Source organism: Cupriavidus sp. TMH.W2, assembly GCF_050847365.1.
GTDB lineage: Bacteria > Pseudomonadota > Gammaproteobacteria > Burkholderiales > Burkholderiaceae > Cupriavidus.
In genome coordinates this window covers 1,351,381-1,408,347 of sequence record NZ_CP193792.1, presented here as the reverse complement: position 1 = coordinate 1,408,347, position 56,967 = coordinate 1,351,381, and the positions used below count along the sequence as shown (strand labels likewise).

51 protein-coding genes (2 of these 51 cut by a window edge) are annotated in these 56,967 nt (G+C 67.2%); 23 read left to right on the top strand and 28 right to left on the bottom strand.

Annotation, left to right across the window (positions count from 1 at the left end):
* Together hpnD and ACREYQ_RS06560 are read left to right on the top strand one after the other, a co-directional pair.
* Positions 1-155 carry the end of a presqualene diphosphate synthase HpnD gene (hpnD, locus tag ACREYQ_RS06565; RefSeq protein ID WP_432259948.1) on the top strand. It extends 682 nt beyond the left edge of the window, so only the last 155 of its 837 coding nucleotides appear in the window; its start codon lies beyond the left edge, outside the window; it ends in the stop codon at positions 153-155.
* Between the two features lie 45 nt (positions 156-200).
* Positions 201-1,463, top strand: coding sequence for a Zn-dependent hydrolase (locus ACREYQ_RS06560; RefSeq protein ID WP_432259947.1), 1,263 nt, complete (start codon positions 201-203; stop codon positions 1,461-1,463).
* Between the two features lie 44 nt (positions 1,464-1,507).
* Here ACREYQ_RS06560 and ACREYQ_RS06555 read toward each other — a convergent pair whose 3' ends face one another.
* Complete coding sequence (locus tag ACREYQ_RS06555; RefSeq protein ID WP_432259946.1) at positions 1,508-1,855, bottom strand: hypothetical protein; 348 nt, start codon at positions 1,853-1,855, stop codon at positions 1,508-1,510.
* Between the two features lie 303 nt (positions 1,856-2,158).
* Between ACREYQ_RS06555 and ompR the strand changes: the two genes are divergently transcribed.
* From ompR to ACREYQ_RS06525, 6 genes are all read left to right on the top strand, one after another.
* Positions 2,159-2,881 carry an osmolarity response regulator transcription factor OmpR gene (ompR, locus tag ACREYQ_RS06550; RefSeq protein WP_010810107.1) on the top strand — a complete coding sequence of 241 codons (723 nt, stop codon included), beginning with the start codon at positions 2,159-2,161 and terminating at the stop codon, positions 2,879-2,881.
* A gap of 24 nt (positions 2,882-2,905) precedes the next feature.
* Complete coding sequence (locus ACREYQ_RS06545) at positions 2,906-4,255, top strand: ATP-binding protein (protein ID WP_432259945.1); 1,350 nt, start codon at positions 2,906-2,908, stop codon at positions 4,253-4,255.
* Between the two features lie 226 nt (positions 4,256-4,481).
* Positions 4,482-5,783, top strand: a complete 1,302-nt coding sequence (locus ACREYQ_RS06540) for an MFS transporter (RefSeq protein ID WP_432259944.1) — start codon at positions 4,482-4,484, stop codon at positions 5,781-5,783.
* A gap of 308 nt (positions 5,784-6,091) precedes the next feature.
* The gene (locus ACREYQ_RS06535) at positions 6,092-6,640 is read left to right on the top strand and encodes a peroxiredoxin (protein ID WP_432259943.1); all 549 of its coding nucleotides are present in this window, start codon (positions 6,092-6,094) and stop codon (positions 6,638-6,640) included.
* A 106-nt stretch (positions 6,641-6,746) separates the two neighbouring features.
* On the top strand, positions 6,747-7,268 hold the full coding sequence (locus ACREYQ_RS06530; protein WP_078196041.1) for a carboxymuconolactone decarboxylase family protein: 522 nt from the start codon (positions 6,747-6,749) through the stop codon (positions 7,266-7,268).
* A 148-nt stretch (positions 7,269-7,416) separates the two neighbouring features.
* Positions 7,417-7,992, top strand: a complete 576-nt coding sequence (locus ACREYQ_RS06525; protein ID WP_432259942.1) for a GNAT family N-acetyltransferase — start codon at positions 7,417-7,419, stop codon at positions 7,990-7,992.
* On the opposite strand, the gene ispF is transcribed toward ACREYQ_RS06525, so the two are convergent.
* Together ispF and ispD are read right to left on the bottom strand one after the other, a co-directional pair.
* On the bottom strand, positions 7,993-8,502 hold the full coding sequence (gene ispF, locus ACREYQ_RS06520; protein ID WP_432259941.1) for a 2-C-methyl-D-erythritol 2,4-cyclodiphosphate synthase: 510 nt from the start codon (positions 8,500-8,502) through the stop codon (positions 7,993-7,995).
* A gap of 4 nt (positions 8,503-8,506) precedes the next feature.
* A complete protein-coding gene (gene ispD / locus ACREYQ_RS06515; protein ID WP_432259940.1) occupies positions 8,507-9,247 on the bottom strand; it encodes a 2-C-methyl-D-erythritol 4-phosphate cytidylyltransferase in 741 nt (246 codons plus the stop codon).
* 218 nt (positions 9,248-9,465) lie between these two features.
* Between ispD and mfd the strand changes: the two genes are divergently transcribed.
* Positions 9,466-12,915, top strand: a complete 3,450-nt coding sequence (gene mfd, locus ACREYQ_RS06510) for a transcription-repair coupling factor (RefSeq protein ID WP_432259939.1) — start codon at positions 9,466-9,468, stop codon at positions 12,913-12,915.
* Between the two features lie 79 nt (positions 12,916-12,994).
* Entirely contained in the window at positions 12,995-14,212 is a 1,218-nt protein-coding gene (argE, locus tag ACREYQ_RS06505) for an acetylornithine deacetylase (protein WP_432259938.1), read from the top strand.
* 156 nt (positions 14,213-14,368) lie between these two features.
* Here argE and ACREYQ_RS06500 read toward each other — a convergent pair whose 3' ends face one another.
* Positions 14,369-15,685, bottom strand: a complete 1,317-nt coding sequence (locus ACREYQ_RS06500) for an IS110 family transposase (protein ID WP_432257995.1) — start codon at positions 15,683-15,685, stop codon at positions 14,369-14,371.
* Positions 15,686-16,063: 378 nt separating this feature from the next.
* Between ACREYQ_RS06500 and ACREYQ_RS06495 the strand changes: the two genes are divergently transcribed.
* The 6 genes from ACREYQ_RS06495 (at position 16,064) to ACREYQ_RS06470 (ending at position 21,172) form a co-directional block, all read left to right on the top strand.
* Complete coding sequence (locus ACREYQ_RS06495; protein ID WP_432259937.1) at positions 16,064-17,443, top strand: amidohydrolase; 1,380 nt, start codon at positions 16,064-16,066, stop codon at positions 17,441-17,443.
* Between the two features lie 116 nt (positions 17,444-17,559).
* On the top strand, positions 17,560-18,414 hold the full coding sequence (gene serB / locus ACREYQ_RS06490) for a phosphoserine phosphatase SerB (protein ID WP_432259936.1): 855 nt from the start codon (positions 17,560-17,562) through the stop codon (positions 18,412-18,414).
* 211 nt (positions 18,415-18,625) lie between these two features.
* Positions 18,626-18,913 (top strand): hypothetical protein, encoded by a 288-nt coding sequence (locus tag ACREYQ_RS06485; RefSeq protein WP_432259935.1) that lies wholly within the window; start codon positions 18,626-18,628, stop codon positions 18,911-18,913.
* On the top strand, positions 18,910-19,221 hold the full coding sequence (locus ACREYQ_RS06480) for a hypothetical protein (protein ID WP_432259934.1): 312 nt from the start codon (positions 18,910-18,912) through the stop codon (positions 19,219-19,221). The genes ACREYQ_RS06485 and ACREYQ_RS06480 overlap by 4 nt, the downstream gene beginning before the upstream one ends.
* Before the next feature lie 10 nt (positions 19,222-19,231).
* Positions 19,232-20,872, top strand: a complete 1,641-nt coding sequence (locus ACREYQ_RS06475; RefSeq protein ID WP_432259933.1) for a PepSY-associated TM helix domain-containing protein — start codon at positions 19,232-19,234, stop codon at positions 20,870-20,872.
* A gap of 60 nt (positions 20,873-20,932) precedes the next feature.
* Positions 20,933-21,172, top strand: a complete 240-nt coding sequence (locus ACREYQ_RS06470; protein ID WP_432259932.1) for a DUF2789 domain-containing protein — start codon at positions 20,933-20,935, stop codon at positions 21,170-21,172.
* Positions 21,173-21,178: 6 nt separating this feature from the next.
* Here ACREYQ_RS06470 and ACREYQ_RS06465 read toward each other — a convergent pair whose 3' ends face one another.
* From ACREYQ_RS06465 to ACREYQ_RS06445, 5 genes are all read right to left on the bottom strand, one after another.
* On the bottom strand, positions 21,179-22,402 hold the full coding sequence (locus tag ACREYQ_RS06465; RefSeq protein ID WP_432259931.1) for a cystathionine beta-lyase: 1,224 nt from the start codon (positions 22,400-22,402) through the stop codon (positions 21,179-21,181).
* A gap of 166 nt (positions 22,403-22,568) precedes the next feature.
* The gene (locus ACREYQ_RS06460) at positions 22,569-23,189 is read right to left on the bottom strand and encodes a hypothetical protein (protein WP_432259930.1); all 621 of its coding nucleotides are present in this window, start codon (positions 23,187-23,189) and stop codon (positions 22,569-22,571) included.
* Between the two features lie 8 nt (positions 23,190-23,197).
* Positions 23,198-24,382, bottom strand: a complete 1,185-nt coding sequence (gene bktB / locus ACREYQ_RS06455; protein ID WP_432259929.1) for a beta-ketothiolase BktB — start codon at positions 24,380-24,382, stop codon at positions 23,198-23,200.
* A gap of 91 nt (positions 24,383-24,473) precedes the next feature.
* Positions 24,474-25,853, bottom strand: coding sequence for a 30S ribosomal protein S12 methylthiotransferase RimO (gene rimO, locus ACREYQ_RS06450; RefSeq protein WP_432259928.1), 1,380 nt, complete (start codon positions 25,851-25,853; stop codon positions 24,474-24,476).
* A 158-nt stretch (positions 25,854-26,011) separates the two neighbouring features.
* Entirely contained in the window at positions 26,012-26,980 is a 969-nt protein-coding gene (locus ACREYQ_RS06445; RefSeq protein ID WP_432259927.1) for a tRNA dihydrouridine synthase, read from the bottom strand.
* A 247-nt stretch (positions 26,981-27,227) separates the two neighbouring features.
* Between ACREYQ_RS06445 and ACREYQ_RS06440 the strand changes: the two genes are divergently transcribed.
* Complete coding sequence (locus tag ACREYQ_RS06440; RefSeq protein ID WP_432259926.1) at positions 27,228-27,527, top strand: type II toxin-antitoxin system RelE/ParE family toxin; 300 nt, start codon at positions 27,228-27,230, stop codon at positions 27,525-27,527.
* 3 nt (positions 27,528-27,530) lie between these two features.
* Positions 27,531-27,821 carry an addiction module antidote protein gene (locus tag ACREYQ_RS06435; protein WP_432259925.1) on the top strand — a complete coding sequence of 97 codons (291 nt, stop codon included), beginning with the start codon at positions 27,531-27,533 and terminating at the stop codon, positions 27,819-27,821.
* Positions 27,822-27,875: 54 nt separating this feature from the next.
* Here ACREYQ_RS06435 and phaR read toward each other — a convergent pair whose 3' ends face one another.
* From phaR to phaC, 4 genes are all read right to left on the bottom strand, one after another.
* Positions 27,876-28,427: a polyhydroxyalkanoate synthesis repressor PhaR gene (phaR, locus tag ACREYQ_RS06430; RefSeq protein WP_432259924.1), complete on the bottom strand. Its 552-nt coding sequence runs from the start codon at positions 28,425-28,427 to the stop codon at positions 27,876-27,878.
* A gap of 436 nt (positions 28,428-28,863) precedes the next feature.
* Positions 28,864-29,604: a 3-ketoacyl-ACP reductase gene (locus ACREYQ_RS06425; protein ID WP_432259923.1), complete on the bottom strand. Its 741-nt coding sequence runs from the start codon at positions 29,602-29,604 to the stop codon at positions 28,864-28,866.
* Between the two features lie 69 nt (positions 29,605-29,673).
* Entirely contained in the window at positions 29,674-30,855 is a 1,182-nt protein-coding gene (locus tag ACREYQ_RS06420) for an acetyl-CoA C-acetyltransferase (protein WP_432259922.1), read from the bottom strand.
* An 84-nt stretch (positions 30,856-30,939) separates the two neighbouring features.
* On the bottom strand, positions 30,940-32,709 hold the full coding sequence (gene phaC / locus ACREYQ_RS06415) for a class I poly(R)-hydroxyalkanoic acid synthase (protein WP_432259921.1): 1,770 nt from the start codon (positions 32,707-32,709) through the stop codon (positions 30,940-30,942).
* A 450-nt stretch (positions 32,710-33,159) separates the two neighbouring features.
* Between phaC and ACREYQ_RS06410 the strand changes: the two genes are divergently transcribed.
* The gene (locus ACREYQ_RS06410; protein ID WP_432259920.1) at positions 33,160-33,393 is read left to right on the top strand and encodes a hypothetical protein; all 234 of its coding nucleotides are present in this window, start codon (positions 33,160-33,162) and stop codon (positions 33,391-33,393) included.
* A gap of 13 nt (positions 33,394-33,406) precedes the next feature.
* Here the strand turns inward: ACREYQ_RS06410 and pgeF are convergent, their stop codons facing one another.
* Together pgeF and ACREYQ_RS06400 are read right to left on the bottom strand one after the other, a co-directional pair.
* A complete protein-coding gene (pgeF, locus tag ACREYQ_RS06405) occupies positions 33,407-34,210 on the bottom strand; it encodes a peptidoglycan editing factor PgeF (protein ID WP_432260369.1) in 804 nt (267 codons plus the stop codon).
* 55 nt (positions 34,211-34,265) lie between these two features.
* The gene (locus ACREYQ_RS06400; protein ID WP_432259919.1) at positions 34,266-35,453 is read right to left on the bottom strand and encodes an RluA family pseudouridine synthase; all 1,188 of its coding nucleotides are present in this window, start codon (positions 35,451-35,453) and stop codon (positions 34,266-34,268) included.
* A gap of 17 nt (positions 35,454-35,470) precedes the next feature.
* Between ACREYQ_RS06400 and ACREYQ_RS06395 the strand changes: the two genes are divergently transcribed.
* Positions 35,471-36,301 (top strand): outer membrane protein assembly factor BamD, encoded by an 831-nt coding sequence (locus ACREYQ_RS06395; protein ID WP_432259918.1) that lies wholly within the window; start codon positions 35,471-35,473, stop codon positions 36,299-36,301.
* An 84-nt stretch (positions 36,302-36,385) separates the two neighbouring features.
* On the opposite strand, the gene ACREYQ_RS06390 is transcribed toward ACREYQ_RS06395, so the two are convergent.
* The 3 genes from ACREYQ_RS06390 to ACREYQ_RS06380 form a co-directional block, all read right to left on the bottom strand.
* Positions 36,386-38,548: an ATP-dependent DNA helicase gene (locus ACREYQ_RS06390; protein ID WP_432259917.1), complete on the bottom strand. Its 2,163-nt coding sequence runs from the start codon at positions 38,546-38,548 to the stop codon at positions 36,386-36,388.
* 69 nt (positions 38,549-38,617) lie between these two features.
* Complete coding sequence (locus ACREYQ_RS06385; RefSeq protein WP_013956445.1) at positions 38,618-38,821, bottom strand: DUF465 domain-containing protein; 204 nt, start codon at positions 38,819-38,821, stop codon at positions 38,618-38,620.
* Positions 38,822-38,855: 34 nt separating this feature from the next.
* Entirely contained in the window at positions 38,856-39,659 is an 804-nt protein-coding gene (locus ACREYQ_RS06380; protein ID WP_432259916.1) for a hypothetical protein, read from the bottom strand.
* A gap of 167 nt (positions 39,660-39,826) precedes the next feature.
* Here ACREYQ_RS06380 and ACREYQ_RS06375 point away from each other — a divergent pair, with 167 nt between their 5' ends.
* On the top strand, positions 39,827-42,181 hold the full coding sequence (locus ACREYQ_RS06375; protein ID WP_432259915.1) for a Tex family protein: 2,355 nt from the start codon (positions 39,827-39,829) through the stop codon (positions 42,179-42,181).
* A 57-nt stretch (positions 42,182-42,238) separates the two neighbouring features.
* On the opposite strand, the gene ACREYQ_RS06370 is transcribed toward ACREYQ_RS06375, so the two are convergent.
* Both ACREYQ_RS06370 and ACREYQ_RS06365 read right to left on the bottom strand, forming a co-directional pair.
* Positions 42,239-43,594 (bottom strand): ATP-binding protein, encoded by a 1,356-nt coding sequence (locus ACREYQ_RS06370; protein WP_432259914.1) that lies wholly within the window; start codon positions 43,592-43,594, stop codon positions 42,239-42,241.
* Complete coding sequence (locus ACREYQ_RS06365) at positions 43,591-44,262, bottom strand: response regulator (protein ID WP_432259913.1); 672 nt, start codon at positions 44,260-44,262, stop codon at positions 43,591-43,593. The genes ACREYQ_RS06370 and ACREYQ_RS06365 overlap by 4 nt, the downstream gene beginning before the upstream one ends.
* A gap of 237 nt (positions 44,263-44,499) precedes the next feature.
* On the opposite strand from ACREYQ_RS06365, the gene ACREYQ_RS06360 reads away from it, so the two are divergent.
* Together ACREYQ_RS06360 and ACREYQ_RS06355 are read left to right on the top strand one after the other, a co-directional pair.
* Entirely contained in the window at positions 44,500-46,257 is a 1,758-nt protein-coding gene (locus ACREYQ_RS06360) for a glycosyltransferase family 39 protein (protein ID WP_432259912.1), read from the top strand.
* A gap of 42 nt (positions 46,258-46,299) precedes the next feature.
* Positions 46,300-47,355, top strand: coding sequence for a bifunctional UDP-4-keto-pentose/UDP-xylose synthase (locus ACREYQ_RS06355; RefSeq protein ID WP_432259911.1), 1,056 nt, complete (start codon positions 46,300-46,302; stop codon positions 47,353-47,355).
* Between the two features lie 117 nt (positions 47,356-47,472).
* Here the strand turns inward: ACREYQ_RS06355 and ACREYQ_RS06350 are convergent, their stop codons facing one another.
* The 8 genes from ACREYQ_RS06350 to ACREYQ_RS06315 form a co-directional block, all read right to left on the bottom strand.
* On the bottom strand, positions 47,473-49,371 hold the full coding sequence (locus ACREYQ_RS06350) for a potassium transporter Kup (RefSeq protein ID WP_432259910.1): 1,899 nt from the start codon (positions 49,369-49,371) through the stop codon (positions 47,473-47,475).
* Between the two features lie 317 nt (positions 49,372-49,688).
* A complete protein-coding gene (locus ACREYQ_RS06345; protein ID WP_432259909.1) occupies positions 49,689-50,438 on the bottom strand; it encodes an ABC transporter ATP-binding protein in 750 nt (249 codons plus the stop codon).
* Positions 50,435-51,205, bottom strand: coding sequence for an ABC transporter ATP-binding protein (locus tag ACREYQ_RS06340; RefSeq protein ID WP_432259908.1), 771 nt, complete (start codon positions 51,203-51,205; stop codon positions 50,435-50,437). Before ACREYQ_RS06340 ends, ACREYQ_RS06345 begins: the two co-directional genes overlap by 4 nt.
* Complete coding sequence (locus ACREYQ_RS06335; RefSeq protein ID WP_432259907.1) at positions 51,202-52,299, bottom strand: branched-chain amino acid ABC transporter permease; 1,098 nt, start codon at positions 52,297-52,299, stop codon at positions 51,202-51,204. Before ACREYQ_RS06335 ends, ACREYQ_RS06340 begins: the two co-directional genes overlap by 4 nt.
* A 1-nt stretch (position 52,300) precedes the next feature.
* Complete coding sequence (locus ACREYQ_RS06330; protein ID WP_432259906.1) at positions 52,301-53,167, bottom strand: branched-chain amino acid ABC transporter permease; 867 nt, start codon at positions 53,165-53,167, stop codon at positions 52,301-52,303.
* Between the two features lie 276 nt (positions 53,168-53,443).
* Positions 53,444-54,646 (bottom strand): ABC transporter substrate-binding protein, encoded by a 1,203-nt coding sequence (locus ACREYQ_RS06325; RefSeq protein ID WP_432259905.1) that lies wholly within the window; start codon positions 54,644-54,646, stop codon positions 53,444-53,446.
* A 120-nt stretch (positions 54,647-54,766) separates the two neighbouring features.
* Positions 54,767-55,603, bottom strand: coding sequence for an alpha/beta fold hydrolase (locus ACREYQ_RS06320; protein ID WP_432259904.1), 837 nt, complete (start codon positions 55,601-55,603; stop codon positions 54,767-54,769).
* An 18-nt stretch (positions 55,604-55,621) separates the two neighbouring features.
* Positions 55,622-56,967: the 3' portion of a benzoate-CoA ligase family protein gene (locus tag ACREYQ_RS06315; RefSeq protein WP_432259903.1), read on the bottom strand. The gene runs 292 nt beyond the window's last position; the window shows 1,346 of its 1,638 coding nt (coding positions 293-1,638); the start codon falls outside the window, past its right edge — the gene reads right to left on this strand; it ends in the stop codon at positions 55,622-55,624.

Sequence of the window (56,967 nt, the reverse complement as noted above, 5' to 3'; positions counted from 1 at the left end):
GGGCCCAGCGTGCCGGCCTGCTGATGGGCGCGATCTACCACGCGCTGCTCGACGAGCTGGAAGCCAGCCAGTTCCAGGTGCTGCACCAGCGCATCGCGCTGACGCCGCTGCGCAAGCTGTGGATCGCCTGGAAGACCTGGGTGCGCAACAGCTAGGCCTCCCTCTTCTGCCCGATCGAGCCGCCCCAAAACCGTACCGCCATGACGCAGACCCCCGCTTCCCTCGGCGACACCATTCTGGCCCACGCCGACCAGCTCGCCCGTTTCTCCGATATGGAAGGCGGGCTGACCTGCGCCTACCTGACCCCGGCCCACCGCGCCGCGCAGGCCCGGCTTGCGCAGTGGATGGAGGCGGCCGGCATGCGGGTGCGGATCGACGCCATCGGCAACGTCATCGGCCGCTATGCGGCCGACGCGGCCGTGCCCGACGCGCGCGTGCTGATGACCGGCTCGCACTTTGACACCGTGCGCAATGGCGGGCGCTATGACGGCCGGCTTGGCATCCTGCTGCCGATCGCCGTGGTTGGCGCCCTCAACCGGGCCGGGATCCGCCTGCCCTATCACTTCGAAGTGGTGGGATTTGCCGAAGAGGAAGGCCTGCGCTTCAAGACCAGCTTCCTGGCCAGCAGCGTGCTGGCGGGCCGCTTCGATCCCGCGCTGCTGGAGCGCCAGGACGCGGACGGCATCACGCTGCGCGAGGCCCTGGCGGCAACGGACCTGCCCGGCGCGGGCGAGCTGCAAGCCCTGCGCGCCGCCGCGGTCGATCCGGCGTCGCTGCTGGGTTTTGTCGAAGTGCATATCGAACAGGGACCGGTGCTGCTGCACCATGGCCTGGCGCTGGGCGTGGTCACGCAGATCGCGGGCAGCAGCCGCTTCACGGTGCGGGTCGAAGGCCAGGCCAGCCACGCCGGCACCACGCCGATGGGCATGCGCCGCGACGCCGCCGCGGGCGCCGCCGAGATGATCCTGCTGGTGGAGCAGCGCTGCGCCGCGGCGCCGACGCTGGTCGGCACGGTGGGTCAGCTGCAGGTTCCCAACGGGTCGGGCAATGTCATCCCGGCGGCCTGCACCTTCTCGATGGACATTCGCGCCGGCGAGGATGGCATCCGCGAGGCCGCCATCGCCGATATCGTCGCCGGCATCGGCCAGATCGCGGAACGGCGCGGGCTGACTGCGCAGGTGGAGCGTGTGCCCCCGGTCAACAACGCGCCGTGCGCGCGCTGGCTGATGGGCCAGTTCGGGGCAGTGCTGAAAAAGCGCGGGCTGCCGGCGTTCGAGCTGCCCTCCGGCGCCGGCCATGACGCCATGATGATGCAGCGCATCACAGAAGTGGCCATGCTGTTCGTGCGTTGCGGCAACGGCGGCATCAGCCACAATCCGCTGGAAACGATCACGGCGGAGGATGCGCAACTGGCGGCTGAGGTGTTCGTCGATTTCCTGCGGCACTTCCAGCCGCGCGGCTAAGCGCCACAGTGGCGTACCATGGAGCGAAGCACGAAAAGAACGAATCAGCTGCCCCGATAGATATCGCGCCCGTAGTCGTAGAGGTTCTTGCGCAGCTTGCGGCGCTCGTCCGGCGACAGGCGCGAGCCACTGCGGTCGTCCACGTGCCGGCGCTCGGCCTCGCGCTGCTCGGCGCGGTGGCGCTCGGCACGGGCGCGGGCCTCGCGCTGGCCGTTGCCAGGATCGCTGGCCTGGGTCGAGGGATGGCGCTTGAGCAGGTTGGCCATACCTGCCGATTGCGCCAGTGCCGTCCCGGCCGGCATGCACAGCGCCAGCGCGGCCAGCGCCAGGGCAACGCATGCGCCGGCGATACCTTGCTGCGGATGCCCGTGCCGGGTTCGGTTCACTTTCATTGATAATGGCGGTTTTGGCTTCGGGAACATGCAGTGGTTGGACCGCCCTGAAGCCTGGAATTCCGGGTACCCCGTCAGACGCCGCACCCTCTGCAAGCATCGCGCCAGCGCGGGCTGGGCAGGCTGGCCGGAGCAGTGGATCGTCCGGTGCAAATGCGCGGAAATCCGCCGCGCATGGCGCCGAAAAAGACGGATTGCGCAGTGTAATCGCACGATTGGTGCACACTGCCATACCACGGGGTAAAGTATGTAACGTTTTGTTAAGCCATTTTGAGCGAAAGCGATAGTCGCTAAGATACCGCCATGGAAAATACCAGCCACAAGATTCTTGTCGTCGACGATGACCCGCGTCTGCGCGATTTGCTGCGCCGCTATCTGGGCGAACAGGGTTTTACCGTGCTGGTGGCGGAAAACGCCACCGCGATGAACAAGCTCTGGCTGCGCGAGCGTTTCGACCTGCTGGTGCTGGACCTGATGATGCCCGGCGAAGACGGCCTGTCGATCTGCCGCCGGCTGCGCGGGGCCAATGACCAGACCCCGATCATCATGCTCACCGCCAAGGGCGAGGACGTGGACCGCATCGTCGGCCTGGAAATGGGCGCCGACGACTACCTGCCCAAGCCGTTCAACCCGCGCGAACTGATCGCGCGCATCCACGCGGTGCTGCGCCGCAAGGGTCCGGCCGAAGTGCCCGGCGCCCCGTCGGAAACGCCCGAGACCTTCGCCTTCGGCGACTTCGTGCTGAACCTGGCCACGCGCACGCTGACCAAGAACGACGAGGAAATCACGCTGACCACCGGTGAATTCTCGGTGCTCAAGGTGTTTGCCCGCCATCCGCGCCAGCCGCTGTCGCGCGAAAAGCTGATGGAAATGGCGCGCGGCCGGGAATATGAAGTGTTCGACCGCAGCCTGGACGTGCAGATCTCGCGCCTGCGCAAGCTGATCGAGCCGGACCCGAGCAACCCCCGTTTCATCCAGACGGTGTGGGGCCTGGGCTACGTCTTCATCCCCGATGGCGTGAAATAACCGATTGCGGCCGCTGTTCCTATCGTGGCGACCGTAATCGGCCGTACCGCAACGCGGTTCTTCGGTTCGCTGTTCTGGCGGACCTTCATGCTGATCGCCCTGTTGCTGGCGATCTCGCTGGGCATCTGGTTCCAGAGCTACCGGCTGTTCGAACGCGCCCCGCGCGCGCAGCAGATCGCCATGCAGGTGGTCAGCGTGGTCAAGCTCACGCGCGCCGCGCTGCTCTATTCCGACCCCGCGCGGCGGCGTTTCCTGCTGCTCGACCTGGTGCAGAACGAAGGCATCAAGGTCTATCCGCGCGAGAAGGACGACGACTTCGCCGCGCCCACCGCCAACCCGTTCCTGACCACCCTGGTGCAGCAGGAGATCCGCAGCCGCCTGGGCGAGGACACCGTGCTGGCCACCACCGTCAACGACATCCCCGGCGTGTGGGTCAGCTTCGAGATCGAGGGCGACGACTACTGGGTGGCGATCAGCCCCGAGCGCTTCGAGCGCGTGCCCGGCATCCAGTGGCTGTGGTGGAGTATTGCCGCGCTGCTGCTGTCGATCATCGGCGCGGCCTTTATCACCGCGCGCGTCAACTACCCGCTCAAGCGGCTGGCCAACGCCGCGCGCGCCATCGGTGCCGGCGGCGCCCCGCCGGCGCTGCCCGAGCATGGCGCCAGCGAAGTGGCGCTGGCCAACCACAGCTTCAACCAGATGGTGCGCGACCTGCGCCAGCTCGACGACGACCGCGTGGTGATGCTGGCCGGCATCTCGCACGACCTGCGCACGCCGCTGACGCGGCTGCGGCTGGAAACCGAGATGTCGCCGATGGACGGCGTCACGCGCGACGCCATGATTGCCGACATCGAGCAGATGGACGCCATCATCGGCCAGTTCCTCAACTATGCGCGCCCGCCGCTGGAGACCGTCGAGCCGGTGGACCTGTCGGCACTGGTGCACGATGCCGTGGGCGTCTATGCCGCGCACGACGACGTGCGCGTGCATGTGCGCGCCAACGAGCCGGTCATGGCGGTGGCCAACCGCATGGAAGTGCAGCGCATCCTGGACAACCTGGTCGAGAACGCGCGCCGCTATGCCAAGGACGAGCAGAGCGGCATGGCCGTGGTGGAAATCTCCACGCGCGTGGACGACAAGGAAGCCGTGCTGACCGTGGCCGACCACGGCATCGGCGTGCCCGACGGCCAGCTGTCGCTGCTCACGCGGCCGTTCTACCGGCTTGACAGCGCACGCAGCGAGGCCAAGGGCGCCGGGCTGGGCATGTCCATCGTCAACCGCATCATGCAGCGCAACGGCGGCCGGCTGCTGCTGGCCAACCGCGCCGCCCCGGCCACGGGGCTGGTGGTCAGCGCGTGCTTCCGGCGCGCCTGATCGGTCATATTGCACGCGAATCCGGCACTTTGACAGGTTTTCGACAGCCGTTGATAGCCTTCTGAAAGGTATTTGACAGGGCAATGACAGGGGGCTCGGCGCACACTGGCCCCCGTCATCAGGCCCGCGGCGATCCTTCCCCTCACGGCGCGGCCCGCGCGCGCCTGGCTGACTTCTCCGAAATAATCATGCCGCCGGCCCGACCGGCGGTGACTGAGAGACAGCCATGTCAGATACCTCCGCGGCCACCCCTGGCTCGCAGCACGGATTCCGCACCGTGTTCCGCGTTGTCAGCGGCAATTTCCTGGAAATGTATGACTTCATGGTGTACGGCTTCTACGCCGCCGCCATTGCGAAGACGTTCTTCCCGAGCGGCAACGAGTTCGCCTCGCTGATGCTCTCGCTCGCCACCTTCGGCGCGGGCTTCCTGATGCGGCCGCTGGGCGCGATCGTGCTGGGCGCCTATATCGACCGCCACGGCCGCCGCAAGGGCCTGATCATGACACTGGCGCTGATGGCCCTGGGCACGCTGCTGATCGCCTGCGTGCCGGGCTATGCCTCCATCGGCGTGGCCGCGCCGCTGCTGGTGCTGGCCGGGCGGCTGCTGCAGGGCTTCTCCGCCGGTGTTGAACTGGGCGGGGTCTCGGTCTACCTGTCGGAAATCGCCAAGCCCGGGCGCAAGGGCTTCTACGTCGCCTGGCAGTCGGGCAGCCAGCAGGTGGCAGTGATCTTCGCCGGCCTGCTCGGCGTGATCCTGCACGCCACGCTGGCGCCGGCGCAGATGGACGAATGGGGCTGGCGCATTCCCTTCCTGGTCGGCTGCCTGATCGTGCCGTTCCTGTTCCTGATCCGCCGCTCGCTGGAAGAGACCGAGGCCTTCAAGGCGCGCAAGCACCGCCCCGCCATCGGCGAGATCTACCGCTCGATGCTGGAGAACTGGCGCATCATTCTGGCCGGCTGCATGATGGTGGTGATGACCACGGTGTCGTTCTACATGATCACGGCGTACACGCCGACCTTCGGCAAGACCGTGCTGAAGCTGGACGATGTCGACAACCTCATCGTCACCATGTGCGTGGGCCTGTCGAACTTCATCTGGCTGCCGCTGATGGGCGCGTTGTCGGACCGCATCGGGCGCAAGCCGCTGCTGGTGTTCTTTACCGTGGCGACGCTGCTGACGGCCTACCCCGCCGTGTCGTGGCTGGTGGCCGAACCGTCGTTCTCGCGGCTGCTGATGGTTGAGCTGTGGCTGTCGTTCCTGTATGGCAGCTATAACGGTGCGATGGTGGTGGCACTGACCGAGATCATGCCGGCCGCGGTTCGCACCACCGGCTTCTCGCTGGCGTACAGCCTGGCGACCGCGCTGTTCGGCGGCTTCACGCCGGCGATCTCGACCTACCTGATCCACGCCACCGGCAACAAGGCGGCACCTGGACTGTGGCTGATGTTCGCCGCCATGTGCGGTCTGGTCGCCACGCTGGTGATCTTCCGTGCGCGCCGCGCGGAGCCGGCCATGCATCCGGCCTGAACATGTTGGGTTGAACTCGCCGCAATCGTCACCAACTTGCCATGGGCGGGCCCATCGCGCATGGCATACTTGCCCTTCCGCATCGAGGCCGCGTGGCTGGCGCCGCGCGGCTGCGCATGCCGGGATTCGCTCCTTGCGTCACCTGCTTTGCCTATCGGGCTGTTTGAGAATATCAATTAGCCCCGTGCCGGATGATGACGCATAATCACGTTTTGTCGCGGTGCATTGCAGCAAAGTCTAGTACCGGTCCCACGCCGGCCCTGCTGCAGCCGCACCGATCTCATTGCAACCGTATCAGGAGAAAGTCTATGAAGACCGTTGGTGACAAGCTCGAAGCCTTCCACGTCGTCGGTGTCAAGCCGGGTTTCAACAATCACGAAGAGAACGGCCAGTCGGCTTTCGAAGACATCACCGAAAAGTCGTTCGAAGGCAAGTGGAAGGTCATCTACTTCTACCCGAAGGACTTCACCTTCGTGTGCCCGACCGAGATCGTGGCCTTCGCCAAGCTGAACGGCGACTTCGCCGACCGCGACGCGATCGTGCTGGGCGGCTCGACCGACAATGAGTTCGTCAAGCTGGCATGGCGCCGCGAGCACAAGGACCTCAGCAAGCTGAACCAGTGGCAATTCGCCGACGTGACCGGGTCGCTGATCGACCAGCTGGGCGTGCGTGACCGCGCTGCCGGCGTTGCCCTGCGCGCGACCTTTATCGTCGACCCGGACAACGTGATCCAGCACGTGTCGGTGAACAACCTCAACGTGGGCCGCAACCCGGAAGAAGTCCTGCGTATCCTGGACGGTCTGCAAACGGACGAGCTGTGCCCGTGCAACCGTGCCGTCGGTGGCGCCACGCTGTAATTTGCTACCAGTCGCCCGACACCGAGGCGATTCGCGGAGGGCCCTGCCCTCCGCATCAAAACCCGCTTGCGCGGGTTTTTTGAGCCCCGAACGATAGGAGAAATAAATGGAATTCCTCAGCACGATTAAGAATCTTATCCCCGATTTCGCCAAGGACATCCGACTGAACGTGGACGGCACCATCGCGCGCTCTTCGCTGGAAGGCAACGATGCGGTGGGCGTGGCGCTGGCGGCGGCGTTCGCGGCACAGAGCAAGGTGCTGGTGGATGCCATCCGCAACGCCGGCGTGCTGTCGCCCGAGGAAACCAACGGCGCGCTGACTGCCGCTGCGCTGATGGGCATGAACAACACCTGGTATCCGTATGTCGAAATGGCCGACGATCCGGACCTGGCCACCCAGCCGGCCGGCCTGCGCATGAACGCCTACGCCACCCATGGCGGCGTGGACAAGCGCCGTTTCGAGATGTACGCGCTGGCCGCCTCGATCGTGGGCAAGTGCCACTTCTGCGTGAAGTCGCACTACCAGTTGCTGAAGAATGAACAAGGCATGACCGCGCAGCAGCTGCGCGACGTCGGCCGCATCGCCGCGGTGATCGTGGCTGCCGCCAACGTGATCGCGGCACAGTAAGCCTTGCCACGGGCCCTGTAGCACAGCAGCCGGCAGCTTCCCATCGGGAATTGCCGGCTGTTCCCATCCTGCAACCGCACCGCGCCAGGGCTGCGCACGTGCAGCGATCCGCCTACAATCCAGGCAAGACACGCACTTTCAGGCTGCCATGACCCTGCCTTCGCCGACTTCTCCCCGCTTCCACTACCGCCTCGCGGCGGTGCATGACTGGGGCGACATCGCCGCCGTCACGCAACAAGCCTACGGGCAATATGAGCTGGAAATCATGGAAGACTGCCGCGCGTCGTTCCAGCGCGGCATGCAGGCGGTGCTGGCGACCAGCCATCCGGATATGGAATGGTGGGTGGCGGAGACCGATCACGGCATCATGGGTGCCGTGCTGTTCTGCCACCCGGGTGCCACGCTGCCGGCACTGGACGGCAGCACCATCACCCTGACCCAGCCGGAAGCGCGGCTGCTGTCGGTCAGCCCGCAGGCGCGCGGCCTGGGCCTGGGCCGCACGCTGATGCAGATTTGCATCCAGCGCGCGCGCGATATCGGCGCGCCCACGCTGGTGGTGCGCGCCATGCCCGAAATGGCATCGGCCATCCGGCTCTGCCAGCAGATGGGCTTTACCAAGCGCACCGAAGCCGGCGCGCGCACCGGCGCGATGGCCCGCCTGATCGACTACGTCTACGCCATCCCGCCGGAAACCTCCACGGCACCAGACACGGCGCGGCCCTGATCAGTCCTGCGCGTCGCCCACCGAGGCGCGCCAGAGCAACACCGCGGCCTGCGCCACGATGCCTTCCTGGCGCCCTTCGAAGCCCAGCTTCTCGTTGGTCTTGGCCTTGACGTTGCAACGCCCGCGCGCAATCCCGAGGTCTTCCGCCAGGTTCGCCACCATCGCACCGATATGCGGCGCCAGCTTGGGCGCCTGCGCGATCACGGTGGCATCCACATTGCCGATTTCATAGCCCGCCGCGCGCACGCGGCGCGCGGCTTCGCGCAGCAGCACACGGCTGTCGGCGCCGGCGAACTGCGCGTCGGTGTCGGGGAAATGGCGGCCGATATCGCCCAGCGCGGCCGCGCCGAAGAGCGCGTCGGTGACCGCGTGCAGCAGCGCATCCGCATCGGAATGGCCCAGCAGGCCGCGGTCGTGCGGGATCTCGACCCCGCCCAGGATCAGCTTGCGGCCGGGCACCAGTGCGTGGACGTCATAGCCCTGCCCCACCCGGATATCGAAAGGCATCATGTGGTTACGCTCCTTTGCTGTCGTTGCCCAGCAGCACTTCGGCCAGCGCGAAGTCCTCCGGGTAGGTCACCTTGAAATTGCGCAGCGAGCCGTTGACCAGCCGCGGATGCAGCCCCAGGCGCTCGATCGCGCTGGCCTCGTCGGTCACCACCGCGCCGGCCGCCATGGCGTCCTGCAGCGCCTGGCGCAGCACGCCCACGCGGAACATCTGCGGCGTCTGCGCCTGCCACAGCCCTTCGCGCGGCACCGTGGCGCCAATGCGGGCATCGTCCTGGGCACGCTTGAGGGTATCGGGCACCGGCACCGCCAGGATGCCGCCGATGGCGGCGTCCGGATCGTCGTCGCCGTCGCTTTCCACCGCGCGCACCAGGGCGTGGATCATTGCCGGGGTCAGGCCCGGGCGCGCGGCATCGTGCACCAGCACCCAGTCGCTGTCGGTTGCGCCCAGTTGCGCCAGGTGGTGGAGGCCGGCCAGCACCGAGGCATGGCGGGTATCGCCGCCGACAAAGGCGGTGTCGAAACGCAACCCTGCAAACGTGGCCGCGCCGAAGCGCGACTCCAGCGGCATGTCGTCGGGCGCCAGCACCAGCGCGGTGGCGTTGATGGCGTCGCACGCCGAGAACGCCGCCAGCGCATACCAGATCATCGGCCGGCCGGCCACGGTCTGGTATTGCTTGGGCACGGCACCGCCGGCGCGGCTGCCGGTACCGGCACAGGGAATCAGGGCAAAGCGGCGAGCGGACACAGGATCGGCGTGGAGTGAAAGAGGCGCGGGCGCCCGCCGGCCGGCATGGCGCAGCGGGACAACCGGTGCGCATTCTACATTCTATAATACGGCCCTTGCCCGTCGCCATGCCGCGCTATCGTACGCGGCAGGTGCCATGGGCACCTGAGGTCCCCTGTTCCGACCCCCGCCCGCAATGCCGGCGGGGTGTCGTCGTTTTGAACGCCCCCGCTGCCGACATGCCTGACGCCAAGCCCGCCTTTCCCTTTGTCAACCTGCCGCTGGTCAAGCCGGGGCTGCGCCACAGCGTGGCCGGCCTGCGCGGCTCGGCCGATGCGCTGGCGGTGGCCGCGTACGCACGCCAGCACCGCGAGCGCGCGCCGATGCTGGCCGTGGTCTGCTCCCATGCCGTCGATGCCCAGCGCCTGGCCGAGGAAATCCCCTGGTTCGCGCCGGAACTGCGCGTGCGCCTGCTGCCCGACTGGGAAACCCTGCCCTACGACAGCTTCTCGCCGCACCAGGACCTGGTGTCCGAGCGCCTGGCGACGCTGCACGACATCCAGACCGGGCAATGCGACGTGATGCTGGTGCCGGCCACCACCGCGCTGTACCGGCTGGCGCCGCCGGCGTTCCTGGCGGCCTACACCTTCTTCTTCAAGCAGGGGGAACGGCTGGACGAGAGCGCGCTCAAGGCCCAGTTCACGCTGGCCGGCTACGAGCACGTCAGCGCGGTCATGCGTCCCGGCGAATACAGTGTGCGCGGCGGCCTGATCGACCTGTATCCGATGGGCTCGGCGCTGCCGTACCGGATCGACCTGTTCGGCGACGAGATCGAGACCATCCGCGCCTTCGATCCCGACACCCAGCGCAGCCTGTACCCGGTCAAGGAAGTGCGCCTGCTGCCCGGGCGCGAGTTCCCGCTGGACGAAGCCGCGCGCACCGCCTTCCGCGGGCGCTGGCGCGAGGTGTTCGAGGGCGACCCGACCAAGTCGCCGATCTACAAGGACATCGGCAACGGCGTGCCGTCGGCCGGCATCGAGTACTACCTGCCACTGTTCTTCGAGCACAGCGCAACCGTGTTCGACTACCTGCCCGCCGATACGCAACTGGCCTTTGCCGGCAACGTCGACGAGGCCATCCGCCGTTTCTGGGCCGACACCACGCAGCGCTACAACTTCATGCGCCACGACCGCGAGCGCCCGCTGCTGCCGCCCGCGGACCTGTTCCTGTCGGAGGAGCAGTTCTTTGTCGCCGCCAAGCCGATGGCGCGGCTGGTGCTGCAGGTCGAGGCCAATGCGGACCAGGCGGCGTTCTCGGCAATCCTGCCCGACGTCTCGGTCAACCGCCGCGCCGACGACCCGCTGGTCAACCTGGAAGCGCTGCTGCTCGACAAGCAGACCCGCGTGCTGATGTGCGCCGACTCGGCCGGGCGGCGCGAGACGCTGCTGCAGCTCTTTGCCGAGAGCGGCCTGCGCCCGCAGCCGGTGGACGACTTTGCCGCGTTCCTGGCGGGCGACGCGCATTTCTCGATCGCGGTGGCGCCGCTGCAGAGCGGCTTTGCGCTGCCGCAGGGGCAGATCGCCTTTGTCACCGAAGCCGAGCTGTATGCCGGCACCACGCGCCGCACCGGCCGCCGCAAGCAGGAGCAGGCCTCGGCTGTCGACTCGATGGTGCGCGACCTGGCCGAGCTGAAGATCGGCGACCCGGTGGTGCACAGCGAGCACGGCATCGGCCGCTACCAGGGCCTGGTCACGCTCGACATGGGCCAGGGCGACGAGGAATTCCTGCATCTGGACTACGACAAGGGCAGCAAGCTGTACGTGCCGGTGCACCAGCTGCACGTGATCTCGCGCTACTCCGGCGCCGATCCGGATACTGCGCCGCTGCACCACCTGGGCTCGGGCCAGTGGGACAAGGCCAAGCGCAAGGCTGCCCAGCAGATCCGCGACACCGCCGCCGAGCTGCTCAACCTGTACGCGCGCCGCGCCGCGCGCGAGGGCTTTGCCTTCCCGCTCTCGCCCAAGGACTACGAGACCTTCGCCGAAAGCTTCGGCTTCGAGGAAACGCCGGACCAGGCCGCCGCCATTGCCGCGGTGATCGCCGACATGACCTCGGGCAAGCCGATGGACCGCCTGGTCTGCGGCGACGTGGGCTTCGGCAAGACCGAAGTCGCGCTGCGCGCGGCCTTTGTCGCCGTGCTGGGCGGCAAGCAGGTGGCAATGCTGGCGCCGACCACGCTGCTGGCCGAGCAGCACTTCCAGACGCTGTCCGACCGCTTTGCCGAATGGCCGGTGCGCATTGTCGAGCTGTCGCGCTTCAAGACCAAGAAAGAGATCGACGCGGCCATCAAGCAGATCAACGAGGGGACCGTCGACATCGTCATCGGCACGCACAAGATCCTGTCCGACCAGGTCAGGTTCGAGCGCCTGGGCCTGGTCATCATCGACGAGGAACACCGCTTCGGCGTGCGCCAGAAGGAGGCGCTGAAGACCCTGCGCGCCGAGGTCGACGTGCTGACCCTGACCGCCACGCCGATCCCGCGCACGCTGGGCATGGCGCTGGAAGGCCTGCGCGACTTCTCGGTGATCGCGACCGCGCCGCAGAAGCGGCTGGCGATCAAGACCTTTGTGCGGCGCGAGGAAGACGGCGTGATCCGCGAAGCCATCCTGCGCGAGCTCAAGCGCGGCGGCCAGGTCTACTTCCTGCACAACGAGGTCGAGACCATCGAGAACAAGCGCGCGCGGCTGGCCGAGCTGGTGCCGGAGGCGCGCATTGCCGTCGCCCACGGCCAGATGCACGAGCGCGAGCTCGAACGCGTGATGCGCGACTTCGTCGCGCGCCGCGACAACATCCTGCTGTGCACCACCATCATCGAGACCGGCATCGACGTGCCGACCGCCAACACCATCCTGATCCACCGCTCCGACAAGTTCGGCCTGGCGCAGCTGCACCAGCTGCGCGGCCGGGTCGGGCGCTCGCACCACCAGGCCTATGCCTACCTGCTGGTGCATGATGTCGAAGGCCTGACCAAGCAGGCACAGCGCCGGCTGGAGGCGATCCAGCAGATGGAGGAACTGGGCTCGGGCTTCTACCTGGCCATGCACGACCTGGAAATCCGCGGCGCGGGCGAGGTGCTGGGCGACAAGCAGTCGGGCGAGATCCACGAGATCGGCTTCCAGCTCTACACCGACATGCTCAACGCCGCGGTCAAGGCGCTCAAGGCGGGCAAGGAGCCCGACCTGATGGCGCCGCTGGCGGCCACCACCGAGATCAACCTGGGCACGCCGGCGCTGCTGCCCAACGACTACTGCGCCGACGTGCACGAGCGCCTGTCGCTGTACAAGCGGCTGGCCAACTGCGAGACCGCGGAACGCGTGGACGATATCCAGGAAGAGCTGATCGACCGCTTCGGGCGGCTGCCGGCGCAAGCGCAGGCGCTGGTCGAAACCCACCGGCTGCGCATCGCCGCGGCGCCGCTGGGCGTGCGCAAGATCGACGCGGGCGAGGCCACCATCAGCGTGCAGTTCGTGCCCAATCCGCCGATCGACGCGATGCGCATCATCGACCTGGTGCAGAAGAACCGCCATATCAAGCTGGCCGGGCAGGACAAGCTGCGCATCGAGGCCAAGATGCCGGACGTGGCGATCCGCGCGCAGACCATCAAGCATACGTTGCGGCAACTGGCGTAGCCGCCATGCCTGTCCTGCATGGACGCGGCGCGCGGCCGGGTGTAGCATCAAATCCTTAACAAGTTAGCGATATCGCCCCATGCCCGCCCACGCCGCTTCCCACCGCCAGCCCGTCACCGAAACCGCCGCGCGCGGCAGCGCGCTTGAATGGACCCAGCGGCTGGTCGCGTACGACACCACCAGCCGCAACTCCAACCTGGGCCTGATCGAGTCGGTGCGCGACCATTTCCTGGCCAAGGGGCTGAAGCCGCATCTGAGCTACAACCCGCAGCAGGACAAGGCCAACCTGTTCGTCACCGTGCCCGCCGCCAACGGCGACACCAACGGCGGCATCGTGCTCTCGGGCCATACCGACGTGGTGCCGGTGGACGGCCAGGACTGGACCACCGACCCGTTCAGGCCGGTGGTGCGCGACGGCAAGCTCTACGGCCGCGGCACCTGCGACATGAAGGGTTTTATCGGCACCAGCCTGTCGCTGCTGCCGGCCATCCTGCAGGCAAGGCTGCGCGAACCGGTGCATTACGCGCTGTCCTTCGATGAAGAGATCGGCTGCATGGGCGCGCCCTACCTGCTGGCCGAGCTGCGCGACCGCGGCGTGACGCCCGGCGGCTGCATCGTCGGCGAACCCACCAGCATGCGCGTGATCGTGGCGCACAAGGGCATCAACGCCTACCGCTGCTGCGTCAGGGGCCAGGCCGCGCATTCGTCGCTGACGCCGCGTGGCGTCAATGCGATCGAATACGCCGCGCGCATGATCTGCTTTATCCGCGACATCGCCGATGAGTTCAGGGCCAACGGCCCGTATGACCAGGCCTTCGACGTGCCCTACACCACCGCGCAGACCGGCACCATCCAGGGCGGCATCGCGCTGAACACCATCCCGGCGCTGTGCGAGTTCGTATTCGAGTTCCGCAACCTGCCCGGCGTGGATCCGGAAGCCATTTATGCGCGCATCCAGGCCTACGCCAACGACGTGCTGCTGCCGAAGATGCGCGCCGAGCATGCCGATGCCGGCCTGACGCTGAGCAAGATCGCCGCCGCGCCGTCGCTGGACGTGGCCGAGCAGGAAGCCATCACGCAGCTGGTGCGCGCGCTGACCGCCGACCGCGACACCAACAAGGTCGCCTACGGCACCGAAGCCGGCCTGTTCCAGCGCGCCGGCATTCCGGCCGTGGTGTGCGGGCCTGGCGATATCCAGCAGGCGCACAAGCCGGATGAGTTTGTTTCGCTGGAGCAGCTGGCTGCTTGCGAGGCGTTCCTGCACAAGGTGGTCGACAGCCTGCGCGTAGCTGGCTGACAAGGTCGACGTGGCTTTTTGTCGCTTGCACTTCGTCGATACGCCCGCCCTCACCCCAACCCTCTCCCGCAAGCGGGAGAGGGAGCACACCCTCAGCACCCGAGGGCATCTAGCCATTCCATCCCGCTCGTTTGCTCCCCTACCTAGGAACCTTCGCTAACCCATTGTTTTTACTGGCACGAGAGCCAGACCATGTTTCAGCGCGAGCTTGCGCAGTACGCACTGTTCGGACTGCGCGGCGCGGGCCTGGTAATGCCGCAGGCCTTTTTCGACGTAGTCTGCGCCCTTGACCATGGTCTGCCAGAACAAGGCAGCGAGCTTGCGGGCGAGCGCCTTGTTGGCGATGAGTCCGCCCCGGCGGGCCTTGAGGCGGCGATAGAAGCCGCCCAGGGCCTTGTCTACGCTGTTGGCCAGGCTGCGTGCCATGTGGCAGAACAGTTCACCGGTGCGGTTGCGGTGGCGGGACTGGTGGCCATGGCGCTTGCCACTCTGATGGGCGCCGGGGGCGAGCCCGGTCCACGCCGTGAAGTGTTTTTCGCTGGGCCAACGGCTCAAGTCGGTGCCGACCTCGCCGATGACCAGCAGCAGCGAGTAGTCGGCCAGCCCCGGCAGTTGGGTGGGATCATTGCCGCCGCACAGTTGCAGCAGCATGCGGTGCAGGCCGTCGATCTTGGGCGTATGCGTGCCACCCGGCTTGGCCGGCGAGGCCGCCGGATCGTCGTCACGGTGCGGGCCGCTGAGCTCGTGCAGCACCTGTTCAATCGCGCGATCGCATTCGGCGATCTGGTGTTGGTAGAACTGCCACCCCTCAAAGGCTTGGCGTAGGGCAAACAGATGTTCGTCCTTCCACATGCCGCGCAACGATTCCTTGACCCGATCGGCCTTGTGCTTGCGGATTTGCACGTCGCATAGCGTCAGCAGGCAGGCGGGATCGCGCTGACCGGCCAGGATGGCCTCGATGACCTTGAGCCCACTGACACCGGTGAGGTCGCTGATGACCGCATGGAACTTGATGTTCATGCGCTCGAGCGCCTTTTGCATGTGTTGCACGTGGCTAGCGGCCATCGTGATGTGATCCTGGCGCAGGCGCAAATAGTCCTGCAGCCGGCGGATGGCGGCCGGGGGCACGAAGCCGGAGTGCAGCAGACCGTGCGCATGCAGCGTGGCCAGCCACTGACAGTCGGCCATGTCGGTCTTGCGTCCGGGCAGATTGCGTACCTGCCGGCCATTGACCACCAGAACCGTGATGCCGGCGGCCTCGAGCGCGCCGTACAGGTATAGCCAGTACACCCCGGTCGCCTCCATGGCCACCGAGCGCACGCCTTCATCACGCAGCCAGTTGATCAGCATCGACACGTCTTGGGTCATGGTGCCAAAGACCCGTGGCGTGTCACCCGCGATGGACACGTGCAACTTCTGGCTGCCCACGTCGATGCCGGTGGCGCGTTCATCCAATATCGGTAGCGTTTTCATCTGCGGCCTCCTCTTGCTCGGAAGGCTCGGCGCCAACGTGCCCGGTAGACACAAAAATGGAAACAAACCTACCTAGCGGGAAGCTAACAACGCTCACCAAACAAGCCGAATGTCATCTGCCGGAGCCAGTCTCTCCCACGGGCGACAGAATGTGCACCAGAGGGGACGCGGCCACACTGCGCGTCATGCCGAGTATCAACCACTGTAGTACTGGTTCCTGGTACGGCAAGTCGGCATGGGCCGCATGCGGCGGTCTCTCCCGCGTGCGGGCGAGGGGCGGGGGTGAGGGCCGGCGCTTGCAGAACCGCAGGCGCCCCACTTGCCAAGAAGCCAACCACACCGCCAGCATCACACCAACAACAACGAAGGAGACCTTGCATGGCTGTCCGTGATTCCGCATCCCGTTCCACCACCCGCTTCGCGCTCGCCGGCCTGGCCCTCGCCGCCGGCCTGCTTTGCCACAGCGCGCAGGCCCAGGCGCCAGCCGCACCGGCCAGCACCGACGCACTGCACGCACAGATCGAGACCCGCGCCAGGGCGGTCGAGCAGCAGCTGATCGCCTGGCGCCGCGATATCCACCAGCATCCGGAACTGGGCAACTACGAAACCCGCACGGCCAAGCTCGTGGCTGACCATCTGCGCAAGCTCGGCATGGAAGTGAAGACGGGCGTGGCCAAGACCGGCGTGGTCGGCGTGCTCAAGGGCGGCAAGCCCGGCCCGGTGGTGGCGCTGCGCGCCGACATGGACGCGCTGCCGGTGAAGGAGCGCGTGGACGTGCCGTTCGCGTCGAAGGCCAAGGGCCAGTATCTGGGCAAGGAAGTGGACGTGATGCATGCCTGCGGTCATGACACCCACGTCGCCATCCTGATGGCCACCGCCGAAGTGCTGGCCGGCATGAAGGACCAGTTGCCCGGCACGGTCAAGTTCATCTTCCAGCCGGCCGAGGAAAGCCCCGCCGACTTCGAGCCCAACGGCTCCAATATGTGGGGCGCCAAGCAGATGGTGTCCGAGGGCGTGCTGGACAACCCCAAGGTCGATGCGATCTTCGGCCTGCATGTGAGCAGCGGCATCGAATCGGGCAAGCTGGGCTGGCGCAGCGGCCCGTCGATGGCGGCGGCCGACCAGTTCTGGATCGACGTCAAGGGCCGCCAGACGCACGGGGCGCGGCCGTGGGGCGGGATCGACCCGATCGTGGTGGCGTCGCAGATCGTGATGGGCCTGCAGACCATCCAGAGCCGCCAGGTCAACGCCATGCTGGAGCCGTCGGTCATCACCGTGGGCGCCATCCACGGCGGCAACCGCATGAATATCGTGCCGGAGAAGGTCGAGATGATGGGCACCGTCCGCACCTATGACGAAGGCATGAAGAAGGACATCCACGCGCGCATGAAGCGCACCACCGAGGCCATCGCCACCAGCGCCGGCGCCGAGGCGAATTTCCGCGTGGTGGAACTGTACAACGCCACCGTCAACCAGCCGGCCCTGACCGAGAAGATGGCGCCCACGCTGCAGCGCGTGGCCGGCGACGGCAACTGGATGATCACGCCCAAGGCGACCGCGTCCGAGGACTTCTCCTTCTACCAGGAGAAGGTGCCGGGCCTGTTCTTCAACCTCGGCGTGACGCCCAAGGGCCAGGATGTGACCAAGGCGCCTTCGAACCACTCGCCCGAGTTCTATGTGGACGAGCCGGCGCTGATCAACGGCGTGCGCGCGCTGTCCAGCCTGACCGTGGACTACATGGTGATGGCGCAGCGCTGAGCGGCTCGCCCGGGGCGCCGCAGGGGGCTACAATAGCGGCTTTGCCGCGTTGCAGCCCCCTGCCTTGCCGCCAGCTTTGTGTCGCCAGCCTGGCAAGCGCCCGATCCTCATTCGTCATGCCCCTGATCCTCCAGAGCACCGCCCCGCTTTCCGCCGCCGACCTCGACACCGCCCGCACCGTGGCCCGCGCCTCTGAACTGGTGCTGCGCAGCGACACCGTGGCCGCCGCCGAGGACTGCGCGCCGGTGACGCCAGCGCTGCGCGATGCGCTGGATGACTTCTGCGGCCCGCGCGCGATCGACTGGGCGCTGGTGCCCGCGGGACGCAAGCTGTCCGACTTCCGCCTGGTGGCGATGGACATGGACTCGACGCTGATCACGATCGAATGCATCGACGAGATCGCCGACTTCTGCGGCCTCAAGGCCGAAGTCTCCGCCATTACCGAAGCCGCCATGCGCGGCGAGATCACCGATTTCAACGAAAGCCTGCGCCGCCGCGTGGCCCTGCTCAAGGGCCTGGACGCGAGCGTGCTGGACCGGGTCTATGAAGAGAGGCTGCGGCTGTCGCCGGGGGCCGAGCGCATGCTGCAGACCGTGCAGGCGCTGGGCCTGCGCACGCTGCTGGTGTCGGGCGGCTTCGTGCATTTCACCGAGAAGCTCAAGGCCCGGCTCAAGCTCGACGTGACCCGCGCCAATACCCTTGAGATCGTCGACGGCAAGCTGACCGGCAATGTGGTCGGCGAGATTGTCAATGCCGACGTGAAGGCCCGCACCGTGCAGGAAGTCTGCGCCCGGATCGGCGCCACGCCGGACCAGGCCATCGTCATGGGCGACGGCTCCAACGACCTGAAGATGATGGCCGTGGCCGGCCTGTCGGTGGCCTTCCGGGCCAAGCCGGTGGTGCGCGCGCAAGCCAGCGTCGCCTTCAACCACGTCGGGCTGGACGGCCTGCTGGCGCTGTTCCCGCACTGATCCCGGGCCGCGGCAAGCGCGGCATCGCACGCCGGGCGGCAATCGCCCGGCCGGCCCCGCTCGCCGGGGCCGACCTCGACAAATCGCGCTTCAGCCAGGGCAAATTCCTCCCCAAGCGCAGATAAATCCTGCCAGGAAGCGACCTGCTCAGCGCTTGCTTATTTAAATACGAATAATTATCATTAATGTTTCGTTGATCTGACATTTGCCCATGCAAGTTCTGGCCGTCCTTCTCGGCCTGGCTGCTGCCGCGTGCCTGTACCTGGCCGCGCCCAACCAGGTCCTGCTGCCGCCTGGCGCGATGGCACGACCGCGTGTGCCGGGCTGGCTGGGCCTGGTTCTGGTCATCGTCAGCACCTGGCTGTGGAGCACGACCGACGGCTGGCCCGTGGCGATTGCGGCCAGCCTGGTGACGGTGCCCTGCGGGCTGTCGGTGTGGCCCTTCGTCGGCACCTATGCCGCGCGCCGGCGCAACGCCGCACGGGGGCAGCGGGCATGAGCGCAGTGCCATCCGCGATGGGCACCAAATGGCTGGCCGGCGCGCTGCTCGGACTGCCGCTGGCGGTGGCGCTGTGCACGCTGTCGATCCTGTGGCTGCCAGGCGGCTGGGAAACCGGCATCGTGGCGGCCGTGGTGGCCTTCGTGCCGGTGTGGGTGGCCATCATCAGCGCCAGCCTGCTGTTCCGTTCCAGCCGCGCCGCCTGGATCTGGCTGGGCAGCGCCAACCTGCTCTGCTTCGGCGCGCTGTGGGCGCTGCGCCTGGCCGGCCTGGCGCCGGCTGCGCTGGCCGCCCTGCCCGCCCCCTGAGACTGCCGTCATGAAAACCGCAACGCTGCGCCTGTACCAGACGCTGCATACCTGGGTCGGCCTGATGGCCGGCTGGGCCCTGTTTATCGCCTTCTTTGCCGGGGCGGTCACCGTGTTCCACCACGAACTGCATGTGTGGCAGTCGCCGTCGCGGCTCAAGGGCAGCGCGCCGGTCAGGGCCACGGCCGACCCGGCCGCGGTCGACCGGTTCATGCAGAAGCTGGTCGCGATCTACCCTGAAGCAGCGGCCAGTACCTACGTGATCATGCCGTCGGAGGGCGAGCCGAATCTCTCGGCCTACTGGCAGGACCAGGCCGGCGCGTGGCAGATGACCACCGACGTGCGCCTGGCGGGCGACGCCGCGATGCAGCGCGACACCTCGCGCGACCAGGTGACCGGCGAACTGTCGGCATTCCTGAACAGCCTGCACTACTCGCTCGGCATCCCGGCGGGCGGCGTCTACTTCATGGGCGCGATCTCGGTGCTGTACGGGCTGGCGCTGGTGTCGGGCGTGCTGCTGCACCTGCCGCGGCTGAAGAAGGACCTGTTCGCGGTGCGCCCCGGACGCAACCTGAAGCGCTTCTGGATGGACACCCACAATGTGCTGGGCCTGTTCAGCCTGCCCTTCCACCTGGTCTTTGCCATCACCGGCGCGCTGTTCTGCCTGTCGCTGGTGCTGATGACGGTGTTCAACACGCTGACCTTCGATGGCCGTCTGTTCGAGGCCGTGCCGCGCGCCACCACCGCCGTGCCGGAAGTGGCAGCGGCCGGCCGCGCCGCGCCGACCATGACCACGGCAACGCTGATGCAGATCGCGCGCGAACACGGCGGCGAGCGCTTCACGCCGGAATCGTTCCGCTTCCAGCGCTATGGCGATGCCAACGCCGTGGTGGAAGTGCGCGGCACCAGCACGCAGGCACTCGGCAACCTGGGCTCGGTCGGCATCCATGCCGCCAGCGGAGAGCCCGACGCGGGCCAGCTGACCGCTAACCAGACCGCCGGCACGCGCGACAGCAACCACGCGCTCTACAGCGCGCTGTATGCGCTGCATTTCGGCACCTTCGGCGAGCTGCCGGTGCGGCTGGTCTACCTGCTGGCGGGGCTGGCCGGCGCCTTCCTGTTCTACTCCGGCAACCTGCTGTGGATCGAGTCGCGGCGCAAGCCGCGCCAGGCCGGGCAGCCGCGCGTGCACCGGCTGCTGGCGCAGGTCACCGTAGGCGTGTGCATCGGCTGCTGCATCGGCGTGGCACTGTGCTTTCCGGCGGCGCTGCTGTGGCCGGAGCGCGCGGTCAGCTACACGTACTTCACGGGGTTCGGCCTGGCCTGCGCCTGGGCCTTGCTGCGCCCGCCGGTGCGCGCCGCGGTGGAACTGCTCCACGCCGCCGCACTGGCGTCGCTGACCGTGCCGCTGGCGAACGCGATCCTGACCGGCGACCACCTGCTGCACAGCATCCCCAGCGGGCACTGGATCATCGCCGGCTTCGATATCGGCGCGATCGCGCTGGCCGCGGGCTTTGCCGCCCTGGCGCGCGCCACCCGGCGCCGCGCGCGCAGCGGACCGGCGGAGTCGGTCTGGGCGATGCCGCAGGCAGCCCAAGCCGCCAGGCCCGCCGCGGGCGCCAGGACGATGCCCGGCACCGATACGCCCTGAGCGCACGGCCCGGGCAGCTGCCCTACACTACCTCAGGCCAACAACCCGGAGCCGACCACCATGGAATCGACCTTCCATCAGTTTTCCGAACTGTTCGCCCAACTCGGCCTGCCCGCCGACGAAGCCAGCATCCGCGGCTTTATCGGCACGCACGCGCCGCTGCCCGACGATATCGAGCTGGCCGAGGCGCCGTTCTGGACCCCCGCCCAGGCCACGCTGCTGCGCGACGAACTGCTGGACGACGCCGACTGGGCCGAAGTCGTCGATCAGCTCAATCTCGCGCTGAGACAGCCCGCCTGAGTACGCTCAAGCGGTCAGCGTTGCCGCCATCGCCTGGCGCAGGTCGGCGATCAGGTCGCGCGTGTCTTCCAGGCCGATATAGAGCCGCACCAGCTCGCCGGTATCCTGCCAGCCAGCGGGCGGCCACGTGCCCGCCGGACGCATGCCCTGCACGTGGTAGGGCACGGCCAGGCTGTGGGCGCCGCCCCAGGACCAGCCGATGGCAAACAGCTGCAACGCCTCGACGAAGGCATCCACCTGCTGGCGCGTATAACGCGCGCGCAGGATGATGGCAAACAGCCCGCTGGCGCCGCTGAACTCGCGCCGCCAGTTGGCGTGACCCGGGCAATCCGGCAGCGCCGGATGCAGCACGAGTGCCACCTCGGGCCGCTGGTGCAGCCATTCGGCCACTTCGCGCGCGGCGCGGTCGTGCGCGGCCAGGCGCACCGGCAGGCTCGGCAGCCCGCGCAGCACCAGGTGGCAGTCGTCGGCGGACACGCCCCAGCCCATCAGCATGCGGGTGCGCTTCAGGCGGTCGTGCAGGGCGTCGTCGCAGGTCAGCACCGCGCCCATCAGCACGTCGCTGCCGCCGGACTGGTACTTGGTCAGCGCCTGCACCGAGATGTCGATGCCCCTTGCGAACGGACGGAAGTAGATGCCTGCCGACCAGGTATTGTCGATCGCGGTCAGCACGCCGCGCGCCCTGGCGGCCGCGACAATGGCGTCGCAGTCGGGCACTTCCATCGTTACCGAACCGGGCGACTCCATCCAGATCAGCCGCGTAGCGGGCCGGATCATCGCCGCCAGCGCGGCGGCGTCCATCGGATCGTAGTAGCGCACGGTCACGCCGAATTCGCGTGCCAGCCACTCGCCGTGGTCGCGGTTGGGGCCGTAGACGTTGTGCGGCACCAGCACGTCGTCGCCGCTCTTCAGCAACGCGAAGTAGACCAGCGAGATCGCCGCGAGGCCCGACGGCTGCAGCAGCGTGTGGCGCGCGCCTTCGAGCAGCGCCAGGTGCTGGCACAGCGCCTCGCTGGTCGGCGTGGCGTGCAGGCCATAGCGCCAGTAGGTGGTGCTGCCGTCGCCCTGCGCGCGCAGTTCGGCGAGGTTGCGGAACACCACGGTCGAGCCGCGGTGCGTGGCGGGAGAGAACGAGGCAAAGCCGGGGGCGATCTCCAGCTCGGGCTGGACCGCAACGGTCTGCAGGTAATGGGCGTGGGACGCGGGCTTGTCGGATGGCGAATCGGACACGGCGGTTTCCTTGCTGGCTGCTGGCCGGGCACGGCGCGCTGCGCTGGCGGTATCGCCCAGGCAGAGGTGTGGCACGGTCAGGAATGAGACTCGATGAGCCTTCGAGCTTACCAGCAAATGCCGGCCGCGCCACCGGCGATGGCGGCGGCGGGCACCGCGAAGCGGCTTACCAGCCGGAAATCGAGGACTTCGGCGGCGGCGGCGCGTAGGTGACGCCGCTGTTGGGCGTCATGTCGAACGGGGGAATCACCAGCAGGCCCAGCGGGCGGATAGAAAACGGCAGCACGATGGACGGGTTGAACGCATCGGTCCAGGTGCCGCGCACGGCGCCGCTGGCGTCGATGCTGCCTTCCCAGTTGCCCGACACGCGCGTGCCGTCGTCGGACTCTTCCATCAGGAAGGCGCCGCCCTCCCACTCGCCGGCAAGCAGGCGCACACCGGCCCCACGGCCGCTGTACTCGCCGCGCACGCTGTCGCGCTCGTCGGGCTTGGGGCCCAGGCGCAGGCGCACCGGCTGATCACCGACCTTGCCGACATAAACCGGCAGCGACGCATACTCAGGCCGCGGCGCCAGCGGCCTGGGGGCGCCGGTGGACAGCGTTGCGCCGCGCCGGGCTTCACCGTCGCGAATGGCCTGGTTGATGCCCAGGCCCTCCCCGCCGGCGGCAGCGTTTGCCGGGCCGGTCGACAACTCGGTGGCCGGCCCGGCCTGCACCGTGCCGGCCAGGGCGAGCACGGTGGCCAGGCCGAGCGTGCAAAGGGTCTTCGTCAGCAACGCCAGACGCAAGGCAAACCTCAGATACGCTCGAAGATGGCGGCAATGCCCTGCCCGCCGCCGATGCACATCGTCACCAGCGCGTAGCGGCCCTGCACGCGGTTCAGCTCATGCAGCGCCTTCACCGTAATCAGCGCGCCGGTGGCGCCGATCGGGTGTCCCAGCGAGATGCCCGAGCCGTTCGGGTTGACCTTGGCCGGATCCAGCCCGAGCGCCTTGGTCACCGCGCAAGCCTGCGCGGCAAAGGCTTCGTTGGCTTCGATCACGTCCAGGTCCGACACCTGCAGGCCGGCGCGCTCCAGCGCGATCTTGCTCGCCGGCACCGGGCCGATGCCCATGGTCTTCGGGTCCACGCCGGCATGGCCATAGGACACCAGGCGGGCCAGCGGCTTCAGGCCGCGGCGCTCGGCCTCGGCGCGCTCCATCATCACCACGGCGGCAGCGGCGTCGTTCAGCCCCGAGGCATTGCCCGCGGTGACGGTGCCGTTTTCCTTGACGAAGACCGGCTTGAGCTTGGTCATGTCGTCGATGGTGGCGTCATGGCGCACGTGCTCGTCGGTGTCGAAGGTCACGTCGCCCTTGCGGCCCTTGCTCACCACCGGGACGATCTGGTCCTTGAAGTACCCGGCCTTGATCGCGGCCGAGGCGCGGCGGTGCGATTCCAGCGCGGCCTCGTCCTGCTGGCTACGCGAAATATCGTATTCCTTGGCGACGTTCTCGGCGGTCACCCCCATGTGGATACGGTGGAACGGGTCATGCAGCGCACCCAGCATCATGTCGACCAGGCCGGCATCGCCCATGCGAGCGCCCCAGCGGGCCGCCGGCGCCAGGTACGGCGCGCGGCTCATGCTTTCCGCGCCGCCGCCGATGGCGACGTCGGTATCGCCCAGCAGGATGGTCTGCGCGGCGCTGACAATGGCCTGCAGGCCCGAGCCGCACAGGCGGTTGACGGTCAGCGCGGGCGCGTTGACCGTCACCCCGCCGTTGACGGCCGCAACGCGGCCCAGATACATGTCGCGCGGCTCGGTCTGAATCACATTGCCGAACACCACATGGCCGACATCGTCGCCCGACACCTGCGCGCGCGCCAGCGCCTCGCGCACCACCAATGCGCCCAGTTCTGCCGACGCCACATCCTTCAGGCTGCCGCCAAAGGTCCCGATCGCGGTACGGACACCGCTCACCACCACCACTTCACGCGTCATGACTTTGTCTCCATGAGGTTATGTTGCACCGCACAGTATAGCGGGATCGGAGCGAAATCGAACGAGCGTACTTTTACTTATTCAACCCGTTTCAGACCTCGCCCCACAGGTCGTGGCCGTCGGCTCCGGTGATCTTCACGTCGACGAACTCGCCGGCGCGGTAGCGCCGGGCGTTACGCTCCGCCGGCGCGATATAGACCAGGCCGTCGATTTCCGGCGCGTCCGCGGACGAACGGCCGATGCCGCCGTCCTGGTTGACTTCGTCCACCAGCACGCGCAGGGTCTGGCCGACCTTGCGCTGCAGGCGGCGCGCCGACACCTCTTCGGCCACTTCCATAAAACGGGCACGGCGTTCCTCGCGCACCTCGTCGGGCAGCGCGCCCGGCAGGTCGTTGGCGGTGGCGCCCTCCACCGGCGAGTAGGCGAAGCAGCCGACGCGGTCCAGTTCGGCCTCGGCGATAAAGTCGAGCAAGGTCTGGAACTCCGCCTCGGTCTCGCCCGGGAAGCCGGCGATAAAGGTGCTGCGGATGGTCAGCTCGGGGCAGATCTCGCGCCAGGCGCGGATGCGGTCCATGGTCTTCTCGGCATTGGCCGGGCGCTTCATGCGCTTGAGCACGTCGGGGTGGGCGTGCTGCAGCGGCACGTCCAGGTACGGCAGCACGTGGCCCTGCGACATCAGCGGGATGATCTCGTCCACGTGCGGGTACGGGTAGACGTAGTGCAGGCGCACCCAGGCGCCGTACTGCGCCGCCAGTTCGCCCAGCGCCGCCACCAGTTCGGTCATGCGGGTCTTGAGCGGGCGGCCGTTCCAGAAGCCGGTGCGGTACTTGACGTCGACGCCGTAGGCGCTGGTGTCCTGCGAGATCACCAGCAGTTCCTTGACACCGGCCTTGAACAGGTTCTCCGCCTCCAGCATGACCTCGGCCACCGGGCGCGAGACCAGGTCGCCGCGCATCGACGGGATGATGCAGAACGAGCAGCGGTGATTGCAGCCCTCGGAAATCTTCAGGTAGGCGTAGTGCTTGGGCGTGAGCTTGATGCCGGCGGCCGGCACCAGGTCGGTGAACGGGTCATGCGGCTTGGGCAGGTGCGTGTGCACCGCCTGCATCACCTCGCCCAGTGCATGCGGGCCGGTCACGGCCAGCACCTTGGGGTGCACCGACGACACGATGTCGTGGCCCGCCGCATCCTTCTTCGCCCCCAGGCAGCCGGTGACGATGACCTTGCCGTTCTCGGTCAGCGCCTCGCCAATGGCGTCCAGGCTTTCCTGCACGGCCTCGTCGATAAAGCCGCAGGTATTGACCACGACCAGGTCGGCACCGTCGTAGGTGCCACTGATGGCGTAGCCCTCGGCGCGCAGTTGCGTAATGATCTGCTCGGAGTCGACCAGCGCCTTCGGGCAGCCAAGGGAAACGAATCCCACACGCGGACTATGGTCTTTCTGGGTCGTTGATTCTGAAGGGTTTTTCACGATGCAATCCGAATGTGGGGCAGGCGTGGCGGCCAATGTAGGGACAGTGCAGGGATGGGGCCGCCAGGCGGTAAAGGCCAGTCGGCTATTTTAACCGTTTGCCACGAATTCACGGCGCCTGACTCCACACATGTGGCGCAGGCGGCGGTAACGCCGCGTCATTGCGGCGCGGCAGCGGCCCCGGGCAGGCTTTCGAGGACACGCTCTATCGCCAGCGAGTCCTGCATGCGCCGGATGGCATCGTGCAGTTCGGCGGCCTGCGGCCACGTCCGCTTGAGATAGCTGAGCCACAGTTTCACGCGCCCGTGCTCATGGCAGGAGGCGATGCGGGCATGCAGCTTCTTCAAATAGGTGGCGATCTGGCGCAGCACCAGCGGCCATTCATCGCCCGACGGCGCGCTGTCCATCAGCCCGCGAATGCGCAAGGCCAGGAACGGGTCGGACACGGCGCCCCGCCCGATCATCACGTCGGCACAACCGCTGACGTCCCGGCAGCGCGCCCAGTCCGCCACCGTCCAGACGTCTCCGTTGGCAACCACGGGCACGTCCACGGCCGCCGCAATGCGCGCGATCCAGTCCCAGTGGGCGGGCGGCCGGTAGCCGTGGTCCCGCGTCCGGGCATGCACCACGAGAGAGGCTGCGCCGCCTTCGGCGAGCGCCGTGGCGCAGTCGATGGCCAGCGAGGTATCGGAGACGCCCAGCCGCATCTTCGCCGTCACGGGAATATGTGCCGGCACCGCGGCGCGCACGGACGCAACGATCCGGTTCAGCAGTTCGGGGTTCGTCAGCAGCATCGCGCCGCCGCCATGCCGGTTGACGACCTTGGCGGGACAGCCGAAGTTCAGGTCGATGCCATGCGGCGACAAGGCCGCGGCATAGGCCGCATTGCGCGCCAGCCATTCCGGATCGCTGCCGAGCAGCTGGATCACCATCGGCGTCCCGCTGCGGGTATGGCCGCCAGCGAGGATCTCGGGCGTATCCCGCTCATAGACGCGCGCCGGAAGCAACGAACCCGTCACCCGGACGAACTCGGAAACACAGCCGTCGTAGCCGCCCGTGTCTGTCAGCACGTCGCGCAGGACGTAGTCGGCAAGCCCTTCCATGGGGGCCAGGAACAGCCGGCTCATGGCAAAGCCTTCACCGAAACAGAGGGCCGGGCCTTAACGGCCGGCGCCAGACGAGCACACTGGATAACGGAGATCATGGGAGTTCGCGCGCAAAAGGCGAGTCCACACTGAGCCGCCGCCGTAGAGAGTTTGCGTGATTGCCTGCAGCGCCCGACGGGCGCAATGCGCGCATTCTACCTGCTTTGGTTTGACGCGGTTTTCAGGAATCGGTGATTTCCATACTGTAGCCCAAGGGCTACGGCATGGTATGCTCAGCTTCCGGACAACCCAAACCTTCGACCGCTGGTATACGGCCTTGCGCGACAACGCCGCCTGGATCCGCATTCAAGTCCGCATCGACCGCTTACTGAATGGTAATCCCGGCGATATCAAGGCCCTCGGCGGTGGACTCAGCGAATTGCGCGTGGACCATGGCCCCGGCTACCGCATTTACTTTCAGCAGCGCGGCCGGGTACTTGTGATTCTTCTCTGCGGAGGGAACAAGTCGACCCAGCACGCAGATATCGACAGAGCACGCAATCTGGCGGCAAACCTTGATCTGGAGTGAGCCATGAAAGAACCAACCCGCCCCTGGGACTCCGCCGAGCACCTGAGGAACGAGCAAGAGATCGCCGCCTACCTAGATACCTGCTTCGCCGAAGCTGGCGACGACGATCGATTCATCGCCTACGCGCTCGGCGTGGTGGCGCGCGCGCGCGGCATGACCCGACTGGCACGGGAAACCGGGTTGTCGCGCGAAAGCCTCTACCGCTCGCTGTCAGGCGAAGGCAATCCGGAGTTTGGGACGATCTGGAAGGTGATGCGGGCGCTGGGCATCCGCCTGCATGCGAGCGCTGGCTGATTGCCAGCCCGCGTGTGGGATGCGGCGGACGCAGGGCCCGCCACCGCTGGTGTATTACTTCTTGTCCGGCTGGTTGAACGGGAACGTCCCGAACATATTCTTGGCCTGGCTTTGCATCTGCTCCTGCATCTGCACGAACAGGTTCTTGCTCTGCTCGATGTAGTTGCTCATCATGCCCTGCATCATCGGACCCTGCATGTTCATGAACTGCGACCACATGTCGGGGCTGAAGGCTTCGCCGGAGTACAGGCCCTTGGAGTTCTCGGCCAGCTTGCTCTGGATGTCGATGAAGGCCTGGATGTTCTTTTCCAGGTAGGTGCCCATCATGCCCTGCATGGCATGACCGTAGAAGCGGATGATCTGCGACAGCATGGCGCTGGAGAACATCGGCACGCCGCCGGTCTCTTCTTCCAGGATGATCTGCAGCAGGATGCTTCGGGTCAGCTCGTCGCCAGACTTGGCGTCGACGACCTTGAAATCCTCTGTATCCATGACCAGTTGCTTGACGTCGGCCAGGGTGATGTAGGTGCTGGTCTGGGTATCGTAGAGCCTGCGGTTGGGATACTTTTTGATCAGTCGCTCTGCGCCTTTTTTGGTCGTGGCCATCGGTGCTCTGTCCTTGTGTCGTCGCTGTTTGCGCGCTGCTGCACCGCATGGGGTGCAGTGCGCAAATCGGTACCGTCCGCGCCATCTGCTTGTTGTCGTGTCTGCCGTCTTGTGGCCTGTTCGCGCATGGCTGCGCGTGGCGGCCGGCAACCTCGCCCTGCGAGGGCCGCGCTGCACGACTATGGTGCTGGCTGCGCCGCTGCCCTGATTCTATGCCCAACAAGGCACTAAGAAAAGCGACCGGCCTTAAGGAAAACCCGGTGAATTGGCGCAAAAAGGAGGGAGTGCCACGCAGGCAGAAACGATTCGCGGGCCGTGACGGCCCGCGAAACGAGTGGCGAAACGAACCGTCCGCCGCCTTGTGCGCCGCGCTGGCTGCACCGCAATACGCGGGCGCCGGCGCGGGCTGCCGACTGGTCGTAACCAGGCCGGCGGGTCAGCCCATGTGCAGGCCGCCGTTGAGCGAGAAGTCGGCGCCGGTCGAGAAACCGGACTCCTCCGACGACAGCCAGGCGCAGATCGAGGCGATCTCTTCCGGCAGGCCCAGGCGCTTGACCGGGATGGTCCCGACGATCTTGTCGAGCACATCCTGGCGGATCGCCTTGACCATGTCGGTGGCGATATAGCCCGGCGACACCGTGTTGACGGTCACGCCCTTGGTTGCCACTTCCTGCGCCAGCGCCATGGTGAAGCCGTGCAGGCCGGCCTTGGCGGTGGAATAGTTGGTCTGGCCGAACTGGCCCTTCTGCCCGTTCACCGACGAGATGTTGACGATCCGGCCAAAACCGCGGTCGGCCATGCCGTCGATTACCTGCTTGGTGACGTTGAACAGCGAGGTCAGGTTGGTGTCGATCACCGCATCCCAGTCGGCGCGGGTCATCTTGCGGAAGACCACGTCGCGGGTGATGCCGGCGTTGTTGATCAGCACATCGACTTCGCCGACTTCGGCCTTGACCTTGTCGAATGCCGTCTTGGTCGAGTCCCAGTCAGCCACGTTGCCTTCCGATGCCACAAAATCGAAGCCCAGGGCCTTCTGCTGCTCCAGCCACTTTTCGCGGCGCGGCGAGTTGGGGCCGCAGCCGGCCACCACGCGAAAGCCATCCTTGGCCAGCCGCTGGCAAATGGCGGTTCCGATACCACCCATGCCGCCGGTCACATACGCAATGCGCTGAGTCATTTCCACTCCTTGATTGGCTTTTCGTTTTTGCCGCCGTGCCCGCGCGAACCTGCGCGGGCCGGCACACCCTTAATTGCGCTCGACTGCCAGCGCCACGCCCATGCCGCCGCCGATGCACAGCGAGGCCAGGCCCTTCTTGGCGTCGCGGCGCTTCATCTCGTGCAGCAGCGTCACCAGGATACGGCAGCCCGACGCGCCGATCGGGTGGCCGATGGCGATGGCGCCGCCGTTCACGTTGACCTTGGAGGTATCCCAGCCCATTTGCTGGTGCACCGCCAGCGCCTGCGCGGCGAAGGCCTCGTTGATTTCCATCAGGTCCAGGTCCTGCGGGGTCCAGTTGGCGCGCGACAGCGCACGTTTGGAGGCCGGCACCGGGCCCATGCCCATCACCTTCGGATCCACGCCGGCGTTGGCGTAGCTCTTGATGGTGGCCAGCGGGGTCAGGCCCAGTTCCCTGGCCTTGGCGGCCGACATCACCACCACCGCGGCGGCGCCGTCGTTCAGTCCCGAGGCGTTGGCCGCAGTCACCGTGCCGGCCTTGTCGAAGGCCGGCTTGAGGCCGGACATGCTGTCCAGCGTGGCGCCCTGGCGCACGAACTCGTCGGTCTTGAAGGCAACAGGATCGCCCTTGCGCTGCGGAATCAGCACCGGCACGATCTCTTCGTCGAACTTGCCGGCCTTCTGCGCGGCTTCGGCCTTGTTCTGCGAGCCGACCGCGAATTCATCCTGCGCCTCGCGCGTGATGCCGTATTCCTTGGCCACGTTCTCGGCGGTGATGCCCATGTGGTACTGGTTGTACACATCCCACAGGCCGTCGACGATCATGGTGTCGACCAGCTTGGCATCGCCCATGCGGAAGCCGTCGCGCGAGCCCGGCAGCACGTGCGGGGCGGCGCTCATGTTTTCCTGGCCGCCGGCCACCACGATCTCGGCATCGCCCGCCATGATCGCGTTGGCGGCCAGCATCACGGCCTTCAGGCCCGAGCCGCACACCTTGTTGATGGTCATGGCCGGCACCATCGCCGGCAAACCGGCCTTGATCGACGCCTGGCGCGCCGGGTTCTGGCCCGAGCCGGCGGTCAGCACCTGGCCCATGATCACTTCGCTGACCTGGTCCGGCTTGATGCCGGCGCGTTCCAGCGCGGCCTTGATGACGATGGCACCCAGTTCAGGCGCCGGGATCTTGGCCAGTGAGCCGCCAAATTTGCCAACCGCGGTGCGGGCCGCGGATACGATGACAACGTCAGTCATGGTGTAGTCCTCTCAATGAAATCGGGGGGGAACCTGCAGGCTTGCCGGCGCCGCGCATGGCGCACGCCAGCCGTCATGCAAGCATCATGCCTTGGCCTTGACGTATCGCCCAGGCGCGGGTTCGATCGCAGGGTAGCGCGCATTGCCGTACGCGGCAGGCGCGGCACGTTTGGCGCCGGCATGGCCGGCCAGCCATTCGGACCAGTCCGGCCACCAGCTGCCGTGATGCTCGGTGGCGCCGGCCAGCCATTGCTGGGGCGATGCCGGCAGCGCATCGTTGGTCCAGTGGCTGCGCTTCTTCTTCGCCGGCGGGTTGATCACGCCGGCAATGTGGCCCGAAGCACCCAGCACGAAGCGCAGCTTGTTCTTCAGCAGCGCGGTCGAGGCATAGGCCGCGGTCCACGGCACGATATGGTCTTCGCGCGACCCGTAAAGATAGGTCGGCACGTCGATGCTGCCCAGGTCCACCGGCTCGTTGCAGACGGTCAGCTTGCCGGGCACCTTGAGATCGTCCTGCAGGTAGGTGTGGCGCAGGTACCAGCAGTACCACGGCCCCGGCAGGTTGGTGGCGTCGCCGTTCCAGAACAGCAGGTCGAACGGGACCGGCGTGTTGCCTTTCAGGTAGTTGTCGACAACATAGTTCCAGACCAGGTCGTTCGGGCGCAGGAACGAGAAGGTGTTCGCCAGCTCGAGGCCGCGCAGCAGGCCGCACGGCGCGCCGGCACCGCCCCCCAGCGTGGCCTCGCGCAGCTGCACATGGCCCTCGTCGACAAAGACGTCGAGGATGCCGGTGTCGGCGAAGTCCAGCAGCGTGGTCAGCAGCGTGAGGCTGGCCGCCGGATGCTCGCCGCGCGCGGCCAGCACCGCCAGCGCGGTGGAAATGATGGTGCCGCCCACGCAGAAGCCCAGCACATTGATCTTGTCCTGGCCGCTGATGTCGCGCGCAACTTCAATGGCGCGGATGGCGGCGTTCTCGATGTAGTCATCCCAGGTGCGCGATGCCATGCTGGCGTCCGGATTGCGCCACGACACCAGGAACACAGTATGGCCCTGCTCCACCGTATGCCGCACCAGCGAGCTTTCCGGCTGCAGGTCGAGGATGTAGTACTTGTTGATGCACGGGGGCACCAGCAGCAGCGGGCGCGCGTGGACCTTCTCGGTCAGCGGCTTGTACTGCAGCAACTGGAAGTATTCATTCTCGTAGACCACCGCGCCTTCAGACACCGCGACATTGTGGCCGACCTCGAACGCGGTCTCGTCGGTCTGCGAGATCTTGCCGCGCGTCAGGTCTTCCATCATGTTGCGCACGCCCGCACGCAGCGATTCGCCGCCCGACTCGATCAGCAGGCGCTGCGCTTCAGGATTGGTGGCGAGGAAGTTGGCGGGAGACATCGCATCGACCCATTGCGAGATCGCAAAGCGGATGCGCTGGCGCGTCTTGGCGTCGGCCTCGACCGCGTCGGCCAGTTCGGTCATGGCGCGCGCGTTGAGCAGGTAGAAGGCGGCGGCAAAGCGGAACGGCAGGTTGTTGCGCCACGCGTCGCCGGCAAAGCGCCGGTCGTGCAGCGGCGCCGTAGCCTCGGGCTTGCCCTCGGCCATGGCCTGCCACAGCGCCGCAAAGTCCTTCATGTAGCGCTGCTGGATATCGGCCAGCTGCGCCGGCTCGATCTTCAGGCCCGCCAGCGCGTCCAGGCCTGGAATGCCTGCCGCGGCCGCATGGCCGTTGCCTTGAGTGCCCTGCCACTGGCGGGACCATTCCAGCCACGTGGCTGGATCGAATGGCCCCGGCGTGAGCTTGAATGGTTGGGACTTGCCTTCCTCAGTGGAAGCTGCCGCACCTTTGCCGGTCGCCATAATCTGATTGTCTCTCTGCCGTCACTATTCGAACCGGCTCCGGGCATTGCCCTGGCCGGCACTTTCTACATGGGGAGATGCTATCCGAATGGACCCGGCTAGCGCCTCCCCGAAAACAGGAGGGTCTGCCGGCACATCTGCCCTGGAACTGGCTGGAAGCCTGGACCGCACCTGCTGCGGCCCGGCTTGCGTCCATCCCGATAGCGGCTCCCCCTTTTTATCCGGCAAATGCGTCACCCGGGCATGGCAGCGCCATGCGGTATGCTTGCCGGAAAAAACCTGGGAATCGTCAGCGATCCCGAGACATTTGAGCCCATTGTTGCCTTGCAACGCACGCGCTGTCAATGCGGGAATCGGCCCCGGCGCGGCGCGCTTCCCGACCTACCGGACGGTATGCAGCGCTCGCATCTGCCGAGGCCACAGAGCATAGGCGAGAAGGATGAAAGTTTGATGTACATCGTGGCCATTGGCTGGCTCTACGTGGCGCTGATGATGGCGATCACCGAGCACAACGTGGTGGCGGGGGTTGCCACCTTCCTGATGTATGGGCTCGCGCCGGTGGCGCTGGTGCTCTACATCCTGGGCACGCCCGGCCGGCGGCGGCGCAAGGCCGAAGCCGAGCGCGCACAGGCGGCCAAGGAAGCGGCCGCGCCCAAGGAGGCCGACAAGGGCAAGGACGAATGACGCAGCGGCCGGCTCAGTCCGCCAGCCAGACCAGGCTGGCCATACGGCCGGTCACACCGTCGCGCCGGTAGGAGTAGAAGCGCTCGGCGTCGGCCACGGTGCAGGCGTCGCCGCCATGGATTTCCACGCAGCCCGCGCGGGCGAGCCGTGTGCGTGCCAGCGCATAGATATCGGCGAAGTACTTGCCCGGCGCGCCCGCGCGGAAGGCCGCGGCAACCGCGGCCTGTTCGCCGGGCGTTGCCTGGGCGAGGAAGGCCTCGCGCACTTCGGCACCCACCTCGAAGGCATCGGGGCCGATCGCCGGACCCAGCCACGCCAGCCAGCGCACCGCGCCACCGCCGGCAGCCGCCTGCATTCGTGCCAGCGTGGCTTCGATCACGCCATTGCACAGGCCGCGCCAGCCCGCATGCGCGGCGCCCACCACCGTCCCTTGCGCATCGCACAGCAGCACCGGCAGGCAATCCGCCGTCATCACGGCACAGACGTGGCCGGGCGTCACCGCCAGGCTGGCGTCGGCCTGCGGCACGGGATCGGCGGGCGCCGCCACATGATCCACGGTCACCACCGCGCAGCCATGCACCTGTTCCAGCCATTGCGGCATCGACGGCAGGCACGCAGCGAGCCGTTCGCGGTTGCGCGCCACGTCGGCGGGATCGTCGCCAACATGGGTGCCCAGGTTCAGGCCGCCCGGCGCGCCGTCGACAAGGCCATACGGGCCCTTGCTGACGCCGCCCTGGCGTGTCGACGATAAGGCGCGCACCCGCGCCGGCGCGGGCCAGTCGGGCACCAGCCAGGCCGGATCAGGCGTCGCGCTCATCGTCATGACCGTGGTCGTCTGCGTCGTCGTCATCGCCAGCGTATTCCCAGTGGGCTTAACCGCCTTCCCACACCTCGTCCCAGGCTTCTTCTTCGTCGTCGGCCTGCGCGCCTTCGAAGTCCAGCGCATCGATCAGCGCCTGCAGGTCCTCGGGCGGCTGCGCGGTCCACGACATGTGCCGGCCGGTGGCCGGATGCACCAGGCCGAGCTTGTAGGCATGCAGCGCCTGGCGCTCGTACGGCACGGGGAGCGGCACACGGATCGCCGGGCGCTGGCCGCGCTGCGTGGCGCGGAAATAAACCGGGTCGCCCACCAGCGGATGGCCGATGGATTCGAAATGCACGCGGATCTGGTGCGTGCGGCCGGTCTCGAGCTTGCACATCACCATCGACACGAAGCTCCGCCCGAGCGGCACCGTGGCCAGCGTGCGAAAGTGCGTGCGCGACGGCTTGCCGCTGGCGGTATGCACGATCGCCATGCGCGTGCGCTCGCGCGGATCGCGGCCGATGGGCGCGTCGATGGTGCCTTCGTCGTAGGTGCGGCCCCACACCAGCGCGATATAGGTGCGCTTGACCGTGCGCGCCTGCAGCTGGCGCACCAGGTCGGTCTGCGCGGTCAGTGAGCGTGCCACCACCATCAGGCCCGAAGTTTCCTTGTCGAGCCGGTGCACGATGCCCGCGCGCGGCAGCGCTGCGGCGGCCGGGTCGCGGTGCAGCAGGCCGTTGAGCACGGTGCCGCTCCAGTTTCCGGCAGCCGGATGCACCACCAGCCCGGCGGGCTTGTTGATCACCAGCAGGGTGTCGTCTTCATAGACCACGTCCAGCGGCACGTCCTCGGGCGAGAAGGCCGACGATTCCGGCGCGTCCTGCGGCTGGATCTCGATCCGGTTGCCCATCTGCACCGCGTCGCGCGGACGGCGCACCTGGCCGTCGACGCGCACCGCGCCGCTTTCGATCCACTGCTGCAGGCGGCTGCGTGAAAACTCGCTGAAGTGACGCGCCAGCAATTTATCGAGCCGCTCGCCGTGCGAGGCGCTATCGACCTCCAGCGACAGGCTCACGGCTTCTTTGGCGCTGCCGGACGGCGTCTCGGCAAGGTCTTCGAATTCCTCGGGATTGGCCTCGAAATCGGCCACGGACGCGGCCGCGCGCATCCGTTCTGGTGGAAGTCCTCCCACGCCGTCTCCTGCTTCGGATTTGGGCTGGGGGCTTGGGCTATAATGCTTGACGCTATTTTTCTTCATCCGGGATACGATTGCCCATGCAATTGCAGAGCATGAAACGCGCGCGCTGGCGCACGACAATAGGAGCGGTTCTGCTCGCAGGCGGCTGCGTCATGCTGTCTGCATGCGGCCTGCTCGCGGACCAGCCCGACGAGACCGCCGGCTGGTCGGCCAACAAATTATATTCGGAAGCCAAGGATGCGCTGGATGGCGGCGACTACACGCGCGCCGTCAAGCTGTATGAAAAGCTCGAAGGCCGCTATCCGTTCGGCCGCTATGCGCAGCAGGCGCAGATCGATACCGCCTACGCCAACTACAAGGATGGCGAAACCGCGGCGGCACTGGCGGCGGTGGACCGCTTCATCCAGCTGCACCCGAACCACCCCAACATCGATTACGCCTACTACCTGAAGGGGCTGATCAACTTCAACGACAACCTGGGCTGGCTGGGCCGCTTCTCGGGCCAGGACCTGAGCGAGCGCGATCCCAAGGCCGCGCGCGCCGCGTACGACGCCTTCCATACGCTGATCACGCGTTACCCGGAAAGCAAGTACACCCCCGACGCCACGCTGCGCATGCAGTACATCGTCAACGCGCTGGCCCAGCATGAAGTGCATGCCGCGCGCTACTACTACAAGCGCGGCGCCTACCTGGCGGCGGTCAACCGGGCCCAGCAGTCGCTGAAGGACTACGACGGTGCACCGGCCAACGAAGAGGCCCTGTACATCATGATCCGCTCGTATGACGCGATGGGCATGAAAGACCTGCGCGACGACACCGCGCGCGTGATGGAGAAAAACTTCCCCGGAAGCGACTTCATCAAGTACGGCGCGCGCCGCAAGGACAAGTCCTGGTGGGAAGTGTTCTGATGCCGGCCGGGAAGCGGCCATAAAGAAAAACGGGACGTATCATTCGATACGTCCCGTTTTTCTTTGCCCCGGCGCCTGCGGCGATCAGTCCTCTGCCGGGTCTTGGGCGCCGGCCTCGGCCTGCTCCGCCGCAGCCTCCTTGCCGGGACCGCGCAGCGACTCCAGGAACCGCACCACCGTCGCCGCGTCGCGCGTGCGCGTGAACGGGGGCAGGCTCTGCCAGATCTGGCGGCCATAGGGCTTTTCGACCAGGCGCGTGTCGAAGATCGCCAGCACGCCGCGGTCCGATTCCGAGCGGATCAGCCGCCCCGCCCCCTGCTTGAGCGTGATCACCGCATGCGGCAGCTGGTGCACGGCAAACGGACTCAGGCCTTTCTTCTGCAGCACTTCCATGCGCGCGGCCAGCACCGGGTCGTCCGGCGGCGCGAACGGCAGCTTGTCGATGATTACCAGCGACAGCGCCTCGCCGCGCACGTCCACCCCTTCCCAGAAGCTCTGGCTGCCGACCAGCACCGCATTGCCCAGTTCGCGGAAGCGGTCCAGCAGTTCGGTGCGGCTGGCCTGGCCCTGCACCAGCAGCGGCAGGTTCAGGCCGCGCTCGGCAAAGGCGTCGTACAGCAGGTCGGAAGCACGCTGCACGGCGCGCAGCGTGGTGCACAGCAGGAAGGTGCGCCCGCCTGCCGCCTCGATCAGCGGCAGCGCCGCCTGCACCACGGCATCGGTGAACTGCGGCGACTGCGGCGCCGGCATGTCGCGCGGCACATAGAGCAGGCCCTGCTTCGCGTAGTCGAACGGGCTGGGCAGCGTCAGCGAGCGGTCCTTGTCCAGCCCCAGCTGCGCGGCGTAGTGGGTGAAATTGCCCTTCACCGACAGCGTGGCCGAGGTAAAGATCCACGCGCGCGGCTGGCCGTCGCGCTGGCGGGTGAAGATCGGCGCGATCGACAGCGGCGTGCGGTGCAGCTGCACGGTCTGCGAGAACACCTCGACCCAGCGCACGGTTTCGGGCCCGGCGGACACCGCGGGCGTTGCTTCGCCCTCACCTTCCGGCGGCTGCGGGGCCGGCGCGGCATCGGTGCGCCAGGCCGCCAGCTTGTTGGCGAGCTCCAGCGCGCGGCGGTGGCATTGCTGCAGCGATTCGGCGCGCTCGGCCTGGCTTTCGAGCATCTCGACGAAATCGGACAAGGCCTCGTCCAGCGCATCGAGCGTTTCGTTGAAAGGCTCGGCGATGCGGCGGTCGGCCTCGATCTGGCCCAGCGCCAGCCGCGCGTTGTCCTTGCTGAAGACCAGGCGCAGGTCGCGCGCGGCGCGTTCCAGCGGTGCGGCCAGCGCCACCCAGTCCACCGCATCGCGCGCATGCGACAGGCCCTCGGCCACGGTATCGCGGGCGATTTCCAGCAGCTGGCTGGTCGAGAGGGTCTCACCGAAGAACAGTGTGGCGGTCTCGGGCAACTGGTGCGCTTCGTCGAAGATCACGGTATTGGCCGCGGGCAGCAGTTCCGCCATGCCGGTGTCGCGCAGCACCACGTCGGCAAAAAACAGGTGGTGGTTGACCACCACCACGTCGGCCTGCTGCGCTTCCTTGCGCGCGCGCATCACAAAGCATTCCTTGTAATGCGGGCATTCCGATCCCAGGCAGTTGTCGCGCGTGGAGGTCACCATCTGCCACACCGGCGCGTTCTCGGGCACGGAGGCCAGCTCGGCCTTGTCGCCGGTGGAAGTTTCCTTGATAAAGCGGCCGATATCGCGCAGCCACGCCGCATCCTGGCGCGATGCCAGGCGCCCGCCTGCCTGCGCGCGTTCCAGGTGGTAGTGGCAGACGTAGTTGGCGCGGCCCTTGAGCAACGCCACCGAGACCGGCACGTTGAGCGCGTGGCGCACCGTGGGAATGTCGCGCAGGTAGAGCTGGTCCTGCAGGTTCTTGGTGCCGGTGGACAGGATCACCTTGCCGCCCCACAGCATGGCCGGGACCAGGTAGGCGTAGGTCTTGCCGGTGCCGGTGCCCGCCTCGACGATGACGGCATCGTTCTGCGCGATCGCGTCGGCGACAGCCTCGGCCATCTTGTGCTGCGACGCGCGCGGCCGGTAGCCGGGAATGGCCTGGGCCAGCGTGCCGGTATCGGCAAAGATGGTGGCAAGCTCGGCGCCGCGGCTGGCGCCCGCATCGGCGGGGCCGGCATGCGCGGGCGCCTCGGCGTCGCTCACGCCGAGGTCATCGGACAGCTCAGGGGATTCTGGATGATCGGACAAGGCAGGGGGGATATTTTATGGGCCGCCGGGCAGAATCCGGCAGCATTCGGCAGCCTGGCGCGGATGCGCTCAGGCCGGCACGTCGGGTTCTAGCTGCAGTTGCAGCAGCGTGATCGCGTCCTTCAGCTTCAGGCGGCGCTTTTTCAGCCGGCGCAGTTGCAGCTCGTCATGCACGGCGTCGCTGGCGAGCCGGTCGATCAGGAAGTCGAGGTCGCGGTGCTCGATCTGCAACTCCATGATGCGCCGCTCCAGGGTGTTCAGGTTGCTGTCCATCTATGCCTCCGCTGCGCAGTCACGGTGCCGGGCTTCAGAAGCCGAACGGGCGCGGCGCCGACGCCTGGCCCTGTTGCTCCTTCGCCTTGGCGCGGCGCTCTTCCAGTTCCTTCTGGCGCTGTTCGAGGTCGCGCTGCTTGGCCTCGTATGCCTTCACGTTCTCCTGGCGCTGGCGGGCCTGCTCCGCGCCCTTCTGCTGCGCCTCCTGCATGCGGGCATCGAAGTCGGATTGCTTCTTCTCATACGCCTGCGCATTGGCGGCACGCTGCGGCGCCTCGCCCTGGCGCTGCGCGTCGCGCAACTGCTGTTCCTGCTGCTTCTTCTCGAAGGCCTGGCGGCTGGTCTGCTCGCTGGCGGCGCGCTGCGGCTGGCTGGCCTCGAACTCGGCGCGGCGCAGGGCCTGTTCGCGGTCGCGGTCGGCGGCGCGCTGGGCACGTTCGGCCTCGCCCACGTCCAGTTCGCGCTTGCGCAGCACCGCCAGTTCCTCGCGCTGGGCTTCCTTGGCCTTGTCGATGCAGTGGTTGACAAAGAACTTGCCGTAGCACTCGCGCTCGGCCGCGGCAAAGCGGTAGTTGGTCCAGGCGCGCGAATCGCCAATCGCCTGGCGCTCGGCGGCAAAGTCGCGCGGGGCGCCCGTGGCAGCGCCGGCGGCGGACGGCGCGGCAGGCGCGGAAGCCTGCGCATGCGCTTCGCGCAGCGGCATCAGCACGGCGCTAGCCGCCACGGCCAGTGCCGCCAGGCGGCCGAAGCGGAACAGGGAAGATGCGGGCACGTTGGCGAAGGTTGGCATGGCCAGGAGGGTGGCCTGGACGGCGGCCGGACGGGACTTGACGATCATGACCGGATTCTAGCATCCGGGCCGCGCACCGGCCTGCCCCGCCTCCCGTCCAGACGTGCTCGGGAAGCCGCCCGCCGCGCCCCCATTGTCCTCCCCGGCAAACCGCTAGCGCGCTTGTGGCAAAATGCCCCGCTTTCGACTGACTGCGTTTCACGCCGCGCTCTCCGATGTCCAACCTGCCCGCATCCGTCTCGCAAAAGATTGTCTCGCTCATCGCGGCTGAACTGTCCGTGCAGCCCCGCCAGGTGGCCGCGGCCGTAGCGCTGCTTGACGAAGGGGCCACCGTCCCCTTCATCGCCCGCTACCGCAAGGAAGTGACCGACAACCTGGATGACACGCAACTGCGCAACCTGGAAGAACGCCTGCTGTACCTGCGCGACATGGAAGACCGCCGCGCGGCCATCCTCGCGTCGATCCATGAGCAAGGCAAGCTCACGCCCGAGCTGCAAGCCGCCATCGAGGCCGCCGAGACCAAGCAGACGCTGGAAGATCTCTACCTGCCCTACAAGCCCAAGCGCCGCACGCGCGCCCAGATCGCGCGCGAATGCGGGCTGGAGCCCCTTGCCCTGGCGCTGCTGGCCGACCCGACGCTGGACCCGCAGGCCGAGGCTAGCAAGTACGTCAACGGCAATCCCACCGCCGACGGCGGCGTGCCCGACGTCAAGGCCGCGCTGGACGGCGCGCGCGACATCCTGTCCGAGCAGTTCGGCGAGACCGCCGAACTGCTGGGCAAGCTGCGCGAGCACCTGTGGAGCAACGGCGTGGTGGCCTCCACCGTGATGGAAGGCAAGGAAACCGCCGAGGAAGAGAAGTTCCGCGACTACTACAGCTACAGCGAGACCATCCGCACGGTGCCGTCGCATCGCGCGCTGGCGCTGTTCCGCGGCCGCAACGCGGGCGTGCTGATGGTCAAGCTGGGCCTGGGCGAAGAGCAGGACGCGATGGTGCCGCACCCGTGCGAAGGCATGATCGCGCGCCACGTCGGCATCCAGAACCTGGGCCGCCCGGCCGACAAGTGGCTGGGCGACGTTTGCCGCTGGTGCTGGCGCGTCAAGGTGCAGCCGCACCTCGAGACCGAACTGCTGACGCAGCTGCGCGAAACCGCCGAGGGCGAGGCCATCAAGGTCTTCGGCCGCAACCTGCATGAGCTGCTGCTGGCCGCGCCGGCCGGCCCCAAGTCGGTGATGGGCGTCGACCCGGGCATCCGCACCGGCTGCAAGATCGCGGTCGTCGACAGCACCGGCAAGCTGCTGGAAACCGCCACCATCTACCCGCACGAGCCGCGCCGCGACTGGAACGGCTCGCTCGCCACGCTGGCGCGCCTGGCAAAACAGCACAACGTGGCGCTGGTGTCGATCGGCAACGGCACCGCCAGCCGCGAGACCGACAAGCTGGTGCAGGACCTGATGAAGCAGATGCCCGAGCTGAAGCTGACCAAGATCGTGGTCAGCGAGGCCGGCGCCTCGGTCTACTCCGCGTCGGAACTGGCTGCCAAGGAATTCCCGGACCTGGATGTGTCGCTGCGCGGCGCGGTGTCGATTGCCCGCCGGCTGCAGGATCCGCTGGCGGAACTGGTCAAGATCGATCCCAAGTCGATCGGCGTGGGCCAGTACCAGCATGACGTCAACCAGCGCGAGCTGGCGCGCGCGCTCGACGCCGTGGTCGAGGACTGCGTGAACGCCGTGGGCGTGGACGTCAACACCGCCTCGGCGCCCCTGCTGGCGCGCGTGTCGGGACTGAACTCGGTGCTGGCGCGCAATATTGTCGAGTTCCGCGACGCCAACGGCGCCTTCGCCAACCGCGACTCGCTGAAGAAGGTGCCGCGGCTGGGCGACAAAACCTTCGAGCAGGCCGCCGGCTTCCTGCGCATCAACGACGGCGACAATCCGCTGGACCGCTCCTCAGTGCACCCGGAAGCGTATCCGGTGGTGCAGCGCATCCTGGAGCACGTCAAGAAGGGCCTGCGCGATGTGATGGGCAACCGCGAAGCGCTGCGCGGCCTGTCGCCCGAGAAATTCACCGATGCGTCGTTTGGCCTGCCGACCGTGCGCGACATCCTGACCGAACTGGAAAAGCCGGGCCGCGACCCGCGCCCTGAGTTCAAGACCGCGACCTTCCAGGAAGGCGTGGAAGACGTGAAGGACCTGCTGCCCGGCATGGTCCTGGAAGGCGTGGTCACCAACGTGGCGGCCTTCGGCGCGTTTGTCGATATCGGCGTGCACCAGGACGGCCTGGTCCATATCTCGGCGCTGTCCAGCAAGTTCGTCAAGGACGCGCACGAAGTGGTCAAGGCCGGCCAGATCGTCAAGGTCAAGGTGATGGAGGTCGACGTCAAGCGCAACCGCATCGGCCTGTCGATGCGCCTGGACGACGAGCCCGGCCAGGCCGCGGCGCGCGCCGGCGGCGACCGTGGCGACCGCGGTGGCCAGCGCAATGGCGGCGGCAAGGGCTCCAGCGGCGGGCGCCGCGAGGCGGAGCCGGCCGGCGCCATGGCCGCGGCCTTCGCCAAGCTCAAGCGCTGAGCCGCACGAAGATGGCAACACGCCCCGCACGGGAAACCGTGCGGGGCGTGTTTCATTTCAGCCGCTGTACGCGATCCGCACGGCCAGCCCCCCGCCCGCGCCATCCACGCGGTTGGCAAATGCGATCTCCAGCCCATGCAGCCGCGCCACGCGCTGCGCAATGGAAATGCCCAGCCCGTGCCCCTGCTCGCGCTGCCCCGAGCCGCCTCGGAAAAAGCGGTCGCCCAGCCGCGCCAGCACGTCGGGCGCCACGCCCGGGCCCTGGTCGCGCACCGTGACGCTGTCGGGCCGGAATTCGATCGTCACCAGCGCGCCCGGCGGGCTGTAGCGAATGGCGTTGTCGAGCAGGTTGCGCAGCAACAGCGACAGCAGGTTGGCGTCGCCCGCCACCGGCAATGGCGCCTGTCCTTGCGGCGGCCACACCAGTTCGACGTCGACCTGCTTCTGCTGCGCCAGCGCCAGGCAGTCCGACAGCGCCTGCTGCGCCACCGGCACCCAGTTGACCGGCTGGCGCGACGGCAGGCCGGCGGCATCTTCCAGCCGGCTCAGCGTCAGCAACTGCGACACCAGCCGGCTGATGCGGTCAATGCCGGCGGCCACGTTGGCGCGTGCCTGCGCGCGCTCGGCGTCATCGGCCGAGCGCTCGGCGATCTCCCACTGCGCCTTGAGCGCGGCCAGCGGCGTGCGCATCTCGTGCGCGGCATCGGCGGTCAGGCGCCGTTCGTGTTCGATCGAGTCGGATACGCGCGCCAGCAGGCAGTTCATCGCATGGACCAGCGGCACCAGTTCGCCCGGCACGCCTTGCAGGCTGAGCGGCCGGCGGTCCTCGGGGGCACGGCCCTCGATGTCCGTCGACAGGGCCCGCACCGGCGTCATGGCGCGCCGCATGAACCAGATCAGCAGGCCGATCAGCACAGGCAGGCCCGCGGCCCAAGGCAGCACCTGCGCGGCGATATAGGACAGGATCAGCTCATTGCGTTCACCCAGTTGCTGGCCCACGCACACGCGCCAGCCATGGTCGGGATCGTCGAGGTAGTACAGGCGCCACCGCACCTTGTTGATGGCGACGTCGGTAAAGCCCTTGACGCCCGGCGCGCGCGGCAGCAGCTCGCCGTCCGGATCGATATGCAGGGGCTTGCCGTCGGGCAGCCACGCGGCAATGGCAACGTCGCCCAGCCCGGCATCGCCCTGGTCGCCCTCAACCAGGTGGGGCTGCATGGCGCGCGCCGGCGCCGCCGCGACGTCCACCAGCGGCAGCACCGAATGCATCTGCAGCGCCATGCGCACCATGTCGGTGTCATAGAGCTCGTTGATTTCGTGGCGGGCGCGCACATAGGTCATGCCCATGGTCAGCAGCCATACCACCGGCGCGGCAATGAGCACTGCAAGGATGAGCCGGCGCTGCAGCGTCATGCGCAGTCGTCGGCCGCGCCGAGGGTGTAGCCGGCGCCGCGGAAGGTGCGCACGATCTTGGGGTGGATCTTGCGTCGCAGGTGGTGAATGTGGACCTCCAGCGCATTGCTTTCGACCCCGCCCTGCCAGTCATAGAGCTTGTCGCGCAGGAAGTCGCGTGTCAGCAGCCGGTTGGGATGCGCCAGCAGCAGTTCCAGCAGCATGGCTTCGCGGCTGGTCAGTTCCACCGACTTGCCGTGCCAGTACGCCTGGCGCGCGGCCGGGTGGAACGCCAGCGCGCCGTGCTTCCACACCGGCGACGACAGGCCGGCGGCGCGACGGGTGACGGCACGCAGCCGCGCCGCCAGCTCATCGAGGGCGATCGGCTTGACGAGGTAGTCGTCCGCACCGGCGTCCAGGCCGCCGATGCGGCTGTCAATCGCATCGCGCGCGGTCAGCACGATCACCGGGATGCGGCAGCCGCGCGCACGCCAGCGCGACAGCAGCGACATGCCGTCTTCCCCGGGCAAGCCCAGGTCCAGCACCACGGCATCGTAGTGGACCACGTCGAGCGCATGGTCGGCTTCGGCGCCGGCACCGAACCAGTCGACCGCATTGTCGAGCAACTGCAGGCCGCGCCGCAGACCATCGCCCAGCATCGGGTCGTCTTCAACAATAAGGATTCTCATTCTCTGATTAGTTGCAGCGTGTGTCGCCTGCGCGCCACGCCAGGCCCATGTACTGCGAACGTATCACGGCATTGTGCGCGAGCCGCCTTAATATTCAGTTAAGGTTCGCGAATTATCCTCCCGCTCTCCTTGCCAGCGCCTGTCCGTTCAACGCGGCGCTGAACTTTGCGTGGACAAGCCTGGCCACCCACGCCCCCCCACGCCTCGTTCACCCCTTTCACGCCGAGCCCATCCCGCATGCAGCATCGTTCCGATCGCCTCGCCGACGAGCCTGGGCACGACACCGCCCGGCCCGCCGCGCCGTGGCATGCCGCCCGCTTCGCAGGCATTCCCGTGGTTGCGCTGGTGGTGCTGGCCTTCGCACTGTTGTGGTTCGGCACGCTGGATGTGCGCCACCTGCTGGGCCCCGACGAAGGCCGCTATGCCGAGATCGCCCGCGAGATGCTGAGCACCGGCGACTGGGTCACGATCCGCTACAACGGGTTGAAGTACTTCGAGAAGCCGCCGTTCCATATGTGGGCCACCGCGGTGTCCTTCGCATTGGTCGGCATCGGCGACTGGCAGGCGCGGCTGTGCGTGGCGCTGTCCGGCATGGTCGGGCTGGGCGTGTCGATGCTGGCAGCCTCGCGCTGGTTCGGTGCGCGTGCCGGGCTGCTGGCCGGACTGGTGCTGGCGGCTGCGCCCATGTGGAACGTTGCCGCGCATTTCAATACCCTGGACATGACCCTGTCGGGCGTCATGGCCTGCGTGCTTGCGTTCATGCTGCTGGCCCAGCATCCGGACGCCACGCCGGCAGCGCGCCGCAACTGGATGCTGGCGTGCTGGGCGGCAATGGGCGTGGCAGTGCTGACCAAGGGCCTGGTGGGCCTGGCGCTGCCGGGGCTGGTGCTGGTGGTATACACCTGCGTGACGCGCGACCTCGCACTGTGGCGGCGCCTGCACGCACCGGCCGGGATTGCGCTGATGCTGCTGGTGACGGTGCCCTGGTTCTGGCTGGTGGCGCAGCGCAACCCGGAATTCCTGCGCTTCTTCTTTATCCATGAGCACTGGCAGCGCTACACCTCGACCGTGCATGCGCGCAAGGGTGCGCTGTGGTACTTCGTGCCGCTGCTGGTGGGCGGATTCCTGCCGTGGCTGGGCCTGGTGCCGGGCATGGTCCGCGCTGTCAGGCAGCGCGCCGGCGTGAGCAGCACCGGCGGCCCCGGCGCTATCAAGCCGTTCCAGCCGGCGCTGATGTCCGCCTTGTGGGCGGTGTCGATCTTCGTGTTCTTCAGCCTGTCGGGGTCGAAGCTGCCGGGCTACATTGTGCCCGTGTTCCCCGCGCTGGCCATCCTCGCAGGCGTGGCCCTGACCCAGACCGCCGAGCGCGCCTGGATCCGGCAACTGCGCGCCATGCTGGTCATCGGCGCCATCGGCCTGCTGGCAAGCCCGGTGGTGGCCACGCTGAATTCCAACAACACGCCGAACGTGCTGTACCGCGCCTATGCGATCTGGGCGGCTCTGGCTTTCGCGCTGGTGATTGCCAGTGCCGCCGTCGCGTTGTGGCTGCTGCGGCGGCAGGGCCGCATGGCCAGCGTCTCGGGCTATGCCTTCGGCATGCTGCTGGCATTCTCCACGGCGTTGCTGGGCCATGAAACCATCGGCCGTTCGGCGTCCGGCATCGACATGATCGCGCCGATCGAGCGCGTGCTGCGTCCCGCCATGCCGCTCTACGCCGTCGGCCTGCTTGACCATACCCTGCCCTTCTACCTGCGCCATCCGCTCACCATGGTGGCCCAGGCCGACGAGCTTGCCTTCGGCACCGAGCAGGAGCCGCAGAAGTGGCTCCCGACCCGCGATGCCTTCGTCGAAGCGTGGCAGCATGGCCCGCCCGCTGTCGCATTGCTGTCGCCGTCGGCGTTCGCCGAACTGAGCGCGCGCGCGCCGATGCATGTCATCGCACGCGACTGGCGGCGCGTTGCTGTGACCAACTTTCCCTTCGCCGGCGAGCGCTAGACGCGCCGGCGCATCCCTGAATCCCTGCCAGAGTTAAACCCCATGCAAGGCAAGAAAGTACTGATTCTTGGCGTCAACGGCTTCATCGGCCACCACCTGACGCGCCGCATCCTGGAAACCACGCCGTGGGAGGTCTACGGCATGGACATGTCGTCGGACCGCCTGGGCGACCTCGTCGACCACCCGCGCATGCACTTCTTTGAAGGTGACATCACCATCAACAAGGAGTGGATCGAGTACAACATCCGCAAGTGCGACGTGGTGCTGCCGCTGGTGGCCATCGCCACCCCGGCCACCTACGTGCGCCAGCCGCTGCGCGTGTTCGAGCTGGACTTCGAGGCCAACCTGCCGATCGTGCGCGCCGCCGTGAAGTACGGCAAGCACCTGGTGTTCCCGTCGACCTCCGAGGTCTACGGCATGTGCAGCGACGAAGAATTCGATCCCGAGGCTTCGCCGCTGGTCTACGGCCCGATCAACAAGCCGCGCTGGATCTACGCCTGCTCCAAGCAGCTGATGGACCGCGTGATCCACGCCTACGGCATGGAGCAAGGCCTGAACTACACGCTGTTCCGCCCGTTCAACTGGATCGGCGCCGGGCTCGACTCGATCTTTGAATCGAAGGAAGGCTCGTCGCGCGTGGTGACGCAGTTCCTCGGCCATATCGTGCGCGGCGAGCCGATCAAGCTGGTCGACGGCGGCGCGCAGCAGCGTGCCTTTGCCGATATCGCCGACGGCATCGACGCGCTGATGCGCATCATCGAGAACCCCAACGGCGTGGCCAGCGGCAAGATCTATAACATCGGCAATCCGGGCAATATCCACTCGGTGCGCGAGCTGGCCGAGATGATGCTGAAGATGGCAGCCGACTACCCGGAATACGCCGAGGAAGCGCGCAAGACGCAGATCGTCGAAACCTCGTCGGGCGACTTCTACGGCAAGGGCTACCAGGACGTGCAGCACCGCGTGCCGAAGATCGACAACACCATCGAGGAACTGGGCTGGAAGCCCGGGATCAGCATGGAAGCGGCGCTGCGCCGCATCTTCGAGGCGTACCGCGGCCACGTCAGCGATGCCCGCACCCTGGTGAACCAGGACTAAAATCCCGGCCCCGCCGGCTCAGGCGCCGGCGCGGATGGCAAAACCCCCGTGGTGGCCTGGCGGCGCGCCCCGGGGGTTGAGAAGGATCGACGAATGCGGGCGCCGCGGCCCGCTCTTTCAGATCTCGACCTTGGTGCCCAGCTCCACCACCCGGTTGGCCGGGATCTGGAAGAAGTCGGACGGCTTGGCGCCGTTCTGGTGCATCCAGGCAAACAGACTCTCGCGCCACATCGACATGCCCGGCAGCTTGGACGGGATCACCGATTCGCGCGCGATGAAGAACGAGGTCTCCATCAGTTCAAAGTGCATGCCCAGCTTGCGGTCGGCCAGGTCCAGCACCCTCTGCACATCCGGCGTTTCTTTGAAGCCGTACTCCGACTTCAGGATATAGACGCCGCCGCCCAGGTCCTTGCTGCTCACGCGATTCTCATCGTCCACGTACGGAATATCGCGCGTGACGAAGGTCAGGAACACCACGCGCTCATGCAGCACGCGGTTGTGCTTCAGGTTGTGCAGCAGCGATACCGGCACCGAATCGGTATTGCCGGTCAGGAACACCGCGGTGCCCTCGACGCGGTGCGGCGGGTGCGCCAGCAGGCCGGCGATAAAAGGCTCGAGCGGGATGCCGTCTTCCAGGCTGCGCGCGCGCAGCAGCTTGCGGCCGCTGTGCCAGGTCATCAGCAGGAAGAAGGCCGTGGCGCCCATCAACAGCGGGAACCAGCCACCTTCGGCGATCTTCAGCAGGTTGGCCGCGAAGAACGCCAGGTCGACCAGCAGGAATGACAGGCCGATCAGCGTGACCAGCACCGGATTCCACTTCCAGACATTACGCATCACGACCGCCGCCAGGAAAGTCGTGATCACCATGGTCGTCGTGACGGCAATACCGTAGGCAGCTGCCAGGTTGTCAGATTTCTTGAACGCCATCACTACGATCACCACCAGTACCAGCAGGATCCAGTTGATCACCGGCAGGTAGATCTGGCCGATTTCCGCTGCAGAGGTATAGCGGATGCGCATGCGCGGCACGAAGCCAAGCTGGATGGCCTGACTGGTCAGCGAAAACGCTCCCGAGATCACGGCCTGCGAGGCAATCACGGTGGCGGCGGTCGCCAGCAGCACCATCGGCAGCTGCAGCATGTCCGGCACCATCAGGTAGAACGGATTGGAGATGTTTGCCGGATTGTTCAGCAACATCGCGCCCTGGCCAAAATAGTTGAGCATCAGGCAGGGCATCACCAGCGCGAACCACCCGTAGCGGATCGGGCGCGCGCCGAAATGGCCCATGTCAGCGTACAAGGCCTCGGCACCGGTCAGCACCAGGAACACCGAGCCCAGCACGACGAAGGCCTGCAGCGAATGCTCCAACAGGAAGCTGACCGCGTAGTGCGGGCTGACTGCCAGAAGGATGCCCGGCGCCTTCACCAGGTGCAGCAGCCCAAGCGCACCGAGCGCGAGGAACCACACAACCATGATCGGGCCGAACAGCTTGCCCACGGCTTGCGTGCCGCTGCGCTGAATGAAGAACAGCGCGCACAGGATCACCAGCGTGATCGGTATGACGTAATGCGACAGGCCCGGCGCGGCGATTTCCAGGCCTTCCACCGCCGACAGCACCGAGATTGCCGGCGTAATGACCGCGTCGCCATAGAACATGCAGGCACCAAAGATGCCCAGCATCATCAGCAGGTGCGCCATGCGCGAACGCGGCGCCGCTGTGCGCAGCGCCAGCGCCATCAGGGCCAGCACGCCGCCTTCGCCGTCGTTGTCGGCGCGCATCACGAACATCACGTATTTGAGCGAAACGACGATGATCATGGCCCAGAACAGCATCGAGATGATGCCAAGCACGGCCTCAGGGCTGAACGGAATGCCGTGTTCCTGGCTGAAGCATTCCTTGAGCGAGTAGAGCGGACTGGTGCCGATGTCGCCGAAGACGACGCCTACCGCACCGAGCACCAGGGCGCGCGTGCTGGGGCTCTCGACAAAATAATGGCTGGTTGTGGACTGGGTCATGAAATTGGGTCTGCTCGGCCGGCTCGCCGGCAGCTCTGTTGGCTCTGCCGCGGTCCGGTCCCATCCAGCGCAGCAGGAGGCTGCGCCCGTTTCCGGTTCATCTTGCGGTTCTTATTGCATTGCACAAACGCGCGCAATTCTAGTTGAACTGTCGGTTATCGACCACTGCGGCAAACAGGGATGCCGCTTTCGTGACTTCGCAAGGATGGGAGGGAAGCGGCCGATGGTCAAGCCCCGGCTGAGGAAAACTGCGTCACCTTGCGCCCCCAAGGGCGTTGCGGCAGAGCAACAGGAGCGCCTTATGAGGCACCTTGCGGTCAGACGCCGAGATAGCGGTCCAGCGCTTCGGGCTTGCCGGCGAGGTCCGACGCGGGGCCGGCCATCACTACCCGGCCCTTCTCCAGCACCACGGCGCGGTCGGCGTGCGCCAGCACCGAGCGGAAATTGCGGTCGACCACCACTGAGGCGATGCCGGTGCCGCGCACGGTGGCGATGACCGCCCAGATTTCGCGCACGATGCGCGGCGCCAGCCCTTCGGTGGCTTCGTCGAGCACCAGGCAGTCGGGGTTGGTCATCAGCGCGCGGCCGATGGACAACATCTGTTGCTCGCCGCCGGACAACTGCTGGCCGCCATGGGACAGGCGTTCCTTCAGGCGCGGGAACAGGTCGAGCACGCGCGCTTCGTCCCAGTCATCGCGGCCGTTGCAGCCCTTGCGCGCGGCCATCAGCAGGTTTTCACGCACCGACAGGCTGGGGAAGATGCCGCGGCCCTCAGGCACATAGGCCACGCCCAGGCGCGCCACCTCGAACGGCTGCGCGCGCGAGACGTCGCGGCCGGCCACCCGGATCTGCCCCTGGCGCTGGCGCACATGGCCCAGCAGCGTGCGCAACAGCGTGCTCTTGCCCATGCCGTTGCGCCCCAGCAGCCCGACCGTCTCGCCCGCGCCGACGATAAAGTCGACGTCGCGCAGCACATGGCTGGAGCCATACCAGGCGTTGATGCCGGTGGCCTCGATCATCGGCGCATTGGTCGGCGCATTGGTCGGCGCATTGCTCGGTGCATTCATGCGGCCTCGTCCTCTTCCTCGCCCAGGTAGGCGACCTGGACTTCGTGGTTGGTCCGGATCGCTTGCGGGCTGCCGGTGGCAATCACGGCGCCGTTGACCATCACGGTGATGCGGTCGGCGACCGAGAACACCGCGTCCATGTCATGTTCGACCAGAAGGATGGCGTGGCCTTCGCGCAGGCCGCGCAACAAGGCCAGCATCCGCGCCGACTCTTCCGCGCCCATGCCGGCCAGCGGCTCATCCAGCAGCAGCGCGACCGGCTGCGTGGCCAGGCACATCGCCACCTCCAGCTGGCGCTTCTGGCCGTGCGCAAGATCGCTGGCGAGGCGGCCCGCCAGATGCGCCAGGCCGGCGCGCTCCATCGCCTCATCGGCCAGTGCGGCGCTGGTGCGGCAGCCCTGGGCGCTTTCCCACAGGCGCCAGGCGCGCTGCGCGCGCGACTGCGCGGCCAGCCGGCAATTCTCGCGCACCGTCAGCGGCAGGAAGATATTGTTGCGCTGGTAGCTGCGCCCCACTCCGTGGCGCGCCAGCCGCGGCTGCGACCAGCCGGTCACGTCGTCGCCGTTCAGGCGCAGGCGGCCGGACGACGGCGGCAATTCGCCGGACAGCATATTGATCAGCGTGGACTTGCCCGCGCCATTGGTGCCGATCACGGCATGGATTTCATGCTGCGCCAGCGACAGGTCGACGCCCGCCACGGCGGTGAGGCCGCCGAAGCGGCGGGTCAGCTGCTGCGCCTGCAGGATCGGGGTGCCTTGCAATGTCATGCGGCCTCCGTATTGCGGCGTCCTTCGCCGCGGCTGTCCGCGGTGCCCGCGGCCTCATCCGTGCCGGTGCCGGCATCGCCATTGCGGCGTCCGCGCCGCCGGTGCCGCAGCACCGATGGCAGGCTGACCAGCCCGCGCGGCAGCAGCGCCACCGCGACAATGATGAAGCCGCCCATCAGCAGTTGCCAGTGCCTGGTCAGCGTACTGAACCACTCGGCCAGCAGCACGAACGAGAAGGCGCCCAGCACCGCGCCGGCCAGGCTGCCCACGCCACCCAGGATCACCATCAGCATGGCGTTGCCGGACTGGTGCCACGACGCAATCTCCGGATTGACGAAGCCAAACTGGATCGCATAGAGAAACCCGGCCAGCCCCGCCAGCAGCCCTCCCGCGACAAAGGCGCCAAGCTGGTAGCGGTATGTGGCATAGCCAGCCGCGCGCATGCGCTGCTCGTTGTGCCGGATGCCGACCAGCGCGTGGCCGAAGCGCGAGCGCAGCACCAGCATCAGCACCGCCACCGTCACCACCAGCCCCAGCCACACCATCCAGTAGAAGTGCATGGGGTCGTTGACCGTCAGCGGCTGTTGCCCGGGCACCGGGAATTCCGGCCGAAAGTAGACATAGGTGCCGTCGCTGCCGCCCGCGACATTGGTGTCATGGAAGACGAAATACACCATCTGCGCGAATGCCAGCGTCACCATGATGAAATACACGCCGCGCGTGCGCAGCACCAGCGCCCCTACCACCAGCGCCAGCACGGCCGATGCCGCGAGCGCGCCGGCCAGCAGCAGCCAGCCATTGCCGGGGCCGGCCTGCGGCGCCAGCATCGCGGTGGCATACGCCGCCATGGCAAAGTACGCGGCATGGCCCAGGCTGACCAGCCCGGTGTAGCCGATCAGCAGCTGCAGCGACAGCGCGAAGATCGCCATGATCATCACCTTGCTGAGCAGCTCGATATAGAACTTGTGGCTGTCAGCGGTCAGCAGCAGCGGCAGCCCGGCCAGCACCGCAAAGGCCACCAGCCAGCCCAGCGCGGTGGCAAGCGTGGCATTGCGGCCAAAGTGCCGGCGCGCCGGCGATGTCGTCGGATTCATGTCATCCCGCCTTGAACAGCCCCTGCGGCTTCCACAGCAGGATCACCGCCATCAGCAGGTAGATCAGCACGCCGGCCGCCTCCTGCCAGAACACCTTGCCGAAGGTATCGACAAAACCCAGCAACAGCGACGCCACCAGCGCCCCCTTGACCGAACCGATGCCGCCGATCACCACCACCACGAAGCAGACGATCAGCACCTGCGCGCCCATGCCCGGATAGACCGACGACACCGGCGCGGCAATCATGCCGGCGAGCACCGCCAGCGCCACGCCCAGCGCGAACACGAAGCGGTACAGCACCGTGATATTGATGCCGAGCGACTGCACCATCTCGCGGTTGGTGGCACCGGCGCGGATCATCATGCCCAGCCGGGTGCGGCGGATCACGTAGTACATCGCCACGGCCACCACCAGGCAGATGGCGGAGATAAAGAGGCGGTACACCGGATAGGTCATGTCGTTGCCGATCGCCAGCGCGCCGTCCAGCAGCGCCGGCACCTGCACGCCGTGCACGTCATCGCCGACCAGGATGCTGCGCAGTTCCTCGAACACCAGGATCAGGCCGTAGGTCATCAGCACCTGCTGCAGGTGGTCGCGCTCATACAGGTAGCTGAAGAAGGCCCACTCCAGCACGTAGCCGAACGCCACCGCCAGCACGATGCCTAGCGGAATGGCGATGAACAGGTTGCCGGTCAGACTGGCAAGCGTGAAGGCAAGGTAGGCGCCCAGCATGTAGAAGCTGCCGTGGGCGAGGTTGATCACGCCCATGATGCCGAAGATCAGCGTCAGGCCGCTGGCGACCAGGAACAGCAGCAGGCCATACTGCACGCTGTTCAGGCACTGGATCAGGAAGGAGACGATGTCCATGCGGAATGGAAGTTCAGCTGGTTACGGGCAGAGCCGACGGTGTTGGGTGCTCCAGCAGCGCCTGAGCTAGCCTCAGCAAGGTGTTCTCCCTCTCCCCTCATGGGGAGAGGGCCGGGGTGAGGGGTGGGCTAGCAAGGTGCCACATCCAGCGGAACCAACGGTTTTTTCCAGCACCGTGGCTCCGGCAAGCGCCCGCCCTCACCCCGCCCCTCTCCCGCACGCGGGAGAGGGGCCCCGAGGTATCGGAAGCGATCAATGGCTGAACCTGGCTGCAAGTTAAAGCCGGCAGCCGCGCGCAGGATCTGCCAGCGCCTTCACCGCCACCGCGCTGACCTTGTTCTCGCGTCCGTCGACCTTGCGCAGGTAGAAGTCCTGCACCGGGTTATGCGCCTTGGACAGCGTGAAGGCACCACGCGGGCTGTCGATCTTTGCCGCGCCCATGGCCTTGTACAGGTCTGCCTTGCGCGTCATGTCGCCCTTCACCGCGGTGGCGCCGGCCGCCAGCAGCTGGGCGGCATCGTAGCCCTGCACCGCGTACACGTCGGGCTGCAGCTTGTAGGTCTTGGCATAGTCCAGGCGGAAATTCTTGTCGCGCGGGTTGCTCAGGCCGTCGGCGTAGTGCAGCGTGGTTTCCAGCCCTTGCGCGGCGCTGCCCTGCGCCTCGAGCGTGCCGTCGGTCAGAAAGCCCGACCCATAAAGCGGGATCTTGTCCTTGAGCCCCGCCGCGGCCCAGTCCTTGACGAACTTGACGGCGCCGCCGCCGGCAAAGAACACGAACACGGCATCGGGCTTGAGCGAGGCCACTTCGGTGATCAGCGCCTGGAATTCGACATTGGGGAACGGCAGGTTCAGCTCCTTCACCACCTTGCCGCCCTTGGCTTCGAACGCTTCCTTGAAGCCCTTTACCGACTGCTCGCCGGCGGCGTACTTCCACGTCAGCGTCACCACCTTCTTCAGGCCGCGCTCGCCCAGCACCTGGCCCATGGCGTAGCCCGGCTGCCAGTTGGAGAACGAGGTGCGGAAGATGTTGGCCCCGCACAGCGGCCCGGTGGCCTCGTCCACGCCGGCGTTGGGGATGATCAGCAGCGTGTTGTTTTCCTTGGCCACCTTGACGATGCCCATCTGCACGCCGGAATGCACGGTGCCGACCACCACGTCGACCTGGTCGCGCTTGACCAGCTTGGTCGCGTTCTCCGGCGCCTTGGCCGGATCAGATTCATCGTCGACCTTGAAGTACTCGATGTCGCGGCCGCCGAGCTTGCCGCCCTGCTGCTGCACATACATGCGGAAGCCGTTCTCGATAGCGGTGCCCAGCGCGGCATAGGTGCCGGTGTACGGCAGCATGAAGCCGACCTTGATCTTGCCGCCCGGCGCCGCGGGCGCGGGGGCCGACGGCTGCGCGAACGCGCCGGCCATGGCAAAGACGGTGGCGACGGCAAGGCAGGCAGGCGCAAGCCTGCGCGAGGTGAAGCGACGCATGGTGTCTCCTGGTGGTCAAGCCGGTGGCTCGCTGGACCGTTGCCGGTCACCCCTGCCCTTGCCGTGTCCCGCGCTGGCGCATGCACCGTGAGGACCCTTCGCAACAGGCGGGAAGCCGAATTATTTTAGGTTTGAAGTATGCAGATTTATATGCCGAACGGCAGCCAGCGTCAACGGTTCTTTTTGGTCCCGGTGTGGCGAATGCCCGCATCGCGCGAGTTTAAGCAAGGTGGTGTGGGGGGCATATCGATGGATACCCTCGATCTGCGCCATGGTGCCGTACTCGTCGTCCTCGCCCTGCACCGCCAGCACCGGGCACTGCAGTCCGGACAGCAGCGGCCGCAGGTCCCAGTGGCGGAAATCGGGGTCGAGCCAGATATCGTTCCAGCCCCAGAAGGCGGAATCGACATCCGCGTGATGGCGCGCCAGCCGCTGGCGCAGGCCAGTTTCCAGGTAGGCCTTGCGCGTGGCAGCGATGCTGCGCACCGACAGGTCTTCGACCACGATATGCGGCGCCAGCACGGTGATGCCGGCCACTGCCTGCGGGAAGCTGGCCGCGTGGATCAGCGCGATCGAGCCGCCGTCGCTGTGGCCCAGCAGCCAGGGCGCGCCGTGCGCGCGGCCGGGACCGATGTCGAGCGCATCGAACAGCGCGGGCAGCGCCTCGCGCGCCTGCCGGTGCATGAAATCGGGCCGCCACTTCTCGTCGTGCGGCCGTGGTGTGGAACGCCCGTAGCCATAGCGGGAAAACACCAGCCCGCGGTAGTCGCCGGCCTCGCAGAATTCACGCGGGAAATCCCGCCACATGCTGACCGACCCCAGGCCCTCGTGCAGGAACACCACCAGCGGGCGCTCCTTGCGCTCGGGCCGCAGCCACTGGTACTCGATCTGGATACGGCGCTTGTCGAACGGAATTTCAACCAGGCTGCCTGGCATGGGCACGTTGTTCTCTTGCATCGGTTCAGTAAGGGAGGATCAGGCGCGCGCGCCTTCGGCCGCAGCCTGGCGCGCGGCGTCCTCGCGCTGGCGCAGCCGGAAGCGCTGGATCTTGCCGGTCGCGGTCTTGGGCAGCTCGGGCACGCATTCGATCTGGCGCGGGTACTTGTATGGCGCGAGGCGCGACTTGATAAAGGCCTGCAGTTCCGCCGCCATGCCGTCATGCCATTGCTGGCCGGGCCGCAGCACCACAAACGCCTTGGGCTTGACCAGTTCATCGGCATCGGTCACACCGATCACCGCCGCCTCAAGCACGGCCGGATGCTGCGCCAGCGCGGCCTCGACCTCGAACGGCGAGACATAGATGCCGCCCACCTTGAGCATGTCATCGCTGCGCCCGGCATAGGTGTAGTAGCCATCGGCATCGCGCAAGTACTTGTCGCCGCTGCGCGTCCATGCGCCGACAAAGGTATCGCGGCTCTTGTCGCGGTTGCACCAGTACATCAGCGCGGCGCTGGGGCCCTTGATGTAGAGATCGCCGATCTCGCCGGGCGCGCAGGGCTCGCCATGCTCGTCCAGCAGCTTCAGTTCGTAGCCCGGCACCGGCACGCCGGTGGTGCCGTAGCGCACCTCGCCCGGCCGGTTCGACAAGAAGATATGCAGCATCTCGGTGGAGCCGATGCCGTCCAGGATGTCGCAGCCGAAATGCGCCAGGAAGCGTTCGCCGATATCGCGCGGCAGCGCCTCGCCGGCCGAGGTGCAGACGCGCAGCGCCACCCCGGCGCGCGGCGGCAGGTCGGGCGCGGCCAGCATGCCCGCAAACAGCGTGGGGACGCCGCAGAACACCGTGGGCCGCTGCTCGCGCAGCCGTTTGAACACGGCCGCCGGCGTGGGCCGCTCGGCCATCAGCACGGTGGTGGCGCCGACCGACATCGGGAAGGTCAATGCATTGCCCAGCCCGTAGGCAAAGAACAGCTTGGCCGCCGAGAACACCACGTCGTCCTCGCGGATGCCCAGCACCCGCCGCGCATACAGGTCAGTCGTGTGGAACAGGTTGCCGTGGGTGTGGACGGTACCCTTGGGCCGGCCGGTGGAGCCGGACGAATACAGCCAGAACGCCATGTCGTCGGGGCCCGTGCTTGCCGCCGGCGCGGGAGAGCGCGTGCGCGCCAGCATCGCGCCGACGCTGCACGCCGGCGCAGCATCGCCGTGCGGCGCCGCCTGGATCACCGTCGGCGACAGCCCGCTCTTGTCGATCGCGGCCTTCATCACCGGCAGCAGCGGCTCGGACACCACCACCGCGCGCGCACCGCTGTGGCCAAGCATGTAGGCATAGTCGTCCGCGGTCAGCAGGGTGTTGACGGCCACCGGCACCACACCCGCCA

Bases quoted from the DNA above. Each gene is read 5' to 3' on its own strand.
- ACREYQ_RS06525 (WP_432259942.1), top strand. From the start codon at position 7,417: ATGACCCTGCCTTCGCCGACTTCTCCCCGCTTCCACTACCGCCTCGCG.
- pgeF (WP_432260369.1), bottom strand. From the start codon at position 34,210: ATGAGCGCGACGCCTGATCCGGCCTGGCTGGTGCCCGACTGGCCCGCG.
- ACREYQ_RS06375 (WP_432259915.1), top strand. From the start codon at position 39,827: ATGTCCAACCTGCCCGCATCCGTCTCGCAAAAGATTGTCTCGCTCATC.
- ACREYQ_RS06410 (WP_432259920.1), top strand. From the start codon at position 33,160: ATGTACATCGTGGCCATTGGCTGGCTCTACGTGGCGCTGATGATGGCG.
- ACREYQ_RS06325 (WP_432259905.1), bottom strand. From the start codon at position 54,646: ATGCGTCGCTTCACCTCGCGCAGGCTTGCGCCTGCCTGCCTTGCCGTC.
- ACREYQ_RS06500 (WP_432257995.1), bottom strand. From the start codon at position 15,685: ATGAAAACGCTACCGATATTGGATGAACGCGCCACCGGCATCGACGTG.
- ACREYQ_RS06320 (WP_432259904.1), bottom strand. From the start codon at position 55,603: ATGCAAGAGAACAACGTGCCCATGCCAGGCAGCCTGGTTGAAATTCCG.
- ACREYQ_RS06435 (WP_432259925.1), top strand. From the start codon at position 27,531: ATGAAAGAACCAACCCGCCCCTGGGACTCCGCCGAGCACCTGAGGAAC.
- ACREYQ_RS06440 (WP_432259926.1), top strand. From the start codon at position 27,228: ATGCTCAGCTTCCGGACAACCCAAACCTTCGACCGCTGGTATACGGCC.
- ACREYQ_RS06535 (WP_432259943.1), top strand. From the start codon at position 6,092: ATGAAGACCGTTGGTGACAAGCTCGAAGCCTTCCACGTCGTCGGTGTC.
- serB (WP_432259936.1), top strand. From the start codon at position 17,560: ATGCCCCTGATCCTCCAGAGCACCGCCCCGCTTTCCGCCGCCGACCTC.
- ACREYQ_RS06365 (WP_432259913.1), bottom strand. From the start codon at position 44,262: ATGAGAATCCTTATTGTTGAAGACGACCCGATGCTGGGCGATGGTCTG.
- ACREYQ_RS06395 (WP_432259918.1), top strand. From the start codon at position 35,471: ATGCAATTGCAGAGCATGAAACGCGCGCGCTGGCGCACGACAATAGGA.
- ACREYQ_RS06335 (WP_432259907.1), bottom strand. From the start codon at position 52,299: ATGAATCCGACGACATCGCCGGCGCGCCGGCACTTTGGCCGCAATGCC.
- ACREYQ_RS06360 (WP_432259912.1), top strand. From the start codon at position 44,500: ATGCAGCATCGTTCCGATCGCCTCGCCGACGAGCCTGGGCACGACACC.
- ACREYQ_RS06350 (WP_432259910.1), bottom strand. From the start codon at position 49,371: ATGACCCAGTCCACAACCAGCCATTATTTTGTCGAGAGCCCCAGCACG.
- ACREYQ_RS06425 (WP_432259923.1), bottom strand. From the start codon at position 29,604: ATGACTCAGCGCATTGCGTATGTGACCGGCGGCATGGGTGGTATCGGA.
- phaC (WP_432259921.1), bottom strand. From the start codon at position 32,709: ATGGCGACCGGCAAAGGTGCGGCAGCTTCCACTGAGGAAGGCAAGTCC.
- argE (WP_432259938.1), top strand. From the start codon at position 12,995: ATGCCCGCCCACGCCGCTTCCCACCGCCAGCCCGTCACCGAAACCGCC.
- ACREYQ_RS06495 (WP_432259937.1), top strand. From the start codon at position 16,064: ATGGCTGTCCGTGATTCCGCATCCCGTTCCACCACCCGCTTCGCGCTC.
- ACREYQ_RS06540 (WP_432259944.1), top strand. From the start codon at position 4,482: ATGTCAGATACCTCCGCGGCCACCCCTGGCTCGCAGCACGGATTCCGC.
- ACREYQ_RS06370 (WP_432259914.1), bottom strand. From the start codon at position 43,594: ATGACGCTGCAGCGCCGGCTCATCCTTGCAGTGCTCATTGCCGCGCCG.
- ACREYQ_RS06355 (WP_432259911.1), top strand. From the start codon at position 46,300: ATGCAAGGCAAGAAAGTACTGATTCTTGGCGTCAACGGCTTCATCGGC.
- mfd (WP_432259939.1), top strand. From the start codon at position 9,466: ATGCCTGACGCCAAGCCCGCCTTTCCCTTTGTCAACCTGCCGCTGGTC.
- ACREYQ_RS06400 (WP_432259919.1), bottom strand. From the start codon at position 35,453: ATGAAGAAAAATAGCGTCAAGCATTATAGCCCAAGCCCCCAGCCCAAA.
- phaR (WP_432259924.1), bottom strand. From the start codon at position 28,427: ATGGCCACGACCAAAAAAGGCGCAGAGCGACTGATCAAAAAGTATCCC.
- ACREYQ_RS06420 (WP_432259922.1), bottom strand. From the start codon at position 30,855: ATGACTGACGTTGTCATCGTATCCGCGGCCCGCACCGCGGTTGGCAAA.
- ACREYQ_RS06385 (WP_013956445.1), bottom strand. From the start codon at position 38,821: ATGGACAGCAACCTGAACACCCTGGAGCGGCGCATCATGGAGTTGCAG.
- ACREYQ_RS06480 (WP_432259934.1), top strand. From the start codon at position 18,910: ATGAGCGCAGTGCCATCCGCGATGGGCACCAAATGGCTGGCCGGCGCG.
- bktB (WP_432259929.1), bottom strand. From the start codon at position 24,382: ATGACGCGTGAAGTGGTGGTGGTGAGCGGTGTCCGTACCGCGATCGGG.
- ACREYQ_RS06470 (WP_432259932.1), top strand. From the start codon at position 20,933: ATGGAATCGACCTTCCATCAGTTTTCCGAACTGTTCGCCCAACTCGGC.
- ACREYQ_RS06445 (WP_432259927.1), bottom strand. From the start codon at position 26,980: ATGAGCCGGCTGTTCCTGGCCCCCATGGAAGGGCTTGCCGACTACGTC.
- ACREYQ_RS06555 (WP_432259946.1), bottom strand. From the start codon at position 1,855: ATGAAAGTGAACCGAACCCGGCACGGGCATCCGCAGCAAGGTATCGCC.
- ACREYQ_RS06475 (WP_432259933.1), top strand. From the start codon at position 19,232: ATGAAAACCGCAACGCTGCGCCTGTACCAGACGCTGCATACCTGGGTC.
- ACREYQ_RS06330 (WP_432259906.1), bottom strand. From the start codon at position 53,167: ATGGACATCGTCTCCTTCCTGATCCAGTGCCTGAACAGCGTGCAGTAT.
- ACREYQ_RS06530 (WP_078196041.1), top strand. From the start codon at position 6,747: ATGGAATTCCTCAGCACGATTAAGAATCTTATCCCCGATTTCGCCAAG.
- ACREYQ_RS06345 (WP_432259909.1), bottom strand. From the start codon at position 50,438: ATGAATGCACCGAGCAATGCGCCGACCAATGCGCCGACCAATGCGCCG.
- ACREYQ_RS06560 (WP_432259947.1), top strand. From the start codon at position 201: ATGACGCAGACCCCCGCTTCCCTCGGCGACACCATTCTGGCCCACGCC.
- ispF (WP_432259941.1), bottom strand. From the start codon at position 8,502: ATGATGCCTTTCGATATCCGGGTGGGGCAGGGCTATGACGTCCACGCA.
- ompR (WP_010810107.1), top strand. From the start codon at position 2,159: ATGGAAAATACCAGCCACAAGATTCTTGTCGTCGACGATGACCCGCGT.
- ACREYQ_RS06380 (WP_432259916.1), bottom strand. From the start codon at position 39,659: ATGATCGTCAAGTCCCGTCCGGCCGCCGTCCAGGCCACCCTCCTGGCC.
- ACREYQ_RS06340 (WP_432259908.1), bottom strand. From the start codon at position 51,205: ATGACATTGCAAGGCACCCCGATCCTGCAGGCGCAGCAGCTGACCCGC.
- ACREYQ_RS06485 (WP_432259935.1), top strand. From the start codon at position 18,626: ATGCAAGTTCTGGCCGTCCTTCTCGGCCTGGCTGCTGCCGCGTGCCTG.